The 57,671-nt window shown below is 55.0% G+C and carries 39 protein-coding genes and 2 pseudogenes (1 of these 41 running past the window's edge); 15 read left to right on the forward strand and 26 right to left on the reverse strand.

What is annotated here, in order from left to right:
* Positions 1–967 (reverse strand): collagen-like repeat preface domain-containing protein (locus PCH05_RS16120; RefSeq protein ID WP_127603709.1); only part of this gene is annotated, 967 nt, incomplete at its 3' end.
* Between the two features lie 264 nt (positions 968–1,231).
* On the opposite strand from PCH05_RS16120, the gene PCH05_RS16125 reads away from it, so the two are divergent.
* Positions 1,232–2,341 (forward strand): glycosyltransferase, encoded by a 1,110-nt coding sequence (locus PCH05_RS16125; RefSeq protein ID WP_127603711.1) that lies wholly within the window; start codon positions 1,232–1,234, stop codon positions 2,339–2,341.
* 235 nt (positions 2,342–2,576) lie between these two features.
* Here PCH05_RS16125 and PCH05_RS16130 read toward each other — a convergent pair whose 3' ends face one another.
* Positions 2,577–4,031 carry a catalase gene (locus tag PCH05_RS16130; RefSeq protein ID WP_127603713.1) on the reverse strand — a complete coding sequence of 485 codons (1,455 nt, stop codon included), beginning with the start codon at positions 4,029–4,031 and terminating at the stop codon, positions 2,577–2,579.
* A gap of 271 nt (positions 4,032–4,302) precedes the next feature.
* Here PCH05_RS16130 and PCH05_RS16135 point away from each other — a divergent pair.
* The 4 genes and pseudogenes from PCH05_RS16135 to PCH05_RS16150 all read left to right on the forward strand — a co-directional run bounded on the left by PCH05_RS16135 (position 4,303) and on the right by PCH05_RS16150 (position 8,802).
* Positions 4,303–5,000 (forward strand): annotated as a pseudogene (locus tag PCH05_RS16135) (response regulator transcription factor).
* Positions 5,000–5,977 (forward strand): sensor histidine kinase, encoded by a 978-nt coding sequence (locus PCH05_RS16140; RefSeq protein WP_127603795.1) that lies wholly within the window; start codon positions 5,000–5,002, stop codon positions 5,975–5,977. The pseudogene PCH05_RS16135 and the gene PCH05_RS16140 overlap by 1 nt, the downstream one beginning before the upstream one ends.
* 136 nt (positions 5,978–6,113) lie before the next feature.
* Entirely contained in the window at positions 6,114–6,884 is a 771-nt protein-coding gene (locus tag PCH05_RS16145) for an ABC transporter ATP-binding protein (RefSeq protein WP_127603714.1), read from the forward strand.
* Entirely contained in the window at positions 6,859–8,802 is a 1,944-nt protein-coding gene (locus tag PCH05_RS16150; RefSeq protein WP_127603716.1) for an ABC transporter permease, read from the forward strand. Before PCH05_RS16145 ends, PCH05_RS16150 begins: the two co-directional genes overlap by 26 nt.
* Here the strand turns inward: PCH05_RS16150 and PCH05_RS16155 are convergent.
* Positions 8,782–9,936 carry a CotH kinase family protein gene (locus PCH05_RS16155; RefSeq protein WP_246049636.1) on the reverse strand — a complete coding sequence of 385 codons (1,155 nt, stop codon included), beginning with the start codon at positions 9,934–9,936 and terminating at the stop codon, positions 8,782–8,784. The genes PCH05_RS16150 and PCH05_RS16155 overlap by 21 nt on opposite strands.
* A 289-nt stretch (positions 9,937–10,225) precedes the next feature.
* Here PCH05_RS16155 and PCH05_RS16160 point away from each other — a divergent pair, with 289 nt between their 5' ends.
* Both PCH05_RS16160 and PCH05_RS16165 read left to right on the forward strand, forming a co-directional pair.
* Entirely contained in the window at positions 10,226–11,026 is an 801-nt protein-coding gene (locus tag PCH05_RS16160) for a hypothetical protein (protein WP_127603718.1), read from the forward strand.
* A 263-nt stretch (positions 11,027–11,289) separates the two neighbouring features.
* Entirely contained in the window at positions 11,290–11,952 is a 663-nt protein-coding gene (locus tag PCH05_RS16165) for a YwrJ family protein (protein WP_127603721.1), read from the forward strand.
* 106 nt (positions 11,953–12,058) lie between these two features.
* Here PCH05_RS16165 and PCH05_RS16170 read toward each other — a convergent pair whose 3' ends face one another.
* Both PCH05_RS16170 and PCH05_RS16175 read right to left on the reverse strand, forming a co-directional pair.
* A complete protein-coding gene (locus PCH05_RS16170) occupies positions 12,059–13,195 on the reverse strand; it encodes a sensor histidine kinase (RefSeq protein ID WP_127603723.1) in 1,137 nt (378 codons plus the stop codon).
* Positions 13,192–13,869, reverse strand: coding sequence for a response regulator transcription factor (locus PCH05_RS16175; RefSeq protein ID WP_127603725.1), 678 nt, complete (start codon positions 13,867–13,869; stop codon positions 13,192–13,194). The genes PCH05_RS16170 and PCH05_RS16175 overlap by 4 nt, the downstream gene beginning before the upstream one ends.
* A 439-nt stretch (positions 13,870–14,308) precedes the next feature.
* On the opposite strand from PCH05_RS16175, the gene PCH05_RS16180 reads away from it, so the two are divergent.
* Positions 14,309–16,054 (forward strand): ABC transporter ATP-binding protein, encoded by a 1,746-nt coding sequence (locus tag PCH05_RS16180; RefSeq protein ID WP_127603727.1) that lies wholly within the window; start codon positions 14,309–14,311, stop codon positions 16,052–16,054.
* Positions 16,051–17,850, forward strand: a complete 1,800-nt coding sequence (locus PCH05_RS16185; protein ID WP_127603729.1) for an ABC transporter ATP-binding protein — start codon at positions 16,051–16,053, stop codon at positions 17,848–17,850. The genes PCH05_RS16180 and PCH05_RS16185 overlap by 4 nt, the downstream gene beginning before the upstream one ends.
* 212 nt (positions 17,851–18,062) lie before the next feature.
* On the opposite strand, the gene PCH05_RS16190 is transcribed toward PCH05_RS16185, so the two are convergent.
* Positions 18,063–20,141, reverse strand: a complete 2,079-nt coding sequence (locus PCH05_RS16190) for a GxGYxYP domain-containing protein (RefSeq protein ID WP_127603731.1) — start codon at positions 20,139–20,141, stop codon at positions 18,063–18,065.
* A 357-nt stretch (positions 20,142–20,498) separates the two neighbouring features.
* Between PCH05_RS16190 and PCH05_RS16195 the strand changes: the two genes are divergently transcribed.
* The 4 genes from PCH05_RS16195 (at position 20,499) to mraY (ending at position 23,194) form a co-directional block, all read left to right on the forward strand.
* The gene (locus tag PCH05_RS16195; protein WP_127603733.1) at positions 20,499–20,849 is read left to right on the forward strand and encodes a PadR family transcriptional regulator; all 351 of its coding nucleotides are present in this window, start codon (positions 20,499–20,501) and stop codon (positions 20,847–20,849) included.
* Positions 20,846–21,526, forward strand: a complete 681-nt coding sequence (locus PCH05_RS16200) for a permease prefix domain 1-containing protein (protein WP_127603735.1) — start codon at positions 20,846–20,848, stop codon at positions 21,524–21,526. Before PCH05_RS16195 ends, PCH05_RS16200 begins: the two co-directional genes overlap by 4 nt.
* Complete coding sequence (locus PCH05_RS16205) at positions 21,516–22,085, forward strand: DUF4825 domain-containing protein (RefSeq protein WP_127603737.1); 570 nt, start codon at positions 21,516–21,518, stop codon at positions 22,083–22,085. The genes PCH05_RS16200 and PCH05_RS16205 overlap by 11 nt, the downstream gene beginning before the upstream one ends.
* 137 nt (positions 22,086–22,222) lie before the next feature.
* Entirely contained in the window at positions 22,223–23,194 is a 972-nt protein-coding gene (gene mraY, locus PCH05_RS16210) for a phospho-N-acetylmuramoyl-pentapeptide-transferase (protein ID WP_246049639.1), read from the forward strand.
* A 98-nt stretch (positions 23,195–23,292) separates the two neighbouring features.
* Here mraY and PCH05_RS16215 read toward each other — a convergent pair whose 3' ends face one another.
* The 20 genes and pseudogenes from PCH05_RS16215 to PCH05_RS16310 all read right to left on the reverse strand — a co-directional run bounded on the left by PCH05_RS16215 (position 23,293) and on the right by PCH05_RS16310 (position 55,652).
* Positions 23,293–24,522 carry a family 8 glycosyl hydrolase gene (locus PCH05_RS16215; RefSeq protein WP_127603741.1) on the reverse strand — a complete coding sequence of 410 codons (1,230 nt, stop codon included), beginning with the start codon at positions 24,520–24,522 and terminating at the stop codon, positions 23,293–23,295.
* A 397-nt stretch (positions 24,523–24,919) separates the two neighbouring features.
* Positions 24,920–28,619: pseudogene (locus PCH05_RS28190) on the reverse strand (discoidin domain-containing protein).
* A gap of 685 nt (positions 28,620–29,304) precedes the next feature.
* Positions 29,305–29,541, reverse strand: a complete 237-nt coding sequence (locus PCH05_RS16225) for a DUF6953 family protein (RefSeq protein WP_127603797.1) — start codon at positions 29,539–29,541, stop codon at positions 29,305–29,307.
* 194 nt (positions 29,542–29,735) lie between these two features.
* Positions 29,736–31,580 carry an alpha-L-fucosidase gene (locus PCH05_RS16230; RefSeq protein ID WP_127603743.1) on the reverse strand — a complete coding sequence of 615 codons (1,845 nt, stop codon included), beginning with the start codon at positions 31,578–31,580 and terminating at the stop codon, positions 29,736–29,738.
* A gap of 81 nt (positions 31,581–31,661) precedes the next feature.
* The gene (locus PCH05_RS16235; RefSeq protein ID WP_127603745.1) at positions 31,662–32,834 is read right to left on the reverse strand and encodes a glycoside hydrolase family 88 protein; all 1,173 of its coding nucleotides are present in this window, start codon (positions 32,832–32,834) and stop codon (positions 31,662–31,664) included.
* A 41-nt stretch (positions 32,835–32,875) separates the two neighbouring features.
* Positions 32,876–35,026 carry a TIM-barrel domain-containing protein gene (locus PCH05_RS16240; protein ID WP_127603747.1) on the reverse strand — a complete coding sequence of 717 codons (2,151 nt, stop codon included), beginning with the start codon at positions 35,024–35,026 and terminating at the stop codon, positions 32,876–32,878.
* Positions 35,027–35,029: 3 nt separating this feature from the next.
* Positions 35,030–36,076 (reverse strand): glycoside hydrolase family protein, encoded by a 1,047-nt coding sequence (locus PCH05_RS16245; RefSeq protein WP_174806273.1) that lies wholly within the window; start codon positions 36,074–36,076, stop codon positions 35,030–35,032.
* The gene (locus tag PCH05_RS16250) at positions 36,077–37,273 is read right to left on the reverse strand and encodes a glucuronate isomerase (RefSeq protein ID WP_127603749.1); all 1,197 of its coding nucleotides are present in this window, start codon (positions 37,271–37,273) and stop codon (positions 36,077–36,079) included.
* A gap of 60 nt (positions 37,274–37,333) precedes the next feature.
* Complete coding sequence (locus PCH05_RS16255; protein WP_127603751.1) at positions 37,334–39,757, reverse strand: glycosyl hydrolase family 95 catalytic domain-containing protein; 2,424 nt, start codon at positions 39,755–39,757, stop codon at positions 37,334–37,336.
* A gap of 46 nt (positions 39,758–39,803) precedes the next feature.
* Positions 39,804–41,366, reverse strand: a complete 1,563-nt coding sequence (locus tag PCH05_RS16260) for an extracellular solute-binding protein (protein ID WP_127603753.1) — start codon at positions 41,364–41,366, stop codon at positions 39,804–39,806.
* 373 nt (positions 41,367–41,739) lie between these two features.
* Positions 41,740–43,641 (reverse strand): cache domain-containing sensor histidine kinase, encoded by a 1,902-nt coding sequence (locus PCH05_RS16265; protein ID WP_246049642.1) that lies wholly within the window; start codon positions 43,639–43,641, stop codon positions 41,740–41,742.
* Positions 43,642–43,649: 8 nt separating this feature from the next.
* A complete protein-coding gene (locus PCH05_RS16270; protein ID WP_127603755.1) occupies positions 43,650–44,672 on the reverse strand; it encodes a response regulator transcription factor in 1,023 nt (340 codons plus the stop codon).
* 74 nt (positions 44,673–44,746) lie between these two features.
* Entirely contained in the window at positions 44,747–46,327 is a 1,581-nt protein-coding gene (locus PCH05_RS16275) for a type 2 periplasmic-binding domain-containing protein (protein ID WP_127603757.1), read from the reverse strand.
* Between the two features lie 146 nt (positions 46,328–46,473).
* Positions 46,474–47,337 (reverse strand): carbohydrate ABC transporter permease, encoded by an 864-nt coding sequence (locus tag PCH05_RS16280; RefSeq protein WP_127603759.1) that lies wholly within the window; start codon positions 47,335–47,337, stop codon positions 46,474–46,476.
* Between the two features lie 19 nt (positions 47,338–47,356).
* Positions 47,357–48,280, reverse strand: coding sequence for an ABC transporter permease (locus PCH05_RS16285; RefSeq protein WP_246049646.1), 924 nt, complete (start codon positions 48,278–48,280; stop codon positions 47,357–47,359).
* 269 nt (positions 48,281–48,549) lie between these two features.
* Positions 48,550–51,051 carry a glycoside hydrolase family 95 protein gene (locus PCH05_RS16290; protein WP_246049644.1) on the reverse strand — a complete coding sequence of 834 codons (2,502 nt, stop codon included), beginning with the start codon at positions 51,049–51,051 and terminating at the stop codon, positions 48,550–48,552.
* Complete coding sequence (locus tag PCH05_RS16295) at positions 51,052–52,386, reverse strand: cupin domain-containing protein (protein WP_164766674.1); 1,335 nt, start codon at positions 52,384–52,386, stop codon at positions 51,052–51,054.
* A 148-nt stretch (positions 52,387–52,534) separates the two neighbouring features.
* A complete protein-coding gene (locus PCH05_RS16300) occupies positions 52,535–53,356 on the reverse strand; it encodes a carbohydrate ABC transporter permease (protein ID WP_127603765.1) in 822 nt (273 codons plus the stop codon).
* A complete protein-coding gene (locus PCH05_RS16305; protein WP_371860555.1) occupies positions 53,353–54,282 on the reverse strand; it encodes a carbohydrate ABC transporter permease in 930 nt (309 codons plus the stop codon). Before PCH05_RS16305 ends, PCH05_RS16300 begins: the two co-directional genes overlap by 4 nt.
* Positions 54,283–54,350: 68 nt before the next feature.
* On the reverse strand, positions 54,351–55,652 hold the full coding sequence (locus PCH05_RS16310; protein WP_127603767.1) for an ABC transporter substrate-binding protein: 1,302 nt from the start codon (positions 55,650–55,652) through the stop codon (positions 54,351–54,353).
* A gap of 182 nt (positions 55,653–55,834) precedes the next feature.
* Here PCH05_RS16310 and PCH05_RS16315 point away from each other — a divergent pair, with 182 nt between their 5' ends.
* Positions 55,835–57,601 (forward strand): cache domain-containing sensor histidine kinase, encoded by a 1,767-nt coding sequence (locus PCH05_RS16315; RefSeq protein ID WP_127603769.1) that lies wholly within the window; start codon positions 55,835–55,837, stop codon positions 57,599–57,601.
* Positions 57,582–57,671, forward strand: partial view of a response regulator transcription factor gene (locus PCH05_RS16320; RefSeq protein ID WP_127603771.1) — the 5' end (the start) only. Its footprint extends 1,404 nt past the window's final position; only the first 90 of its 1,494 coding nucleotides appear in the window; it begins with the start codon at positions 57,582–57,584; its stop codon lies off the right edge, out of view. Before PCH05_RS16315 ends, PCH05_RS16320 begins: the two co-directional genes overlap by 20 nt.

A 57,671-nucleotide genomic window follows, 5' to 3' on the forward strand; every position in this document is an offset into this window, starting at 1 on the left:
TGCCGGCTGCCGCCAAAAGCGTATAGTCCGGTGATCCTCCCGGCGTGCCGCTCGGACCGGCTACATCTGCAATATACGTGCTTCCATCGTAAGTAACGACTTGACCCTGCGGATAACTTGGACTTTGCGCAGGATCAAAAGGAACGACGCCGTCCAACCCTATTCCTGTAGCCCCTGTCGCACCCGTGGCGCCTGCAGCCGCCAAAAGCGTGTAATCCGGAGACGAACCCGGCGTCCCTACGGGTGCATTGACATTGACCAGATAAGTACTGCCGCCAAACGAAACCACCTGGCCAGCCCGATAATTCGGCGCCTGGGCCGGATCAAACGGAACGATGCCAGTCAGTCCGGCTCCCGTGGCGCCCGTTGGTCCGGTTGGTCCGGTTGCACCGGCTGGACCTTGTGCGCCAGCAGCACCTGCAGGACCCTGGATTCCGGGAGGGCCTGGAACACCCTGCTGTCCGGCGGGTCCCTGAGGCCCTGGAGGACCTGGGGGTCCCTGCGTTCCGGATCCCAGCGATACGGAAGGCAGGATGTCCCCAATGGTACGCTGAATCTGACGGATCAGCTCAACCATCGTATCCTTGACCACCGGTTTCAACCGGAGCAGCAGAACCGTGGATAATAGATCATCCAGGTTTTCCTCCAAATTGATGAGAAGCCCTACGCCCGATGCCGGAATCGCTTCGCACATCGTGATCGCAAGTTCAAGAGCAGACTGAAGAAGCGCTTTGTCTCTTACAGGGAATTCGGAGTCCGTTACAAACGTCTGCAATCTTTTAAAGACGTCCTTTAAAGCCGCTATCGACGCCGGGTCCTGCCTGAGCAGGGCAGGTGGAACCGTCTGCAGCAGACGGGACAAGAGCCCGATGAGCTGCTCGGTCTGCTGGGCGGTAATCGGAATGACGCCGATTTCGTCCCTGTCCGGTCCCAATCCTCTCTCGTCTTCGTTTTCATTCAAGCTCATGTATCTTTCCTCCTCCTGTGTTTTGTTGCCGCGGTACAATCATTTCCCTCGCGTTTTTTCAGGTGCATGGACGTCAGCCGCCCTTCCGCCAGGCACCCCGTTTGCGGTCTGCTTTCCAATTTTGCGTCATACATATGACTGATACCGCATGAGATCCTTCCATTGCAGCCCAATACCTAATGTATTCATGAGATTTGTACCACTTACTAGGTTTTGGCAATTATTCCTGCCCAAATGATCTTTCATGCCAAGGAGTGATAAATAATGATAAGCATCAGCTTATGCATGATCGTCAAAAACGAAGAGAATGCTCTGGACCGCTGCCTTTCCTCCGTGCAGAAGGCTGTCGATCAAATTATCATTGTCGATACCGGCTCGACGGACAGCACCAAACGGATCGCCCGCAAATTCACCCGGAACATCTTCGATTTCGAATGGATCGACGATTTTGCGGCTGCCCGCAACTTTGCTTTCGATCAGGCGGAGATGGATTACATATTATGGCTGGATGCGGATGACATTCTCATGGAGGACGACTTGGCGAAACTGCTCGCGTTAAAAAGCACGCTGGACACGGAAGTCGACTCCGTTACTATGAAATACCACCTGGCCTTTGACGCGCAGGGAAACGTGGTCTCCAGCCTGCGACGAAATCGCCTTGTCAAACGCAGCAACCAGTTTCGCTGGAAGGGGGCTGTTCATGAATATCTTGAGGTTGGAGGCCGGATCCTCGACAGCGATATTGCTGTCACGCACTGCGGCGATGACCGCGACAGCGACCGGAATTTGGACATTTACATGAAACGACAATCCGCCGGTGAAAGCTTTTCGCCAAGAGATATCTACTATTTTGCGAATGAACTGAAGGATCACCGTTTCTTTGAAATGGCCGCCGTATATTACCAGCGTTTCCTGAAGGAAGGGAGGGGGTGGATCGAGGACAATATTGCGGCCTGCGGCAAGCTTGCCGATTGCTATCACGAGCTAGGGGATACTTCCATGGAGCTTGCCAGCATTTTAAGAGCTTTTGAATACGGCCCGCCCCGCCCGGATGCCTGCTGCCGCATGGGATATCATTTTCTGCAAAAAAACGACTACAACGCTTCCTTATATTGGTATAAACAGGCGCTTGAAATCTCCGTACCCGAGCATTCGTGGGGCATGCAGAACCTGAGCTGCTCCACCTGGCTGCCCCATCTGCAGCTGTGCGTCTGCTACGACCGCCTCGGCCTTTATGATTTGGCTTACCGCCACAACGAGGCAGCGCGCCAGTACCAGCCGGATCACCCGTCCGTCATCAGCAACAAAGCCTATCTGGAGGATAAGCTTGGGCTTGCTCAGGTTTCCGGTGCTGCCACTGTCCCGAGTACGTAAAGAAAAGAACTTTCGCTTGAAAAGCACTCACTACCGCAGAAGCAACGCATAACCGGCTGTGATGATTGCCATCAAGGAAATTTAAAAGCAATGCGTGCTGCGACAAAAAAGAGCCGAGGATCATGATCCTCGGCTCTTTATATAAAAGGCGTGATATTCCTGTGCATAGGTGCAGCGTTACAGAGTGTTTATCAATGTGTTCATCGATGTTGAAAACGTATTGAATCTCGTTATATTAAGACATCCGGGACAAAAACGGAGCCAAATCCACTTGAAGAACATCCGCCAGACGTTTGCCCAGCTCCTCATCGGCGCGGTAGAAATTGCAGATGGCAAGCAGTTTGGTCTGATCCGCAACAACCGCCAGATCGGCTGCCAGATTGCTCACGAGCTGCGCCTGCACTTCAGGCGTATACTTACGGAAGACCTGACCGGCCTGGCCGAAATCATTCGGCTTATTGATTTTCTCCCGGGAGACAACCCCATGAACAGGCTGCGGAGCATCCCGGTAAGCCGGATCTTCCTTCGGCGTATCCTGGTACCGGTTCGGTTCATAATTGATCCGGCTGGTTTGCTGTTTGAACGGCATGGCGCCGTCACGCTGGTTGTTGCTGACCTGCGCGAACGGGCAGTTGACCGGAAGCTGCAAATAGTTCGGCCCGATGCGGTGGCGCTGGGTATCCGAGTAGGAGAACAGCCGTCCCTGCAGCAGCTTATCCTCCGATGGCTCGATCCCCGGCACCAGCACGCCCGGATTGAATCCTACGGATTCGGTCTCCGCAAAAATGTTTTCCGGATTCCGGTTCAGCGTCATCGTGCCGACCAGCTGGTAAGGAATATCCTCTTCGAACCAGTCTTTCGTGGCATCCAGCGGATTGAAATCGAAGCTGTCGAGGTCCGCAGGATCCAGCACCTGTACATACAAATCCCATTCCGGGTAATCCCCTTGCTCAATGGCTTCATACAGGTCCCGGCTCGCATGGTTGAAATCATTCGCCTGAATCGCCGAAGCCTCCGCCGGGCTCAGGTTTTTCACGCCCTGCTTGGGTACCCAGCGCAGCTTCACGTATACCGTATTGCCATACTCGTTAATCCATTTATAGGCATGAACGCTGGAGCCGCGCATCTGGCGGTAGCCCGCCGGAATGCCTTCATCTGTGAACAGGTGTACCATCATGTTCGTCGATTCCGGCGTCAGCGACATAAAGTCCCAGTAACGATCCGGATCCTGTATGTTCGTGCGCGGATCCGGCTTCAGCGAGTGAACCATATCCGGAAACTTCATCGCGTCGCGGATAAAGAATACCGGCAGATTATTGCCGACGAAATCATAGTTGCCTTCCTCCGTATAAAATTTCACCGCAAAGCCGCGCGGATCGCGAAGCGTCTCCGGGGAATGCAAGCCGTGAATGACCGTGGAGAAACGGGCAAACACCGGCGTTTCCTGGCCTTCATTTTGCAAAAATGCCGCTTTCGTATATCGCTTCATGCTGTTCGTCAGCTTGAATACGCCATGCGCCCCTGCCCCGCGTGCATGAACGACGCGCTCCGGCACGCGTTCTCGGTCAAAATGCGCCAGCTTCTCCAGCAGCTGATAATCTTCCAGCAATGTGGGGCCATGCTGCCCTGCCGTTCTTGAATTTTGATTGTCTCCAATCGGTACCCCTTGGTTTGTTGTCAATTTTGCCATCGGTACAACGCCTCCTCATATATCTAAATTAGAATAATTCTAAATAATTAACTGGTGTGTTTCATTGTAACGCAGGCAATAATGAAAATCAATATTAAATTATAATAATTATAATCTAAATATTTATATGCTTATATTTGCAGTGTTATGCCGTAAAATCTCGTCTATAGCAGAGACGTTACGCCCCGGCTTTTTCGCGAAGCCGCATGCAGTGTGTATAATATGGTTCATAACGGCTTCCCGTCCATTAATCCATGAAGGAGCTGTCCTGATGTATACAATCCTTATCGTTGAAGATGATCCGAAAATTGCGGACCTGCTAAAGTCCCATATTGAAAAATACGGGGATACAGCCATCGTTATTCATGATTTTGAGCATGTGCTGGAACAATTCGCGGCGCATGAGCCCCATATCGTGCTGCTGGACATCAATCTGCCGAGCTTTGACGGATATTACTGGTGCCGGCAGATCCGGCAGATTTCCACCTGCCCGATTATTTTCATCTCCGCGCGCAGCGGGAAAATGGATCAGGTGATGGCGCTTGAAAACGGCGCCGACGATTTTATTACCAAGCCCTTTTACTATGAAATTGTTATCGCCAAAATCCGCAGCCAGCTCCGCCGCGTCTATGGCGAATTCGCCTCCAGGAATGAAGAACGCACCGTCGAAAAGGACGGGCTGATCCTGTACGCGGAACGCATGGAGCTGAAGCTGGGAGCCGAAACGGTAACGCTCAGCAAAAAAGAAGCCATACATGGAAACCCTGCTGGAACGAAGCCCGCGGGTAGTCAGGCCGTGAGGTCATTTTGGAAAAGCTGTGGGATGACGCTTTCGTGGACGACAACACCCTGAGCGTCAACATTACCCGGGTACGGAAACGCTTGACGGAGCTTGGGATTGGGGATGCCTTGGAAACGGTGCGGGGACTCGGCTACCGCCTGAATACGACATGGAAGGATCTATCGTAATCATGAAGCTATTTATCAGGGAGCATCTCCCCTTGCTGATATTCACCTTGCTTGAGCTGCTCGGCGTACTGATGGTGTTCTGGTTCGATGGCTACGACCATCCGCTGACGGCCCTGTATGCCCTCTTTCTTGGACTGTTCCTATTCGCAGGGTATCTCGTATTCCGTTTTGTCACGCACCGCGGCTTTTATGCCCGTCTCTCCAATCCATTCGAATCTCTCTCCGAATCTGTACAAAAGCATGAACCGGCGCCGCTTCCTTCCGCTCTCAGCGAGCTGCTCGAGACGCAGTACAGGCAGTATCAGAACATGCTTCAGAGCTGGAAGCGTAAAAATGAAGATTACCTTACATTCATGAACCAATGGGTTCACCAGATGAAAACGCCGCTGTCCGTCATTGAGATGGTCACGCAGGAGGAAGAGGATGAACGGCTTGTCAGCATTTCGGAGGAAACCGACCGGCTGCGGGAGGGGCTGGAGATGGTGCTCTATGTCGCGCGGCTGGATACCTTTGAACAGGATTTTGGCGTGGAGAACGTGAACCTGAACGAGCTTGCAAGGGATACGGTACACGAGCATAAGCGGTATTTCATCCGCAGCCATGTTTATCCGGAGGTAAGCATCGAAGAGGGGATATCCGTACGAACGGATCCCAAATGGATGAGGTTCGTGCTGGGGCAACTGCTGAGTAATGCCATCAAATACTCCGCGGGAAGCGGCCATAAGGTTACGGTCTCGGCCAAAACAACGGGACACGAGGTCATTCTCGAAATCCAAGACCGTGGTGCAGGCATTCCGAAATCCGATCTGCCGCGGGTATTCCGCCCCTTCTATACCGGCGAAAACGGCAGGCGCTTCAAAGAGTCCACAGGCATGGGCCTGTATCTCGTCAAGGAGGTCGTCGGCAGGCTGAATCATCGGATCGAACTGGAATCCGCCGAGGGGGAAGGGACGCTCGTACGAATTCATTTTTCGTAGACCAGGCTGCCCTTCATATGATGAGACGCGTGAATCTTACAGCGGTGTAAGATAGGTGAAAGATGTGTCGATAGGAGATTCCCGTCCGGGCAGGTACACTGGGGGTATCGACTAATAAGGAGGCGTTGTACAGCCAATGGAAATGTTGTCTGTTCGAAATCTCGGCAAAATATATAAAGGCATGGTCTCCTACGAGGCCCTCTCCAACATCGATCTTACCATTCATGAAGGTGAATTCGTAGGCATCATGGGCCCTTCCGGAAGCGGCAAGACGACGCTTCTGAACATGATCTCGACCATCGACAAGCCCACCTCGGGCGAAATCCGCATCGGCGGCGAAGACCCCTTCACGCTGTCGCCGAACAAGCTTGCCCTGTTCCGCCGGCGCGAGCTCGGCTTTGTTTTCCAATCCTTCAATCTGCTGAATACGTTAACGGTCAAGGAGAACATCCTGCTTCCGCTGACCTTGGACGGTGTGGGGCTCAAAGAAATGAACGCGCGGGTCGAAGCGGTCGCGAAGAAGCTGGATATCGTCCCCATCCTTGATAAACGCACCTATGAAATCTCCGGAGGACAAGCGCAGCGCACGGCCATCGCCCGGGCCCTAATCCATGAGCCCAAGCTGCTGCTCGCGGATGAGCCTACGGGCAACCTCGATTCCAAGTCGGCACGCGATGTGATGGACATATTGAGCCAGCGCAATCGGGAGGATCGGGCGACGATGCTGCTGGTTACCCACGACCCGGTTGCTGCGAGCTACTGCAGCCGAGTCATATTCATCAAAGACGGCCAGCTCTATAACGAAATTTATTATGGAGACAACCGCGCCTCCTTCTATCAAAAGATTATCAACGTCTTGTCGCTGCTGGGAGGGAACGGGCATGAATTTCCGTCAGTTCGCATTTAACAACGTCCTCCGGAACAAGCGGACTTACGTCGCCCATTTTTTGAGCAGCGCCTTTTCGGTCATGATCTTCTTTACGTATTCCCTGCTGGCTTTTCATCCCGACCTTCGCGGATCTATCGTTTCCGGCAGTACGACGCTGAGCGTGCTGGGCACGATGGGCATGAAGATATCGCAGGTGATTGTATTTGTCTTTTCCTTCCTGTTTCTGCTGTACTCGGTGAGCGCCTTCATCAAGCTGCGCAAAAAGGAGTTCGGCATCCTGCTTTTGCTCGGCATGTCCCGCAAACAGCTGAACCGCATGCTTTTCATCGAAAATATCGTGATCGGCATCTTCGCCATCATCACAGGCATCCTGGTGGGCGTCGTATTTTCCAAGCTGATTCTTCTGATTTGCGCCACCCTGCTCGCCGTCGAACACGGGCTGCCGTTCTACCTGCCGGGGAAAGCCATCCTGATTACGGCTGCGGCGTACTTTATTCTGTTCGTGATCGTGGCCGCCTTCACGTCATACCTGACGAAAAAAGGAACGCTGGCGGATCTGATCAAGTCGGAAGATAAGCCGAAGCCTGAACCGAAGGCCTCCGTTCTGCTGTCCTTGTTGTCGGTACTGCTCATTGGGCTCGGTTACGCCTGCGTGCTGCTCTTCGTGATTCGGCGTATTCTGTCGTTCACACTGCTGTTCGGCGGCGTGGCGCTGGTAATTATCGGAACTTATTTCCTGTTCACCCAGCTTAGCGTGTATGTCATGAGAGCTTTGAAGAAAAGGCCGCACGTTTTCTTTAACCGTACGAATCTGCTGACGATCTCGGAGCTAGTCTACCGGATGAAAGACAATGCCGTCATGTTTTTCATGGTATCGGTTATTTCGGCCACCGCCTTCACGGGCATCGGCACCTCCCTGGCCATCGGCGATCCGGGACTGGCCGCCATGATAAACCCGTATGCTTTTTCGTATATTTCCTTTAATGAATCCGATCAGAAAAACAGCTTCGAACAAAAGCATATCCGCCTGATCGAGGAGACTTTGAAACGGGAAGGCTTCGCTTACCAGATGGCCTCCTATACCCCGACCCATACCAAGGAAGGATTCACACTGGTCAAGCTGAGCGAATATAACCGTCTGGCCGCAGCACTCGGTTATGACCGGGAAACGCTCCAAAACGGGGAGACGCTTGCAGCCCCTTCAACCATATCCCAGAACAGCAAATACAAGCTGGAGGGGACAGGCGCCGACACGGTAAGGATGGTTCACTTCGAGGGCAACCAGGAAATGACCATGCATATCAAAAAGGCTCTTCCGCATATCGTCATTCCGGAAGCCTTCAAAATTTATATCGTTACCGATTCGGATTACGACACATTTAACGCCGGCAATCTAATGAAGGTAAAATATGTAGAATTTGTCGTCCCGAAGTGGCACGATACGCGCGCCGTTACACGGGAATTAACAGCGGCCATATATAGTAGCGATACTCAATCGCTGCAATTTGTCCCCTTTCAATTCAGCGCGCTGGTCACCCAGTGGGTGGAATCCAGGCAAACCAACGGCATGCTGCTGATCGTCAGCGGACTCATCGGCATCGTGTTTTTCACCTTTGCCGCCAGCTTTATCTATTTCAGACTCTATGCCGATCTTTCCAGGGACGAAGAGCAGTACCGGATGATCTCCAAGGTTGGCCTCAGCCGCAAGGAGTTGGCCAAAACCGTGACGAGGCAGCTTGTGCTCATGTTCTTCCTGCCGCTGCTGATCGCCTTTATCCACAGCAGCGTGGCATTTGTTGCGCTGCAGCAGCTGGTGGATTTCTCTATCTCCACCCATACGCTGTCGATCTTTGCCACGTTCCTCGCCATCCAGGTCATCTACTTCTTCGGGACACGCTGGCGTTATCTGAACCATTTATATCAAAAACTGCTGTAACACCAATTGAAAAGACATCTGCCCGTTGCACATCTTCGGCTGCAGATGTCTTCTTTTTGTCCGTCTGCCAGGTTTCATAGATTGTGCAGCTCGCGCCGGATAACATTGCGCCTGTCTTCGATGTAAGCCTGGATGACCTCCGGCTCGGAGGCAAACATGCTGAGAGGCTGGCCATTTGTATTTCGGATCACGGTATACATCCTCTTCAATTTGTCTATGCATTTTTTTGACTACCGGCATGAGCTTCTGGCTGGTAAACGAAGTGGCCAGTATGTGCTCCAAGCGCTGCTTGTATTGCTTGCGGTATGCACGGTATGCCATGACCTTCGCGGTCAGCCGGTTGTCTCCCTTGAGCTTCACCAGGTCGGAAGCGACCGCCTTACCGTAGCAGTTGCGGCCCCAGGTCCCTTCATAATCCCATGGGAGAAAGCCGTATGCCCGTCTCTTCTTGTATTCGAAAATCGTATAGTTTTGCCGAAATCCGTCATAATTGCCTGTAAGCACGGCCCCGCTCAGCCACTTCAGATAATTGTCCATGTAAAGCCGTCCGTTCAAATATCTCTGCAGCGCGATTCCGCGTTTCGAATGGATATTCCGGATGAAGCCGGTCAGTCTCAGGCGATCCTCTCCCGTTCCCTTCATCAGGCTGTATCCCGAAAACAACGAACTCTTAGGTTTCTCTGTATTTACATCCTTCAGCTCAAAGGTAGCATTATCATTCACAGCATAGATAATGCTTCTTACCGGTATTTTACGCACTCGAAAAAAGGTCTGGTTGACGGCCTCGATCCTCAAATAAACCCCTTGAATCACTCCGTTTATTTGAAGAACGCAGTGCTTCGTGGACGGAGCCGGAACGCCGATCTCATTAAAAAAGTGAAACGAAAGCGCATTTCGGAGCAGCGAAGGATCGTCATGCTCCGCATTAAAATGATAGGTCAAGCGGGAGGTTTGAATCTCATATGACCTTTTGGGATACTCTCGCGTATGACCGCCTCGGTAACGGATTTGGACCGGCTGCGTTCCGTTTCCGTCGGTAAAGGTTGCCGGGACGAACTTGTCGGACCAAATCTGCCTTTCCATCTGCGTCAAATCCTTCTCCTTGATCACGATCCGGTAAACGGGCAGACCCATGCACGCAACCGCCTTTCCAACATGAATAATAGGCCTATTACAGGCTCTTCACCATCCTATGCTGCATCAGCGTATGCCGTCAGGGCAAACGTCTCGGTGTCGGGGATTATATGCTTGATCCGATTCTAGCAATCCGACAACGGGATATGAGCCGAATTTTGCGAATCTAGTATATCCGGCTAGTCCCCTCTCGCTCGAGGACACATATAAATAGAGCATAGATAGACTTGAAGGACGAAAGGACGCTCTTCTTCGTCTACCTAATGATTAAGAGAAAGGGGAATGTGAAATGTCTTTAACCGGTAATGATTTGATGGGCTTGGTCGGTCAAACCGTGAAGATCAATCGCGGCGGACCGGACATGGTAGAGGGTGTGCTGCTCGCCGTGCAGAACAACTATCTGGCGATATGGGCCAAAGACAAACACATCGTTTATGTCAGTACCGCCCACATCAAAAGCGTCACTGGCACGGGTCAATCCGGAGGAGCGCAGGGTGGAACCAGCCAATCCGTCGGTGCCCGGTCGGGAGGATCGCGTTCAGGAGGGGTGCAGTCCGCCATGGCGCGCCCGATCCAGGCTCACAGCTTTGTCGGACTGCTTCAATCCCTGCAATACCGCCATGTACAAATTAACCGCGGCGGGCCCGAAAAGCTGGAGGGCATTATTATTAATGCCAACCAAAACTATCTGATGCTTGCCGTAAAAGGGGAAGAGGTTGTCCGGATTCAAATCTTCCATATTAAATCGGTAACCGTGCTCGGCAGCTCCAGCGGAAACAGCAGCAAGGGGAACAAGAATAACAGCAACGGCAACAAGAATAGCAGCAACGGCAACAAGAATAGCAACCAATCGGGGGGGAACCAGTCCAAGGGTAACCAAGGCGGAGCCAATAGCGGCGGAAACCCGACTCGTGGGAATCAAACGGCAGGGAATCTAAGCCGCGGCAGCCGGACATGGGGCAGCATGAGTTGGGGCAGTCGAAGCACTAGTCGAACCGGTAACCGAACAGGCAACCGAACCGGAAGTCGCACGGGCAACCGCAAAGGTAATCGCAGAGGCAACCGGCGCAGAAACAGCAGCGGTGAATAAAAGGCCGATTATGCGGGCTTACTAAATCACTGAACTTTTTCAAAATTAGGCGTCCCCTGCGAGAACGATGAAGCCGTTTCCTGTGCGCAGCAGTATACGGATTTCTGCAGCCCGCAGGGGTCGTCCTTTTCAGCAAAGCATCCTTAGTAAAAAAGGATGTTCGAAACAGTATATGCTCGTGTGACTATCTGGTGACAACAATCGGGCATCCGTCCCGCTTCCGCTCTCCATTGAAGTCGATAAAGCGAGAAAGGAGGTCGTTTATGGAGTCGATACGTTCTCTCCTTGGGAAAAAAGTTGAGCTGAAAATCTCCGGTTATAAAGTTCCGGTTATCGGGGAGCTCGTAGATCTGGGCAGCGATATCCTGGTTCTTTTCTCGGAAACACGATATATTTACGTACCCATCCATCATGTACAGCAAATGAAGCTCACGCAGGACGGCGACGATGCTTCTCCGGGCGATATGGAACCACTGGTAGACCATAACCATATTTCCTATCGGAAAATGCTGATGAATTCCAGGGGGATTTTTACGGAAATCGGGCTGGGAGGCCCTGATCCCCTGTATGGTTACTTGACAAGTATTATGAACGATTACTTTATTTTCTTCTCCCCGCTGTATCATTCCGTCTATATACCGCTCCACCACGTGAAATATCTGTGTCCGCTGCCGCCAAGCATGACCCCGTTCTCTCTGAACCAGCATCTTTTTCAAGTACAGCAGCCTGCAATTCCGCTCTCCCGCACGCTCGACCAACAGCTGGAGAAGTTCCAGAATGAACTTGTCATCTTCGATCTGGGGGAATCCCCACTCAAGGCAGGGCTGTTAAAAAAGGTGGATAACCGAATGATCGAACTGGTGGAGGCCGGAGGAACCACGATCCTGCTTCACTGTGACCATATCAAATCGATTCATCTGCCTTAACCGCCTGCTTGCACTCCACTCTCCATGCGCCGGATACAGGCGGACGGGCATTGGTGGAACAGCCACAAGCCATTCGGCGCCGAACTGGATTTGCCGATAGAAACCGTCAGGGTGTATCTTTCGCCGCAGAACGAGACGCTCGGCCTTTCTTCCCGAGCACGGGCGCTGCTGGCGGCGCTTCAGCCGGGACCCTTGCCGCCGCTTTCGGCAGCCTTACAGTCATCGTCGTACCTGTGCCTAGATTGCTGTCGGCGCTTACGCTGCCGTGATGCATTTCCACGATTTTTTGAATGATGGAAAGTCCCAACCCGCTCCCTCCGCCGGAGCGGGTTCTTGATTTATCCGCCTTGAAGAAGCGTTCGAAGATATGCATCTGGTCTTCCTTCGAAATGCCGATGCCCGAATCGGCCACCATGACGCGCACCTCCTCTTCGTCCGCTTCCAGCCGGACTTCGATGGCACCGCCGGGAGGCGTGAATTTGATAGCGTTATGCAGCAGATTTACCCATACCTGGCTGAGCAGGTCGGGATCGGCGTCCATCATGACCGGGGTCAGATCGGCCGATACGTCCAAATTCTTCTCCAGCCATTGCGGCTCGCAGGCCAGGATCAGCGTCTGGAGCTGCTTATCCAGACGCATCGGGACGGGCTGAAAAGGATGCTGCTCCGAGTCGAGCGAAGCCAGCCGCAGCATGTTCTCCGACAGGCGGGAAAGCCGGAGGCTTTCCTGCTCGATAATATCCAGATAATGCTCCCGTTCCTCCGGGGTCAGCTCCTTTTCCTTCAGCACGCGCGCAAAGCCGCTGATGGACGTCAGCGGAGACTGGATCTCATGGGAAACGTCCGAAATGAACCCTTGGCGCATCGTTTCAAGCTTATTAAGATCCGCTGCCATGTCGTTGATGCTTTTGATAATATCCGTAAAACGGCCGTCGTCCAAGCCTTCAAGCGATAGAGAGACACTGAAGTCTCCTCTGGCAATCCGCCGAAAAGCGTCGATGATGCTTTGGTAGAATTCAATCTCTTTTTTGCGTCCGAATTGGGAGATAATCCAAATAATGAAGCCGAACAGGATAAACCCTAATACGGAGACGCCGAGCTGTCTTACCAAGCCGGTCCAGTGCCATCCAAACCACCGGAAGAGAAAGTAGGCCGCCGTCCAGCATAGGGAAAGTCCGGTTAGGACCATCAGCATAAAACTTATCACCCGCAACTTCATCCACAAGCCTTTTTGCTTGTTCATCCTATCACCTCCAGCCGGTAGCCGAGCCCGCGGATCGTTCGGATCTGAAAGTCCTGTTCATCCGTCGGGAAGCGTTCCCGGAGGCGTTTGATATGCACGTCGACCGTGCGTTCATCACCTTCGTAATCAAACCCCCAGATCTGCTCGATCAGCTGGTCGCGGGAAAACGTTTTGCCCGGATAGCTCGCCAGCAAAAACAGCAGCTCGAATTCCTTCAGGGGCAGCGTAATGCCTTCCTCACCGTTATAGCATTCATAGGTTTTGCGGTTGAGCCTTAAAGAGCCGATATGAATCTGCTGCGAGGCTGAAATCCGGTAGCGCTTCAGGAGCGCCTTAACCCGCACGATGAGCTCCGGCGGATCGAAAGGCTTGACGAGATAATCGTCGGTACCCAGGTCGAAGCCCTTGACCTTATGGACAGTCTCGCCTTTTGCTGTCAGCATCAATATCGGCAAATCCTCATAATCCTCCGTCAGCTCCTTGCACAGCTCCCATCCGTCCATGCCCGGCATCATTATATCAAGCACGACCAGATCGGCCCGTGTCGTTTCGAGCACTTCCAGCGCTTCATGCCCGTTTGCGGCTTCCGCGGTGTGGAAGCCTTCGCTCTTGAGCAGATGGGTGAGCAGCTCGCGGATATGCGGATCATCATCAACCACTAAAATAAGAGGCATCCCGTCGGCTCCTTTCTATCGTGAAATATACACTTACTGAAATAAGTTGGCTCCAAAGCCATCATATCCCGTAATCACATCAAATACTACTTGCAGACCCTGCGGTTTCGTCCGCATGCAGACAACGGACGGACACGCAGCGCCGCAAGTTTAGCGTTGGTATTGTCCTGCAATGTACATTGGTTTCATTCCCGTCACGGCTTAAGAATAAACCGCGAATATGAACTGAATATGAACTCGCATTCCCTTGGGGGCGGTGCTCGGCACCCGTTATCAATAAAGTTTGCTTTTATTTAAACTTTATCTTGTAACGCTTCCATATTATTGTATGATGGATATTATTTGCATCTGGTCAATTAAAAGGGCTGCGGCCAGACGCAATTTCCTAAAGCTGCAAAATACATCATACTTGTTCGGTTTGGAATTGGGGGTTTTTCGCATGCAACAACCTAAACAGCCATCCATGTCATGGCTCTTCCGGTATTTGCGTCCGGTCAAAGGCCGGCTGCTCGTACTGCTCGTTCTGCTGCTCGCTTCTACAGCGGCTCAGCTCGTCAATCCGCAAATTGTCCAGAGATTTATCGATAAGGCCGCAGGTCAAGGCATCGTTTCCGACCTGTTCATGCTGGCCGGCGAATTTCTGATCTTTGCCGTTCTCAATCAGGTCCTGACGGTAGCCATCAGCTACCTTGGGAACGACGTCTCCTGGCGTGCCACGAACCAGCTTCGCGGCGATCTGCTGAAGCATTGCCTCCGCCTCGACATGCGCTTTCATAACGTGAAAACGCCCGGCGAAATGATTGAGCGGATCGACGGCGACGTGACGAACATGTCGAACTTTTTCGCCATGTTCATTATTAAGGTCATCGGCAGCTTTGTGCTTCTCGCCGGAATTCTCAGTTTTATGTTTACCATTAATTGGCCGATCGCAACGGTTATGACCGTTTTCACTCTAGCCTCCATCGGCGCCATGGTGTTTATCCGCGATCTGGGCGTCAAGTCGTCCAAGGACGAACGCGGGGCAAGCGCGGCGTTATTCGGCTTTATTGAAGAACGGATCGCCGGGATCGAAGACGTGCAGGCCAACGGCAATGTGCCTTATGTGATGAACCGGTTCTACCGCGCCATGCGCAACGTATTCCTGAAAGGCCGCAAGGCGTGGATGCTGCGGGTCATTCCGTGGAACACCACCGTCGTTCTTTTTGCTATCGCGGTCACGGTCGTACTGCTGCTCGGCGTTCATTATTATCTGACCAAGCAGATTACGCTCGGTGTGCTCTTCCTGATTTATCAATACACGCAGATGCTGAATGATCCTATCGAACAGCTTGGCGACCAGGTGCAGGAATTCCAGAAGGCCAAATCCGGCATGATGCGCTCGCAGGAGCTGCTGGGGAACCGCAGCGAAATCGTGGATGGCAGCCGCACGGAGCTGCCCGAAGGCGCGCTCGGGCTGGAATTCGACCATGTGAATTTCAGCTACAACCCGGATAAGCCGGTGCTCCATGACATTACCTTCTCCGTCCGCCCCGGCGAGCGGCTGGGCATCATTGGACGGACCGGCAGCGGCAAATCGAGTCTCAGCCGGGTGCTGCTGCGGCTGTACAACATTAACAGCGGCGTCATACGGGTCGGGGGCACCGACATTCAGGATTTGAAGCTTGAAGCCCTGTATCGCCGGGTTGGCATGGTCACGCAGGATGTACAGCTGTTCGACGGCTCGCTTCGCGATAACCTGACCTTGTTTGACGGCAGCATATCCGATGATTATATCCTTGAAACGACCGGCCGTCTCGGGCTGAAGCAGTGGATCGATTCGCTGCCGGAAGGCCTCGATACGCATCTGAAGGCTGGCGGCGCTTCCCTTTCGGCCGGCGAAGCACAGCTGTTTGCCCTGACGCGCGTCTTCCTGACGCAGCCAAGCCTGGTCATCCTCGATGAGCCTTCGTCGCGTCTGGATGCGGCGACGGAAGCGATGCTGCAGTCGGCCGTGGACCAGTTAATGAGGCATTGTACCGGAATCGTGATTGCACATCGTCTTTCTACGCTGGAGCAGGTCGATCACATCATGGTGCTGGGAGACGGACGAATTCTTGAATTTGGGGAAAGGGAGGCTCTGGCCAAAAATCCTTCCTCGCATTACGCTCAGCTGCTGATTACAGGCAGAGAGGAGGATCTGGCATGACCGTATCCATATTTATCAAACGCCTGTTTACCTATAACCTATCGCTCTTTATCGTCAACGGATTGCTTTGGGGCGCTTTTCATTCCCTGCCGCTGCTGCTAGGCATCGGGATGGAATGGTTCTTCGACCGGGTGACGAGCCAGTCGCATGACTACCTCTGGCTTGCCGTTCCGCTCATTTTCATCGTCCTCGTACGGGTTTCTCGCGTAGGCGTCTTCTTCTGGGCATTCTTCAAATGGGTTACTTACATTTACGACATCCAGGCTATTCTTCGCACCAACATGCTCAAGGGAATCATGCGTTGGCCGGGCCGCAACCTCCCTGCTTCTCCGGGTGAAGCGGTAAGCCGGTTTCGCGAAGACGTGGATGAAGTCGTCGAATACGTGGAATCCTGGGTCGATTTTTGGGGACGGCTCGCCTTTGCCGTCATTTCCCTTGTCATCATGGCCCGGATCAATTGGCAAATTACGCTCGTCGCCCTGCTTCCGCTGATCGCCGTGACGCTGCTGAACAACCTTTCCGGCAACCGTGCCAGACGGTATGGCCAGCAGAACCGGGAGGCCACGGGACGCATCACGAGCTTTATCGCCGAATCCTTCGGCGCCGTGCAGGCGCTTAAGCTCGGTCAGGCGGAGGAACATGTCCACAAGCGTTTCGTGGAGCTGAACGAATCCCGCCGGCAGGCGGCGCTGAAGGATAATCTGTTCAAGCAGTGGATGCGTTCTTTGAACCAGCATGTCCTGAGCATCTGTACCGGCATTATCCTGTTGATGTGCGCTTCGGCGATGAAGGCGGGCCATTTTACTGTCGGCAACTTCGCGCTATTCACGACCTATCTGTCCAATATCGCCTTCAGCATTTCGCTGTTCGGCTACATGGTCTTCCAGCATAAACGCCTGAAGGTTTCACTCGACCGGATGAGTGTTCTCTTCCGTCCCGGTGAACAGGAGCGGATCATGGAACCGAGCGAAACCTATCTGTACGGAGAGCCGCCGGAGCCACCCGTCATCCGGAAGGATCCCAAAGAACGGCTGCAAAGGCTTGAAATCAAAAGGTTATCCTACACCTACCCGAACTCCGAAAACGGCATTTCAGATGTAAGCTTCACGCTCGAACGCGGCAAATTCGTCGTCGTTACCGGACGGATCGGCTCCGGCAAATCGACGCTGGTTCGAACCTTGCTCGGACTGCTGCCCAAGACGGACGGGGCCGTGCTCTGGAACGGCCAGACCGTTGATCCGGCAGCCTTCCTGATTCCGCCGCGGGCCGCTTATACGCCGCAGGTGCCGCGGCTCTTCAGCGATACGCTCCGCGAGAACATCATCCAAGGAAGCCCGGCTGATGAAGACACGCTGGCGCGTGCGATCCGCCTGGCCGTCATGGAGAAGGATATCGAAGACTTGGAAAAGGGTCTCGACACCTTTGTCGGCCCAAGAGGCGTCATGCTGTCCGGCGGCCAGATTCAGCGCGCCGCCACAGCGCGGATGATGATGACCGAATCCGATCTGTTTATCTTCGACGACCTGTCGAGCGCGCTCGACGTGGAAACGGAGAAGCAGCTGTGGGATCGGCTGTTCAAGGAACGGGACGTGACCTGTATCGCCGTCTCCCACCGCAAGGCCGCGCTGGCGCAGGCAGATCATATCATTGTCATGAAAGACGGACGCATTGAAGCAGAAGGGTCCTTGGACGATCTGCTGGGGACCTGCACGGAAATGCAGCTGCTGTGGCAGGGCGAGGTTGCAACTGAGGAAGACACCGATGAAAGCCTGGTGACGGCGAATACGAAGCTCTAATCCCCTTCCGACAAACGCATCACGTTGCGTTCTACGCTCTATTCATCCAACGCTTCTAAACAAGGCAGGCCCGCATGATACGGCCTGCCTTGTTGCGTATCCAGCCACCGTTTTTCTGTGTGCTTTGTCTTATTGTCAATGGCTGTTTCATGAATATATAAAAACGGTCAACGCGCTTATCGCGTTGACCGTTTTTTCTAACCATATGTTCATCACGGCTTGGCTGGCAGATGATTTCCCTCCCGGATGAGAGAGAAATATTGGTCAGCCAGCACCGGCTGGTATTCCGGTCCGAGCGAATCCGTCAGCCTCACCACATCGGTCGGCGTCATATTCCAGGCGAGTAGTCCGAGCGATATGAACAGCGGCGATTTGCCGTCCCATTTCGCTTTGGCGTCCGCCAGAACCTTTTGTCCGTCCTCGACGGTACTAATGCCTTGAATCGTCGATACCGGCAGATTCCCTTTCACGATATCCACGCCGGAATGATCCTCCCAGCTCAGGAACAGCCCGTTCGGACGGTAGTTGTCCTCATACGCCTTGATGACCGAATCGCTGAGCTGGACGTTCTGATTCGCGATGCGGTTCAGCACGTAAGGTACGGTCATGCCGGTCTTTTTCAAATACGGGGAGGTCTTCTTCAGGAATTCGGGCAGCGTCTTCTCCGGCCAGGCGTTCGGGTAGAAGTATCCTCCGCCGGAAGGTCCGGCGATCAGCTGATCATTCGCGGTTGCCGTGCTTCTGTAGTAGTTCAGCATCGCCGGTGCCCCGTCGTACAGCAGCGGACTGGACGTCCAGTTGATCGGCACCTTGCCGCGGTTCGGGTCATCCCACAAATGGCGCATCCGGTGCTGATTGTACTGGAAATTGTCGCCCTCGCTGAAGGTGTACGTCACATAAATTTTATTTTCGAGCTTCGGCGACTTGACCTTATCCGACGGCAGCGGCCCCTGCCCTTTGTTATCCGTCCCGGAAAATACCGTCAGATTGCTGAACCAGTCCGCAGCAAGCACGTAGACGCTGTGGTTCGACAATTGCTCAACCCCGTTGAACTCACCTTCGGTATCGTTGCTGAACCAGCCGAGGTATGGCGTGCCTGCTGGCACATCGGACAGAATTTTATCAAACAATGCCTTTTGCTCAGGCGTATTGGAGCCTAGCCAGAACACCATCGCCTTGTTGGCGACCGCATAATCGCGGAGGTAGCCGTACGGCTCCTTCTGCTCCGATGAAGGCGGTGCTTCATTGCCCGCGTACACCTTGAATTGGTTCCACATGTCGACCGAAGCGGTCAGCGATGTCGTGCCTGCAGGGACTTTAAACTCGTACACGAAGTACCGTCCGTTGTCCGCGAACCGGTGTCCTCCGCTGCCGCTGGAGAGCTGCGATTCTTGGGCATCGTACAGGAAAGGCTTCTCGTCGTCGGTTCCGGGCACGAATCGGGCGATCGTCTGTCCATCCGCCTTCACGGTCACTTCATGAACGGCCGCGCCCCATCCATCCTGCTGAAATGCATCCTCAAAGCGGAGGTATACCGCATCCTTACCCAGATAAGAGGACAGATCCAGGTCGTAAGTCTGGCGGTTCTTCGCATCCCGCTCCTGGGTTTTCTCCTCAGCCACCACTTTGAACGACTGCGGGAGTCCCGGAGGCAGCTTCACCGACGTATCCGGGCTGAGCCCAATCAGCATCCGGTGCGTAGTCTGCTTCCATAAATTCTCGTACTGCCAGGTGTAAGCGTCCATCTTATTCTTAAACTTGCCCTGCAAATCATCGAGCACCTTCAGGCCATAAGGAGCCGCCGTCAGCTTGGCGCTGAGCTCCGGGCTGACGACTACCGCATCCTTCAGTCCGGCAAGGGTTGTCGCCACGTTAATGCTGTCCGGTACTTTCGGATCGTAAACGATGACTCCCTTCACTTCCTTCTTAAATTCGCTTACCAGTTCCCAAGGATCGTTATGTACCGTGTAAGGTACCTTGAGATCGTTCAACCAAGTCATTTTGCCTTCTTCCTGGTTTTCCAGCAAATAAATGCGAGGCTGGCTTCTGTTGACGATGCCCTGCAGGGTCGCAAGCATAATCTTGACGTCGCCGGGGGCGTCATAAACGTCCGCTACATCCAGACGCTTCACCTTTGCAAAGCTTGGAAGCGCTTGCGATTCCGGCCATTTGATGCCGCTGATGCCGCCGGATACAGAGGTGGAACTTGACACCGGCTCGGCGGATGCGCCTACAGAGATGGACAGTGCGCAGACCGCAGTGAGACAAACCGTGGCAAACTTACGAAGCATAAACAATACACCTCAACTTTACGATGATTTGGTTGGCAGATGAAAGAAAACGTCTTTCCTCCCGGCCTGAACCCAAAATCTCCCGCATGCTGAACGCCGAATGGATCGAGGATCTCCTTCACAGCTAATATATATAATCTATATTTAATATATACAATATAATATTACAATAGATTTCATCAAAAATAGTGCTGTCGGTGTATTGGCCTGGTGCTTTATTCCCTGTAAACCGGTCAAAATCTAAAAAGGGAGATTGTAAATTAATTAACAAGGTCAAGTGCCTCAGATTTTGGATATCAAAATTACTTTGTCACGCATAGTAATATGTGATACATTATATTCACGAGGTGAACGCATGTGGGTGAAAGCAGCATCAGCAGCGATCTGATCCGCGGCCATATTGATACGATTATCCTGCGCATATTGTGCGAGGGAGACAATTACGGCTATGAGATCATTAAATCGATTCATAAATACAGCAATGGCCAGTACGAGCTGAAGGAGCCTTCGCTGTACACCAGCCTGAAGAGACTCGAATCCCAGGGATACATCACATCTTACTGGGGGGATGAAAGCCAAGGCGGACGCCGGAAATACTATACGGTAACGCCGCTGGGAGAAGAAAACTATCACCTTAGCGTAGAGGCTTGGAATATTGGCAAAATGCTGATCGATCAGCTGATCAAATCCGGGGAGGGATCGCATTGAATCCGTTACAGAAGCATGTCGAAAAATTATTCGCGGGATATCCGCCCACCCGGCAGGTTCGGGAATTAAAGGCGGAAATTCTGAGCAATCTGGAGGCTAAAGCCGCGGATTTAACCGCGGAGGGGATGGAATACGCCCAGGCGGTTGAAGCCGCCAAAGCCAATATGACGAGCGTTGAGGGATTGCTGGAAGAACAGGCCTCTTACGATATTTCCAAATACAGAACGGCCATGCTGCAAACAGCCCTGCTCTACTGCCTGATCGCCTGGATCATCACGATTCCGATGCGGCTCTTCCGGGTGGCAGAGAATCTGAGTCTGCTGCTGCCGCTGATAGCCCTTGTTCTGGGACTGATCTACCTGATCGTCCGCGGCGCAGCTGCCGGTGACGCCATGAAGACATCAAGCTTTAATCATGCTGCCGCTGTGCTCAGCCGGAATCTGGCCTGGATCATCTGGGGCCTTTTCTTCCTGACCATGACGATGTACACGACGGTGCTTCATATGGGCAGCAATATCTGGTTCGGCCGACCGCTGCATCTTTCCGGCCCTTACCAGTTTGGCGTGCTTGCGGCGAACTATGCATGGCCGCTTGTCACGATCATCATCCCGCTGCTCTTCAGCGCCTCTCTCCGGTTGAAAATAAAATACGAGGCAGGTAGCCGCCATGTGGACTAAAAACAAAACCATCCTGCTGCTTGCCGCAGCCGGCATCCTATTGTTCGCGGCCGTTCAGAACGTGGTGCTGCCCCAATGGGACCGGAATGCGGAGATTTATGCGGCCGAGCAGCAAAGCCCGCTGACGCATCATCTGGAGAGTATTACGAAATACCACAACAAATACATGGGCAATGCCTCGAATATCTCCAACCTGATGCATTCCCTTCCGCTCAATGAAGTACGGAGCACCATGCAGCTTTACCCCGACAGCTTGACCGCAGATATTCTGTATCATGCGGATACGGCTGATCTGGATTCGGCAAAGCTTGAGCGCTCGCTCATTTACAACGCCACCGCCGCCTTTGCGCTGATCGACAATCTGAAGCAGATCCGCTTTAAATTCGATGACCGGGTATATATAGCCGAGCGGAGCCGGCTGGAGGCATGGTACGGCAAAAAGCCGTCCTCCCTAACCGACTCGCCGAAGATATGGATTCCCGTTGTCCAGGACCCGCTTGCGGACCTGTCCTATGTGCAAAAAGGCATCGCCAGCCTGTTTACCGTCACGGACGCGTAAGCGGGCTTTTTATTTTACAAGAAGGACAACAGAGGGGTTTCCTACGGATGTATTCCATCTTTTATACAATAAAGGAATGTTTGTCCAGCAGACCGAATTAACTATATTATAGGGATAGGCAACATCGAAAATATTTTATGAAAAAGGGTGTTTATCGCATGTTTGAAATGATGGCCATGTCCGGCTTGTCCTTTTTGCTGGTGGCAGTGCTCATGCCCATGCTTATCTGGGCGCTGCGAAGACTACGGTTGACGCAGCCGATCCGGTCGGAGCTGCCGGCAGATCATCAGGCCAAACGCGGAACGCCGCTAATGGCCGGACTGATTCTCATGATCGGCGTGGCGACCTCGCTGCGGTTCCATCCCGTTCCGCTCATGCTGCTGCTTTGCGTGACCTTTTTGCTGTTCAGCTCCATCGGCTTTCTGGATGACTTCAAAAAAGCGGCGTGGCAGGACCCCTCCGGCATTTCCGGCCGGATGAAGCTGGTGCTGCAGTTTATATTCACGGGCATTCTCTTGTACGCGCTGCTCCACTCTTTCGGCTTGACCAGCGACATTGCGCTCTTTCAGGGTTATCATCTGCACCTCCCCGTATATGTGTATGTGGCGGTCATCCTGCTGTTCGTGGTCGGCTCGGCCAATGCCATCAATTTTACGGACGGCTTGGACGGACTGCTCATCAACGTGGCGATCCCGACGTATTTTTTCTTTTTCATGATTTCGGACAAACCGGAAGTGAAGACCTTCTCGCTCATCATGATCGGTTGTCTGCTCGGCCTGTTCCTGTACAACATCTATCCGGCCAGAGCCTTCATGGGCGATACCGGATCGCTTGCCATCGGAGGCTCGCTCTCCATTTTGGCGGTGATCGAGAAGGTAGAAATCCTGATTCCGATCCTGTTCTCCGTATATCTCGCAGAGCAGCTGTCGGTCATTTTGCAGGTATGGTATTACAAGCGGACCAAGCTCCGCCTCTTCCGGATGGCACCGATTCATTTCCACTTCAGCATGAAATACGGGTGGAGCGAGAACCGGATCGTCGTGACCTTCGGCTTCATCTCTTGGCTGTCGGTGCTGATCTGCTGGATGATTTGGAAGTACTGGATGTAAAAAACGTCTATGCTGGACCTCCTCCAAATGATAAATTCTGTAAATAAGAAAGCCGGGAGCGGATGCCCCCGGCTTTCTTCTCATGCGTCACCGCCGTATTAATATGTCCACCAGTTGCCGGACATCACGATCATGGAGAACAGCTTGATGCTATCTTCGTAGTAGCCTTCATTCGAGCTGCCTGCCGTTTTGGTCCACACGGCGTTCAACCAGCTTTGGTTTGCGGACGAGGTCATGGCGCTGACGCCAAACGGTGCATAGAACGCGCCGCTTCCGCCGGAGCCCGTAACGGTGCCGTTCAGCTTGTATCCGTCTTTCACGCTGCTGGGATTGCTGCTGACTTTGCCCTGAATCCAGGTGTTCATTTGGTTCAGCTGATTCAACGCGCGGTTGTCGCCGCTGATCAGATAATCGGTCGTAATGCGCCAAGGCGTACGGCAGGAGTTATAGTCGTAATTGCCGTCATTCGCGCTCTCAAGGAAATTAGCTGATGCAGGCTTGTACGTCGTACCCGACAGGACGACGAAATCAGGCAGTAAGCCGGTGGTCGGACTGTAGCCGCTGTAAATCGAGTTGATAATCGTATACGTCTTGTCGATGACATTCTTCCACTTGGTATCGCCCGTCGCCGCCTGAAAGGCCTTCATATGGTTCAGCATGAAGTCCGATGGACGGGTCGCATTTTTGTACGTGCTGTCTGTAGCCCAGTCGCCAAGACGCAGCGTCCATTGGGACTGATTCACGTCGCTCTGCATGATGGCGTTGATGATGTCTTTGCCTGCCTGCAGGTAGTTGATGCTGCCGCTGCTGCCCCACTGTTTGTCCGCCAGCAGAAGCGAATAGGCGATGTCCATGTCGCCATCGGTCGCCGAGTCGGCGCCTTCGATGTTCTGGAAGCTGCTGTTTTGTTTCCAGGCCATCAGCTTCGCATTGTTGTCGCTCGGATGAGCCTTATAATATTGATAAAGTCCGTCATAATAGGTCTGCGCATTGCTGTCATAGCCCGCCATCAGGACGGTCGCCAGCATGCCGTAGCCATGGGCCTCGGACACCGTATCCCCGTTGGACTCATATTTCACGTAGTATTTGCCGGTACCTGCCGGCTTCAGATAAGCCGATTTCCAGCTGTCCCATTTGGCTTGGACGGCGCTGTCCATCGCGCTTTGCGTGACGTTATTCGGTTTAATCGTGCCGCTGGTGTATGTCGTATGCTGCGGGAACGGCTTGTTCGGAGAGGCGAAAGCGAATCCTGCCGGAATCAGAAGAAAAGCGAGACAACACATCGTAACAGCCTTGCTGCTAAACGAAAATTTCCTGTTTTTTCTCATAAACTTCGCTCCTTTTAGGTTCATAGGGTTGAATCCATGACATAACCTTCAAGCCGGAACAAATGCAGCTTGCGGACGACAAAAGAAGCAGGTACCGATTCGTTGTTTCTCTGGTGAGGTTGTATGTTGTAAGCTTCACCCCCTATTAAAATTAAAGCGCTTTAACTTAACGCTTATATTTATTTTAGTATTTATGTTAATTATTGTAAATAGGACTTAGGAAAGCTGCTGCCAAAGTCCCGAATCGACAGATTCCCCAAAAAAACGCGCAAAGTGAGGCTTTACTCCGAGGTCGATTCAGACGTGCTATGCAGGTACATCGGTAATATTCAAAACCCCCGCGGCTGCACGCCACGGGGGTTGAGATGGATTCATCTTACGTTTGATGCTTGTTAACTTACGGATTCACGTTGATCGTAAACGTCGACGTGTTATTTTTGATCGGCGTGACCGTATTCGAAATCTTCAGGTTATTGAAGGTGACAGAGCCGACCGCCGGGCCTTGCCCCGGTTCTGGCAGCTCGTTGGCCCAAATGCCGACGCCGGACTTCGCATCGAACGCATCCCCGCTCTTCTGGGCGCCGGAGATTGTAATGTTGGTGAAAATGGTATCCTTGATCGGATTCTGCGGTGAGTTTCCGACATAGTTCGTCTGGAACATGATGCCATGGTAGGTCGGATCAATGATATCTACATCGCTGACACGGATGCCTTGGAACACCTTGGAGGCCGAGAACAGCCACATGGCCGGAAAAGTCTGCTTATCCCAGAAGTGGCCGCCCGCGCGCACGATCGAGATGTTCTCCAGATTGGTCGTCGGCGACGCGCCGAAGCCGTTCATCGGATAGCCGAAGTCGAGCGAGCTGATCGTTACGCCGGAGTAGCACAGCGTATCGGCGATGTAGATATTGCGGAACGTGTTGCCGTAACCGCCGTATACCGCAAGCCCTGCAGCTCGCCAGGTCAGCATGGACGTCAGGTTCTCGAAGACATTATCCTTCTCGTCCGCCCCGCCCGCATCAATGGCGGAGAACAAGGCGAAGCTGTCGTCGCCCGTTGCCCGGGCCTCATTGTTGCTGACGAGATTGTTGGTGCTGCCGTTCGTCATATTGATGCCGTCCGCGAACAGGTCGCGGATGCGGGAGTTTTTGATCGTCATATAGTCGGTATTGGCTCCCCAGTACATGCACACCTGATGCTCGACCCAAATGTTGTCGATGGTCATATTGGCGACATTCGAGAAATCGAAGACTTTGCCCGGACCGTCACTACGGGACGTATAGTTGCCGAAATAAGCAAAGTTCGCAAAGGTCGAGCCGTTGGCCGACGAACTTGCCGAAAATCCGATATCGGTATTGGTCTGGCTGGATGGAGCCACGAATCGGGTGTACCACGGTCCAGCTCCGATGATTTTGATCGCCTTGCCATACACCTGGAACTTATTCGATGTCTGGTATGTGCCTGCCGGCAGATAGACTCCCACCAGATTGCCCGTGGTATCCATCCGTACTTTATCGAGGGCATTCTGCACGTCCTGGTGGGTGAATCCTGCCGGTACCGCATACTTGGCCGGATCCGGATTCGCAATCGGTGCAACCTGCTCCAAGTTAATGAAATCGATGGCATATTGGCTTGTGTTCGAGGCATCCTTCTGCAGCTTGATGGTGCTGCCCTTCGGAATCGTCGAGTCGAACATCAGGTTGGCCTCGTCATAGATATGTCTTGGCGAACCCGCCGACGGGCTGTTGCCCGGATTCGTTTCACTGCCGTACAGCCACGCGTACTTCGAGGTCAGATCGATCGTTTTGGTAAAGACCCCGTTCACGTATACGTTCAGCGTTGAGTTCATGCCGTCTCCACCGGGTGCATCCGGGATGGAGTAGCGAACCACGAGCGTATTCGTGCTGGCTTTGGTCGTAAACTGGACATAGCTGCCGGTCGTATTCAGCGTAACCGCCTTGCGGCCCGAGGCTTCGCCCGCAATATCGCCGATGTTCCGGTTCGGACCGACAATGGCTGCGCCGCCGCCGATCGTTCCGTCTTCTGCTTCATACATGTCGTAAGGCATGTTGGCCCCGCGCCCCACGAAGAAGGACTGGGTTGATACGTTGTTCGCCTGCTTCGCGGGCAGCTCATTCGCATCCGCCCCGATTTCCGTCTTCAGCGTATATTTACCGTTCGCAGCGGTCCAGCTGCCCAGATTAACTGGAGCCGCCGACGCGCCGCTCGCGATGACCCCATTGACGGAACCGGTCATCGTCGTGATCACAGCCCCGGTCGTAGCGTCGCTGAGCGTTAACTTAATGGAATGTGCGCCGCTTGCGGATGCGATCGTTCCCTGGTTTTTGACCGTGACGGAGAAATTCACGGCATTCCCGGCCGATGGGTTGCTTGGCGACCAGCTCACCGAAGAAGCGATCAGGTCCGAGCTCTGGACTGCGCCGACGACCAGCGGAGAAGGATTCGTATAGCTGTTATTGTTCTCGTTCTGCTCGATCACCTTGTTGTCCTCATCTACCTTCGCGCTAAGCGCATAAGACCCTGCATCTTTGGTGCCGAGCGTATAGGTTACGTTCGCGGATGCGCCTGCGGCGAGCGCGCCAACGGCCGCCGTGCCGACCTTCGTGGTCCCGAGGTAGAAATTCACGCTCGTGGCGGAGGATGCCAGCGTTCCTATGTTTTTGACTGTGGAGGTAAGCACGATGGAATCGGTCTCCACAGGCGATGCCGGCGTCCAGGACATGCCCGTGATCGTGAGATCCGGATTGGCCGCCGGAGGAGCCGGAGTTGGCTGTTATTTTGAGCTGCACCGCGCTGGCCGTCGCGCTGAGGGGAATGGTTACCGTATTGCCGGAGGCCGGATTGAACGTGTACGACGCGGAAGAGACCAGATTGACGAAATTGGACGAGTTCTGGTCATGTCCGAGCACTTGAATCGTTTGCGAACGCGTGGCCCAAGCGCTGTCCGGGTTCAGCTTCAGCACGATCGACGAAAGATCCGCATTCGCTCCCAGATCAACGGTCAGCGTATTGGGATAGCTGCCGCCCGCCCCTTCCCAATACGTCGTCAGGCTGCCGTCATTGGCGTTGGAGGCATAATAAATATACTCGTTCGAGGAAGCGGTAATGGGCTTATTCAGCGCCAGATTCGTTCCCGTTCCCCCGCCCCCGCTTCCGGTTCGCGTGACCGTGTTGCTGGCCTGCGACACGTTGCCTGCCGCATCCTTGGCTTTCACGTAATAAGCTACCGTCGCGGTTGTCGGCTGACTGTCCGTGTAAGTCAGGACATTGCCCGCCACGCTCGCACGCAGCGCACCGTTTGCATAAATGTCATAGCCTGTAACACCCACATTATCCGTAGAGGCCGTCCACGTCAGCTTGATCTGGCCGGATGACGGCTCGATGTATGCGAGATTCCCCGGAGCCGTCGGCGGACTCGTGTCCCCTGCCGGTGCTTGGCCGTAAACCTCGAATTCGGATACTTGCCCCGCAGGCCAGCCTGTGTTGGCGGTAAATACCAGCCGCACATATCTGGCGGAAGCCGCCGTGAAGCTGATCGTCACTTGGTTCCCGCTTGCCGGGTCAAAGGTATAGCTTGCCGAAGCCGACACATTCGTGAATGTTGAACCGTTACTGCTTCCTTGCACGCTGAGGGTCTGCGCACGCGTCTCCCAGCCGCTTGGCGGCAGTTTCAGGATAACCTTATTCACATCGTAGGAGCTGCCGAGATCCACCTGAAGCCACTGCGGAAAAGCATTATTATTGCTCTCCCAATAGGTGGACGCGTTGGAATCGCCCGCATTCGCAGCCACATAAGTCTGCGTATACGAGCTTGCGGTCATTGTTTTGCCTGCAGCCAGGTTGCCCGCTTCAACAGCGGCGACGACGGCGTCCGCAGACGTTGGTTTGGATCCGTCTTGGTTGGAAGCGCTGCCATTCTGCGGCGCTGCAGCGGGATCGGAACCCTCCTCTGTGCTTGCGGACGGCCCTTGCGTTTCCGGTGCCTGCCCCGGATCAGTAACGGCCGGAAGCGAGTCGACAGGCGCATTGGGGTCGGCAGCAGCCGTAACGGCGGAGAATGGAATAAGGATCAGCATAAGAATGAGCAAATATACGGCAACCGATTTCTTCAAGGTTTGAGCTTTTTTTGCAGCCATACTTGGACCTCCTGGTTTCAAATATAGAGAGATGCACATATTTTCAGCCTAGTCTAGATGGTTATCCGGGATGAATGCATGTATCCGGTTGGCCGCGGCCAGCGCAAATATCGCCTCCTTTTGGGGATGCGTTTCAAACCGTAGCAGGGGCTTGAGCGAATGTCTGGGAAATCGGGTTGAAGGAATGAGAGTAAGTCTGCAAGAAGGATGGCTGGGAAAGTCAGGGAAGCCGCCTGAACCTTGAAACGCGGATGGATGATGCTGCCATGATGTGGACGGACTGCAGCACGCCCTGTAATATGGGGTCGATCAGGGCGTTTCTCTGGAGAATTAACGATGTGACAATACTATAAGCCAGGCCATGGGCTTTGACGATGCGCGTTCATACGATTTTCATGTCAGATGATATGTTCGACTAGAAATGAATGGAAAATAATAAAGCAGGCTCGCCTCGTCATGGGGTATTTCCCATTAAAAAAGCTCCTGGGAATCGCCCCGGGAGCTACTATTATGCTCATTGTTCCTACACTTGCTATAGAGTCCGAGCTCACTCAGCATGGTCATTCTCTGCGCTTCAAAACGTTACGAGCATCGCCCGCTGCCTCCGCAGCAAAGAGCCGCTATACTACGTCCATGCCCACATAAAACCATCCCGGTCCCAGGCGATCCGACCGCCGTGCAGCTTCCGGAAAGCCTTTTTCACTTCTTTTTCCAGCGAGGCATTCCCGTTCTCATTAACGAAAACAAATTCCTCTCCAAAATGCTCACGTACGTATGAAATGGCCTCGGTTTGATACAAAATGCCCTTGAACCTGATCTCCTGAACCATCCACTCCGCCACCTGCTGTGCCGTAAATGCCATCCGTGCATCGATCCCTTCCGTCTTTCGTCCACCCATTATAACAGATCAGACATGAAAAACGATGACGACTACGCCTGATGACGGCCTAGAGAGGATGCAAGGACGATTCAGATACCCGTCACGGTAACAAGACAGTCCCCTGATCCTCGTATGCAATAGCAGTGCACCCAACCGGCTGCATAAGGAAGGTAACGTTAAATACTTACCTGCTCCAGCAGTAGTTTACGCGGCTGCATCAAGTACTCCCCTTGGATCCGCTCTGCACGCAGCTCGATGCTGTGTTCGCCAGCCTCAGGAAAATGCAGCTCTCCCAGCTCAAAGCGGTGGAACGCATACGGGCCGCCCGTCGATTGGACTTCAGCATTCAGCGTTTGACCTGACGCTTTCAGCATAAAGCAGCCCCCGCCCTCGTCGCCGCAGCCGTAATCCAGGTGCGCCGTAAAGGTGCAGGGTCCGGATGTGCGTACGCTCCAAGCTGTATATTCCTGTTCATCCGTCCAATCCAGCAGGTTATCGCGGTTCTTTTTGCCGGTGTCATAACGAAGGGTTGAACCGTTGATTTCGCTCTCGAAAACACCTAATTCATAGACCTTGGCTGCGCCCTCACCATTCATCAGCAGCCGGACGGGGCTGCCCTTCACAGGGCCGGAGCATTCCACCGCCAGCACGTATGGTTTGCCGTCCGCATTCAGGCCGCTTAGCCCGTTCTCCGTCAAACGTACGATAAGATCGCTGCTTCCAAGCCATTCGAACGGCAAATCATCTCCGCCTGCCAGCGGGTATATCCGCTCCACCCGGCTCAGCAGTCCAGGAACCACTAAATGCCCGTCTGCCGGCGGCTCAAATACATGCAGATACAGCGTCTGCCCTTTTAAGGTGCATCTGCCCCAGAAAGGCTTGGCGGTCGGAGAAGCCCCAGCGCTATATATGCCGTCTCCATTGACGCGAAGCCAGTCCCCCACCTCCAGCAGAATCTGCTCGGAAACCGGATCCCACTCGCCCGTGCCCGTAGGTCCGACATTGATGACCAGATTGCCGTTTTTGCTGACCACGTCAATGATTTGACGGATGATCGAAACCGGGGATTTCCAGTTCGTATCGGACTTCTTATGCCCCCAGGAATCATTCAGCGTGATAATATTTTCCCAATCTTGGCGGATGGTCCGCGTCTCCAGCTGATTATCCGAGGTGTTGGCGTAATCCCCAAGCGGACTTTTCCATACGCGGCTGTTTACGAGGCAGTCCTGTTGAAGGGCATGCACCGTGGTAAGGAACAGCTCGCCCTGCTCCCTCGTCAGCTTGCCGCCGCAGTCGAACCACATCAGTCCGACCTTGCCGTATTCCGTCAGCAGTTCTCGAACCTGGGGAAGGGATTTGCGATGCAGGTAATGGTCAAAACGCGTGCGCTTGTCCTCGTCATGAATCCAGCTGTCCACGTCATCATAGGCGCCGATATTCCCCGGATAATCCCACGTATTTCCTTGCGAATCCGGATCATGCCAATCCATCGCATGCGAATAGTAAATGCCGAGCACGAGCCCTTCTTCGCGGCAGGCATCCTCCAGCTCCCGCAGCGGATCGCGGCCGAACGGGGTATGCCGTACGATGGAATAATCGGAAACCTTCGAATCGTACATGGCGAACCCGTCATGATGCTTGGCGGTAAAAATGATATATTTCAGTCCCGCCTGCTTGGCGGTACGAACCCATTGGCCGGCATCGAAAGCGGTCGGGTTGAACTGCTCCGCCATCTCCTCATACCCCTGCACCGGAATGCGGGCCCGCAGCATGAGATGCTCGCTGTACGACGCCTCCACCTCTTCGCCGTTCCAGACGCCCGCAGGTAGTGAATACGGCCCCCAATGAATAAACAGGCCGAGCCTGGCTTCCCGCCACCAAGCGATCCGCCGTTCATGAGCATCGTCATGCAAGGTCTCCGGCTTCTCCCTCAGCGCCTGCAGCGGGTCGTCCAGAAGGTTCTCTTCGGGCCTCCCTGCCTGCACGGAATCCGTTTTTTGCAAATCGGTCTGATCTCCCATGATTCGTTCGAACCCCTTTCAATATCTAGTTCTATATCGACTTGGAGGAAGTGCCGAAACTCCGTTATTAGAGCCTGCATCTTACCAGAAACGGCGTGTCGAGCCGCGCAGCTTGGAGACGGCCTCCACGAAAAAGTAATCGCCGTAAATAAGCGGTGTATCGATGTGCACTCCGCCCGGCAAATTCGAGGTTCCCGACAAAATCAGTCCTTCCTCATCCTCCCGGTCCCAAGCGCCGTAATTTTCATCCAGCGAGCGGATCAGGCGCGCGGCGGCCTCCAGGTACATTTGGCCTTCGCCCGCAGGCAGACAGCCTGCGAGCTCGATGAGTCCGCATGCCGCGCAGGCTGCGGCGGACGTATCCCGCGGGGTGTCCTCGTTTCGCGGCGCACGGAAGTCCCAATGCGGCACATCATCCTCGGGCAGATTCGCAAGGAAGAAATGGGCTGCCCGCTTGGAGCCGATCAAAAATGCTTCATTGCCCGTGTATTGATAGGAGAGCAGCATGCCGTATACGGTCCAGGCGCTGCCCCTTGCCCAAGCGGAATTCTCCGCATGGCCCTGACCGGCATCCGCGCCCAGCAGCTCGCCGGATTCCGGATCAAAGCGGAGAATGTGATAGCTTGATCCGTCCGGACGCATGAAATGCTTCAGCACGGTATCCGCGTGAGCTTCGGCGATATGCCGAAAGCGCGGATCGTTTGTCGTCTCCGACGCCCAGTAGAGCAGCGGCAGATTCATCATCGTGTCGATGATGGACCAGCCGGCGCGGTTCAGGGTTTGCGTATCATGCCAAGCGCGGATGTAACGGCCCTTCAGGTTGAACCGGCTGGCGAGCTGGGAAGCCGCCATCAGTCCCCGCTCCTTCGAGCGCTCGTTGCCCGTGATGCGGTAGTTCGCCACGGAAGACAGCAGCCAAATGAAGCCGGAATCATGATGCACGGCCAGCGTGTTCAGTGGCTCATCCAGCCGTGCTTCGCATTGCTCGGCAATCGCCTTCAGCTCGGGATGCCCCCCTTCCGCCGACAGATGCCACAGAATCCCCGGCCAGAAGCCGGCCGTCCACCAGGATACCCTCATGTCGTCGTATACGCCGTTCACCGAAGCATGCGGACAGCTGACGCCGATCCGGCGGCTGGTCCGGCCGACCTTCCGCTCAATTTTTTTCCATAATCCATCCGCCCAGGATTGAACCGATGAAGATAGCTCCGCATGCCCGGATTCAGCCGCCTGATTTACAATCTGTTCACTCATTGTGTAATCCTCCTCTGTGTCCGAATTCCGTAATTCCGTATCTATTCCTGCGGCAGACGAGTCTGTCCGAAACGCCAACCGGTAATGTTGTACCTGCAAGCCGGGCCGCCCTTCTCGGCCGTCCCCGTAAAGCCGCCGCCTTGGGCAATGGCGACACGGACCTTTAACCAGCTGCCGCCGCCCTTTTCAAAATCAAAGGTTTCCCCGTCATCGTCATACAGCAGCCCTTCGCCCGGTTCGGTGCCAAAATGGACCATTTCAACCGGGATCTCCGTTTGTCCTTCAGGCACATGATCGAGCGCGGGCATCATCGGGATAATGGCACCCTCCCGCACGAACAGCGGCAGGCGCTCCAGCGGACAATCAACATGCACAACCTGCCCGCCCGCATGCCGCGCGCCCGTCTCGGCTTCATACCAGACGCCGCCCGGCAAGAGGATGTCCCGGCCGGTTTCACCGGCAAACAATGGCGCGACCAGAAGATCGCGTCCGATGCAGAACTGGTCATCCCATTCGCGCCCGGCCTGCTTGCCGTATGCTCCTTCCGCGGTATTAAATCCGCTTTCGGATTTCCCCGTACCGAAGGAGCTTCCTCCTGTTTCTTCCCGCTTGCCCTGCTCCTGCATTTCATCGGCCAGCACGAGCGGCATTGCTTGAAACGGCGGGATCCCTTTCTCTTCGTATTCGGCAAAGACCGTATACAAGTAAGGAAGCAGGCGCATCCGCAGACGGATATAATGCCTGATAATGGCCTCCGCCTCCGGATAGCTCCATGGCTTGACCCCGTCGCCCCACGCATTCAGCATGGCAAGCGGCGAGAAGCATACCGTCTGCATGCGTCTGATCCAATCCTCTACGCTATCGGCCCTGCGTACCTCCGGGCACCAGAGCAGCCCGGCAAACGAAGCATTGCACAGCGCCCTCACAAATTGGCGGTGATCATACAGATCCGAGTAGAGTACGTACGGGAGGTTGGACGCGCCTGCATTCGAGGCGCGGACGAGCCCGTAGGTCCGCCGGTTCTTCCCGCGGTAAAGCCGGTCCGTCACATCCTGCAGCAGCAGTCCGTACAGCTGCCGCATTTGCTCCCCGTCATGTCCGGATGGAAATTCGGCATGCGCCGGGAACATCCAGGCGTTGCGCGTCAGCTCGCTGCCGTCGCATTCATCCAGCTTGTACCCTGACACGCCCAGACTCACATGCTCACGCTCATGCTGATCCGCATAAAGCTTGCGGGCTGCTTCCAGGGTATAGTCGGGAGCCAAGCCGCCCCACACCGAGTAGCTGCCGGACAGCTCCCGCATACTGCCGTACAATGCCGACTCCGGCGAAACATACGGATGCTCCCACAGGTTGACTTGAAATCCGGCATCTCTCATTCTGCTCACAAAACCGGCCGGATCCGGATACCGGCCCCCATCCCATTCATACGTGACCGGATAGCTAGCCGAATGCCAGCCGGGCTCCAGCCCGATGACATCGCAGGGGATGCCGCGTGCCCGGAATTCCATGGCTTCCTGCTCCACCTCGGCATCCCGGAACAGCGTTGGCACGCGATGCCAAAAGCCCAGCCCCCAACGGGGCGGCAGGGTTCCTCCGCCGCAGAACAAATTGTAGCGCCGCACGACATCCTGCATTCCCGGCCCGGCGAACACATACACGTCCGCGCCTTCCTGCGGCAGGCGGATTTCCAGCCGATCCGAGACGGGCGTCGCCTTCCAGCCGCGGTCCGTGTTGCGGTCGCGCGCCTCCGCAGCGGCATCCTTATGCTGACGCAGCGCCGAGCCGCAGTAGAAGGTGACGGCTCTGGCGCTGTCCACCAGTATGCCATACCCCCGCCCGCTGACGAGAAAAGGAACGGGCGCATGGGTCTCGCCGGTATCCTGCTTCGGATCGCTGTTCACCCGCAAATAGCGGGTTCGTCCGCGCTGATTCATGTGCATGAACTGCAAACCCATGCCGTACAGCTCTTCACTCTCAGCCAGCGGCAGCGATAACAGACTGCCGCCTGCACGCAGTTCCCTAAGGTCGATTGTCTCGCCGCTTAAAGGTAGAGCGGCTTCAGGCAGCTCCTTCATCGCCTCCGTTCTGGGCCTGCGATTCAAGCAAGTCAACGGAGTCCATCCCCCGGGGCTGCCGATCGTCGTCTTCCATACCCCAGGCGCCGCTTGGTTCCAATCGATGTTCCGCATCGGTCAGTCCTCCTTCAAGCCGTCAACGTCCGCCGATAGCGGGATGACCATATTCCAAGTGTTTTCCGCGTGATGGAAGCCTCCCGGACCATCGGCTACGGCTGCAAACATATGCGTCGGCCTGCCGTCCTGAAACAGCAAAAACGGCCTTTCAAAGCTGCCCATCACCCGCTCCTGCCCGTCGTCCCACAGGATCTTCCTTGAATAAGCTTTCCGGTGATCCGCAAGCTTCCATCCCGTGCCGTTGTCCGACACCGCCAGGATGCCTCCGTGCTTCTCGCCGCACAGATGTCCTTCCATATCCTTTGCGATCATCGCGTATCCGTGACCGGTCCGCCAAATAAACGGATCCTCCACATGCACATCCGGGGGAAACAACGGCTGTTCGCTGATGACGCGGTAGCGTCCTTCCGCCCGGTCGGCCTCTGCCGCGCCGAGCGTCATTTTGCCGTACGTATGGCCTTCGTATTTCCGCGCCTTGTAGATCAGGAGCACCGAGCCATCTTCCCGGATGCACGGCGCGGGATTGGAGGTCAAATAACTATCAAATTTGCCCGGGCGAACGGGCAGAATCGGGGCATCCATCCGCTTCCAGGGGCCAAGGATACTGTCCGCCACCGCAAGACCGACACGTTTGGCCGCTCTGGCAGCGATCACCCGGCAATCGTCCATGTCGACCGTTTCCCCCGGCTCCGCTTCCGCAAACGGATGCGTCGAGCCCATGTAATAGAGCAGATATTGATCCCCCTGCCGGATGATATGCGGGTTATGGGTGCTGCGGCCGTCCCAATACTCGGCTCCGCGGGCCGGCAGCACGGTTTCCGCGTACGTGTACGGACCTTCCGGCGTATCCGAAACCGCCCGCACGATCTCGGAACGGATCAGCCAGCCCGGATGCATGGGAAGCCACTTGGGCCACCGCGAGGCGAACATATGGTAACGCCCGTCCTCACCGCGTACGACCGATCCGCACCACACCCACCAATGCTCCATCCGGAAGCCGCCGCCAACCGGAGCGGGAAGCATACGGTCCATCAGCGACCAAGACATTTACATTCCCTCCCGCCGGTTTAAGCCATACCTTTGTGCCGCACTGCCATACAGCCATTCCGAAGCGCAGTAGAGCGCCCCTTCCCGGTCGATCCAGCCTTTGGCTGTCTGATCATCCAGAAATCCGGCCAACAGCCGCTTCACGACATGAATCTTGCCGTACGTCCACTCGATGCAGCGGGCATCGGACACAATTAGCGAGCTCTTGATCGGCGCCAATGCCTCAAGCCTATGCTGCATGCTTTGGGTATACGTGCTTGCCCGGAAGTTATACCACCACATGCCGCCGACATGCACGTTCGGAAAATTCCAAGCCGCCTGCACGACATCCAGATTGCTGAGCTCCGCTGCGGTCACAAGCTCAAACGGAATGCTGTAGCGCTCGAACAGTCCGTATAACCGGACCACCCGCAGCGAATCGTTCACCGGGGCTGCAGCCGTGCTGCCCCATCTGCGTTCCACGCCCAAAAACAGCTGCAGGAACATGCCCAGGCTTTCAAGCTCGGCGCATATGTCATGCAGAAGCATGAACAGGATTTCATCGGAAGCCGTATCGCCGCTGATGGCATACGCCTCATTCGCAGCGGCTTCATAATTGGAAAGCGTCGTCATGATGCCCGGGCAGCCCGCCTCATGGTAGCCGCGGAGCTGCTCCCGGATATGCGCCTTGGCCTGCTCCAAAGCCTCCTCCCGGCTCTCCGCCCGGAACACTTCCTGCACCAGCTTCGGCAGCCAACCGTCAATCCGCGGGAACAACAGCGCTTGATCCTTCATGCCCACAAATGCGGCGTGATCGGGATGATTGACCGCGAAGCGGCGTACATGCAGCCGGTCCGCAACGCTTTGCGCCCAGCCCGCCTCTTGTCTCCGGGCTTGAATCCGCTCATCCGCTTTCCGGATCGAGGCAAGGTCCGTAAGCTCTATTCCGTATAAATCGTTAAGGATGGTTGTAAAAGCGATATTCATCAGCGTGTTGCGCGAGCCCTGATAGGCCTTCAGAAATGTCTCCATTCGATCTAGCTCCGGCAGCTTCTCCGCGTCAGCCGGATAGCCTGCGGTCTGCAGCTCGCGGTTTAACCAGAAATAATCCGCAATCTTCCAGAAATCCTCCGCGCACAAATGGTCTCCCACCAGATGGGTGTGCGTATCGATAACGTCCATGGCCATGATGTCATCCAGCAAGGATGCTTGCTTCATCCGGAATCCTCTCCTTCGTTGCCTGCTCATTATTTGTCGATATGATCTGAATGCTCCTATTCAGAATGACGGCTGCTGAAATTTCAGCTTCATGATTAACGGTCTTCCTGCCTGCAGATCCGCCTGGAGGCAGACGGGGCCTTCTCCGGTCAATTGAACAAGGCTTTCCGCCATGCTTTCCCGGCACGCGGAATCGCGATCCGAAAACGCGGCGCCTCGTGGCAGCTTCAAGGTTACACGCTGCGACGAGACTGTCTTCAGCATCACCGTCAGCGCCTCCTTTTCCCGGTTCCAGTCCACATCTACCTCGATATTGCCGCAGGCCAGCAGGCCATGCGCCCGTCCCCGTCTCCACCGGTCCGGCAGAGCCGGGAGAATGCGGATCAGCCCGGGCTCGGAGTACAGCAGCATTTCCTGCACAGCCGCCGTAAAGCCCATATTCGCATCGATTTGGAACGGGGCCCAGTCCATTGAGAGACCGATGCCCATGTTTCGCCAGTCGTTATGAAGCGTAAAAAAATTGTTCATGACCGCCGATCGGCTCAGCAGATCCAGACATTCCAGCGCCAGATTGCCTTCGCCAAGGCGTGCGTACAGGTTGGACATATGGGCTAGCGACCAGCCGGTCTGCTCTTTGAGACCGACGACCAGCCTTTTTTTCACGGCCGTCAAGAAAGCCTGGAACAATTCAGGATCCTTATCCCGGGTGATTTCCTTGCCCGGAAACATCGGGTACAGATGCGATTGGTGCCGGTGATGGTACTCATCCCCGTACGGGGAATGCATCCATTCCCGGACGGCTCCGTCTTCATTAAGCTGATAGCCGGGAATCCGGCTAAGCAGTTCCTTCCAAACAGGAACTTCCTCAGGGTACAAGCCCTCTTCACCGGCTCCGGCCACCAAACGGCTCAGCACCTCTTTGGCAATGGCGAAATCCATCGTCGCGTTGACCGTCGTTCCTTTCGGTCCGCCCGTGCCGTTGCCCAGCTTATTCTCGGGCGAGTTGGACGGGCAGCTGATCAGCTGCCCATCCTCCCCGGTGATGAAGAAGTCCTCATAGAACAAGGCGACCTCCCTTAAAAACGGCAGCGCCCGGTTGCGGAGAAATTCCCGGTCCCTCGTATACAGGTAGTAGTCGTAATAATGCTGCGCAATCCAGCCTGCCGCTCCGGTCCAGTGGACGATATGCGGGGCGAGGGTCTTCAGCAGGCCGGAATCCGGCGCTGTCGGTGCCGGAATGAAAATCCCCCGGCATCCATATATATGCCGGGCATTCAGCCGGAAATCGTCCAGAAGCCGCTCGACGTAATCGAACACCGGCAGCAGCAGCTCCGGCATCCGGCCGCTCAGCGCCTGCCAGTAGATCATCTGCAGGTTTTCGTTCGCCATGTTAAACGCCCAGAAGCCCCGGTATTCCCCGCACCATAAACCGTACAGATGGCAGGGGCTGCCGCCTTCGCGGGAACTGGAAATCAGCAGGTATCTGCCGTAAGCCCACATCTTTTCCAGCATGGCCAGGGGGGCTTCACCTTGGTAGGCTTCCAGCAGGAGCTCCTCGTTGGAACGTCCGCGCCCCTCTGCGCCCAAATCCAGCAACGTCCGTTCAAACAGCTGTCCATGTGCAAGAACATGGGAGGCCAGGAGCTCCTTGTAGCTCCTCTCTTCTGCTGCCAGTTCAGCCGTAAGCCGCTGCCACTCCTTCTCCCGGCTCCCGTGAACGAACATGCGCAGCAGTACCAACGCCTCATCCGCACCGCTAATCACCGTTTCGTTGCCTTCGGCTGTCAAACGGCCTCCTGCCGGTATAACCCGGGCCACCGCGCCGAAGTCGCTGCCGTCATCGCTGCGCGCGGCATACCACAGATAGACGCCATCCGACCCCGATTCCGCCTCGGCAGGAAGCGGTGCTTCCGGCCGTCCGGGCGGCCGTTTTACGTCCGCGGGGTCATGAAGACCAAGCGACAGCCGGGCCTGCAGCATGCCGCGTTTCTCGCCGCGAAGGGCCATCACGATCATGTCTTCGGGGCGGGATGCGAACAGGGCCCGCTCGAAAGCGGCCCCCCTGTCCTTCCAGCGAACGGTTACTTCGCCAGTCTGCATATCCAGCTCACGGGAATAGTGCTTGAACCCTTCATTCACTGCCGACACGATCGTGAGATCGCAAAGCGGCAGCGGAACAGCCATAGCCGGTTCATAACCTTGCCGGCGAAGCTCATCCACCAGGATCGGTTCGGCCTCCGCCTCCCGGCCTTCCAGCATCAGCCGGCGCATTTCCGGCAGCCGGCCGCTGACGTCAGGCAGATCCGGCGTGGCGCTCTGCCACCACAAGTCGCCATGCGTCAGCATTACCGTTTCCCTGTGCACCGCCCCATACACGGCCGCGCCGACAGTTCCGCTGCCAGTGGGCAGGGCTTCCCGCCACCCTGCTCCCCACCAGGAGGAGGGGGTCCGCAGCTTCAGCTTCCAGGGATGCTCTGTATTCATGCTGCACACCTCTTTCTTCCCGTCTTTAGGGCTCATATCTCGAAAGTTATTGATTTCGGCTCGATTGGTTCAAGATGCCGTCGTTGTTTTTGAAGCGTTCAGTCGCTTCCTTAACGATATTGTTACCGCCTTTTTGCTTGTATTCCTCAATGACCTTCGGCCAATCCGAGATCGGTTCTTTGCCATAAATCATTTTCACCATATGGTCGATGATCATCTTCGGGGCTTGATCGGGACGCTTGGATGCAAGGTCCGGATTCTGACCGAACGTTTCCAGCTCAGGCACGAACCCGATCCCGCCGATGCCTTCGTGAGCGAGTGTCTCATCCAGTGCCTTTAGCACGTCCATTCCGCCCGGAAGCAGCTCGGTGCGCTCGCGGTTAATGGTGCCGTCGCCGACCCATCTCAGCATGGAGCGGAAGTTCTGCTCGTCGTTGCCTGCTTTGTCCGTAGGGAATTTGTAGTCGATTTTGCCGTCTTTCTCGGTGTAGTTCTCGCCTTCGATACCGAAGCTGAAGAATTTCGCCGCTTCAGGCGTCTGCATCCAATCAAACAGCTTGATGATGCGGATCGCTTTTTCCTTGCTAACCTTGCTGTTGATATACAGGGAGGTATTCACCGAGCTGTACAGACCGTATCCCTTCAAGCCGTTGTCGCCTTCCGGAGACGGGATGCTGTCCACCTTGGCATCCGGTACGACGGCCGAGATTTTCGTGCGGAAGTCCAGCAAGCTGGCGGCATTCGCCGTCCAGATCCCTGCATTGCCCGCCTCAATGTTCTCGGAATACTGCGGCGCCTGGATCGTTGCAAAATCCTTCTGAATCAGGCCTTCGTCATACATCGTCTTATACACGTTAAGCGCCTTTTCCATGTGATCCGCGTTGTAGAACTTCGGTACGACCTCGCCGTCCTTTTCCATGAACTGATAACCCAGCGCATCGTAGGCCCCGAAGCCGATATCGGCATACTTGAAGTTTTCGCGCGCTTGGTAGGGTGCCGGCACGCCCAGTTTCTTGAAGGCACGCATCACGTTCAGGTAATCATCCATCGTTTTCGGTACCGGAAGCCCCGTTTTCTCGAGCAGATCGGTGCGGATAAACGTCGCGCGGCGGGAAGGATTGCTCAGCCACGTCGGTACGCCGTATATTTTCCCTTTATAGCTGACCTCGGCCCAAGCTTCCTTCGGAACCGCTTTCATAATGTTCGGCGCGTATTCCTTCAGCAGGTCATCGAGCGGCATGAACACGCCGGCTTCAATGGAACCCGACATCGATTTATCGGTTGCGCCGCCGACGTTTTGCACCACGTCAGGAATGTCTCCGCCCGCGAACATGACGGCCATTTTGGAGTCAAAATCCTTCAGCGGAATCATGCTCATGTCTACGTCCACATTGGCGCGCTTTTCGAATTCCTTCACCCATTTATCGTTGTTAATATCTTTGGAGCTCTCCGCGTAAGCGTTTCCACTTGTTGTCAGGGAGATGGAGAATTTAAGCGGTTTTGATTCGTCCGAGGCGTCGGCCGTTTCCTGCTTGCTGCCGCCTCCGCATCCTGCAAGTCCTGCTGTAAGAAGCGTTGATGCCAACATCAGGCTGATCCATTTCTTCATTAGACTTTTTCCCCTTTCCGTTTATCGATCGTGCATACCTCATGATAGAACGAAAGGCCGGGAAGCACCCATGGGGCGGATTATGCTGGTGATGTGTTTTTTTAGGATAAAAGCATATAGCGCCCTTGAACGCCGTGATTTTCGGAAAAATCCAAACCCATGCTCCTTTCCGCTCGTTGTAGCCCGCCCGGATTGAGGAATATCAGTTTTGGGACAAAATCCCTCCGGAGCTGCTTCATGACAAAGAAGCCGTCGATCTGCATGAGATCCCGGCCCCGATCATCGAGGATAAACTGTTTAACGGATAAGGCCACCTGCGGATAAGGAGGCAGGTCATCCTGCCCCCTTCATCCGTTATGTCTGCATGGAGATGTTATCCCACCTGCCAAGAATCGTTTTTTCCAGAAAAGCCCGGTGGCAGAAGCTCCGGTTGGGGCGAGGCCTCCGCCCCGTTCCCGGCAAGCTGCTTCGCCGCGGAACGGGGCATTCGCATGATCATCCGCGTCCCCTGCTCCAGGCCGCTTTCAACCGTGAGTCCGTAATCCTCGCCGAATACAAGCTGTATGCGGCGATGCACGTTCGCCACGCCGATGCCGCCTTTCAGCTGGCCCGCTTCACCGTCATCATCGGCAAGACGGTTCTCGCGGAGCTTGGCACGCAGCTCCGCGAGCCGCTCCGGCGTCATGCCGCAGCCGTTATCCTCCACGCTGACCCAGAAGCCGTCCCCTTCCTCGCCCGCATCAATGATAATCGCATGATGATCTTCAACCCCGTAACGGAAGGCGTGCTGAAACACGTTCTCCACCAGCGGCTGGAGGGTAAGGCGCACCATTTTCCGCAGTAAAAGATCCGGACTGACGCGCATATCGATCTCAAAATTCCGGCCGATCCGGTGATTGATGATGACCATGAAATACATGACATGCTTCAGCTCATTGGCTACCGTGATTTCTTCAAGATTGGTCCGCACCGAGTAATGGAGCATGTAGGAAAGCGCCCCGACAATCTCGGAAATCTCGTCCGAGTCTTGAATGACGGCATAGCAGACGACCGTTTCGAGCGTGTTATACAGAAAATGCGGATTGATCTGCAGCTGCAGAGACTGGAATTCAGCCTTCTGCCGTTCGGCTTGCATCTCCTTGTTTTTCAGCTCGGACTGGTAGACGATATCCACCAGCTCCGACAAACGGTTTACCATCGTGTTGTACCTGACGATCAGCTCCGTAATTTCGTCGTGCCGCTTCGGCAGGGGAATGAACTCCCAGTTTCCTTTTTCCGTCTGGCTCATTCCCTTCATCAAGGACCGAATCGGGTTCGTGATCGATGCGCCGAAATGGTTGGCCAGGTACAGCGCACAAAGAAAGGTTAGGGCTGCCACGATGAAAATAAGCATCCGCGTCGTTTCCAGCGGCTTCACCAGCTGGCTGTTCGGGATGGAAACCACCAGGTTCCAGCCGGAGTAATCGGCCTTGCGGCTGATATACGCCCGTTTCGAGCCTTCCGCGGAGCTGCGGAACATGGACGTGCCCGCGTCGGCCATTTCGTTCGCGAGCTTATGGGAGATCTGCTTGCCCACCTTGGAAGGGTCGGTATGATACTGGATCTGGCCTTGATCATCCACGATGAAAAAATAGCTGTCTTCGCCTAAATCGATGCCCTTCCAGAGCGTGGAGAGCTCCTCCGACTTGACCTCAATGCCGACGAACCCCTTCATGTCCGGCGAGCTCAGGCCGCGTATGCGGCGGATCAGGGTCAGCATCGGCGCCGCATTTTTCCCCTGGATCGTATGGTTGATAATCGTCAGGCGTCCGGATCCATCCGTATGCGACTTGAAATATTCAATCTGTTCGGCCGTATCCTTGGGCGAGAAGGACGGCTCGGTCCCGCTGTTAAAATAGTACAGCGCGTTGCCGTTGTATCCGATAATGTAGAGCGCGCTGATCTCCGGATTGCGGATCCAGACCGGCTCGACGATGGAGTCGCGGATATCGGTCATATAACGGTAGTTTTCGTATTCTTCACGGTCCGACGGCAAATCAATGTATTTTTTGACGCTCAGATTGGAGAGCAGGGCCACCATCGAGCGCTGATAGGAAGACAGATACAGATTGGTATGATGGACGGCATTGTTGATGATCTGGGTCATCTGATTCTCCGTGCTTCTCTCCAGCTGCCTGGCCGATATCGTGTAAAAAGCAACGCCCAACGCGGAGAGCGAGAGCAGAATGACGACCAAAAAGCTGGCCAGCAGCTTGACCCGCAGACGGATCTTCATCCTCTTCATCATTCAATGCCGAAAGACGAGCGGTATTCGGAAGGCGACATGCCCACGAAATTTTTGAACGTCTTCGTAAAATGGGGATAATCCTCATACCCGACCTGCACCGCGATATCCGTAATCGTGAGGGCGGGAACCGCGAGCAGCTTGCGCGCCTCCTCGATCCGCTTCTTGATGCGGTAATGCACGAACGTTTCGCCCGTCATCTTTTTGAACAAAGCGCTGAAATACGTACGCGTAAGCCCCACCCTTTTCGCGACCTCCTCCAGCGTCACCTCTTCGGACAGATGCATATCGATAAAAGCCTTCGCCTCCTCGATCGGATCCTTGAATTTGCCTTTTCTCGTCAGCTGCAGCTGGGTAAAAATATCGTCCAGCACCGCGCCGAAGGCATCCATCGCTTCCTTCTTACCGATATCGCTGCTGCTTAAGCCGCTGCTGATCTGCGGCTGCCAGCCGCGCTGGGCAAGCTTGCCCACGATCATGTTCAGGCAGTCCTTCAGCACCGATGTCATCCCGAGCACATGCAGGCCGCTGAACAGGCAGCTCCGCTCGCTCTCTTCGAGCAGCCGGTCCATATCGCCCTTTTGCAGCATCCAGATGCTTTCTTCCAGCTTTTCCGCCCATCCCACGTATTTTTGCAAGGAGACGATATTTTCGTTCATCCCGGCGATAATCTCGCGCAGCGCGTTATGGATATCCTGCTGGGTCACCGGCTTCAGCAAATAACGCTTCACGCCGTAGGCGATGGCCCGCTGGGCATACTGAAAATCGTTATAGCCTGAAATGACCGCCACCTGAACATGGCTGAACTCGTGGTGGATCCGTTCGCACAGCTCGAGGCCGTCCATCCGCTTCATCCGCAAATCGGTCAATACCAGATGCGGCTCCTCGCGTCGGATCATTTCCAAGGCGGATTCCCCGTCATCAGCCGTATAGATGGCCGAGAACGACGCGGGATACCTCTGGACCATTTTCACCAATCCCTTTTGAATGACAGGTTCGTCTTCCACAATCAGCACTCGCATGGACCATAACCCCTTTTCTCATCGGATTTGAGAAGTAAACGGCAGCTTGCCGCGTTTTGTCTGAACAGATCCTTTTAGCGGCTCTGCAGCACCATGACGCCTTCGTTCGCGTGATAACGTTTCGTCGCCTCTTGAATAATGGCATCCCCTCCGCGGCTACGGTATTCCTGTATCACCTTCGGCCAATCCGAAATTGGTTCTTTGCCGTACATCATCCGCACCATGTGGTCCACGATAAACGGCGGGGGCTGATTCGGATTGTTCGGTGCCAGCTCCGGGTAAATGTTGAACGCGTCCAGATCCGGAATAAACACGATATTGCCGCGTCCTTCCCCCGATAGCGTCGAGTCGATGGCTTGCAGCACATCCTCGCCGCCGGGAAGAAGCTTCGTCCGCTCGCGATTAATCGTCAGATCATGGCTCAGCCACAGCAGTTCGCGGAAGCCTTGTTCGTCCTGCTCATCTTTCGTTTGGGGGAACCGGTAATGGATGATGCCGCCGTTCAAGGTATACGTGTCTCCGGGAATCCCGAAGGAAAAGAACCGCTCGGCTTCATCACTAAGCATCCAGTCGAAAAATCGGATAATGCCGATCGCTTTCTCCTTGGAGACCTGTTTATTGATGTAATAGGAATTGATGACGGAGCTGTACAGGCCATAACCCTTCTTGCCGTCCGGCCCCGCCGGGGAAGGGATGATGTCGACCTTCGCCTCCGGAACCGAATCGCCTACTTGAGCACGGAAATCCAGCAGTCCGGCTGCATTCGCCGTCCATACGCCCGCTTTGCCGCTGTAAATGCTGCGGGCATATGCGGTAGAGCTCACCGTTGCGAAATTTTTCGCGATCAGTCCTTCCTCGAGCATTAATTTATAAACGGAGATCGCCTGCATCATGCGTTTGGTTTCGAAGAACTTCGGCACGACCTCGCCGTCTTTGAGTTCAAACTGGTAGCCGAGCACATCGTACGCCCCAAAAATAACATCCGCGTATTTGAAATTTTCACGCATCTGGTACGGATTCTCCACGCCCAGCTTCTTGAAGGCGCGCAGCACATTCAGGAAATCATCCACCGTGCGGGGTACCGGCAGCCCCGTCTGCTTGAGAAGATCCGTGCGGATATACGTGCCGCGCCGTGAAGGATTGTCCAGCCAGGCTGGAATGCCGTAAATCTCGCCGCGATAGCTGGTCTCCTTCCATGCCTCTTCCGGGATTCGCTCCAGCAAACGCGGTGCGTAGGTTCGTATCAGATCATCCAGGGGCATGAACAGACCGGCTTCGACCGTTCCCGACATCGCCGCCGAGCTTGCACCCCCAACGGTCTGGATCACATCCGGAAAATCATCCCCGGTCAGCAGCACCGGCAGACGCTTATCAACATCCTTCAGCGGGATCATCGTCATGTGAAGATCCGTGTTTGTCAGCGCTTCCAATTGTTTAACCCACTTATCCTTCTCGATATCGGGCGACTTGGCCGCATAGTTGTTGGAGGCGGTGGATAACACGATGGAAAAAGACAAAGCCCCCGGGGAAGAGCCGCTGCCGGCCGTTGGTCCAGGGGAGGGTTTAGAGGTGCCCGGAGAATGCGTGATTCCCGGAAAAGAACAGCCTGCAAGAGTCATTAACGTGGTTAACATCAGATAGAACCACTTCTTCATGGTCTCCCCCTCTTTTACGTCCTCCATATCTTTTTCGGACAGAATGGGCGCTATTCGGTTTGGAACACCTCTATATTATCATACAACTTTCGTTTATGTGAAAACGCATTCAAAGGGAGCTATTCGTTCCTTTCTTTTGTCAGAACCTAGGTCTTGATGGATCCTACCAGCATCCCCTTGATGAAATATTTCTGCAGGAACGGATACACGATGATGATCGGAAGCACCGAGACGATAATCACGGCCATCTGCACCCCTGCCGGAGATACCTCGTTGACCCCCTCCAACAGGCTTCCCGCCTGACCGAGGTCGTTGCTGAGCACAATTTCCCGCAGCCGGAGCTGAAGCGGATACAAGGCCCGGTTGTTGATAAAATACAGCGCCGTAGAGTAGGAGTTCCAGTGCGATACGGCATAGAATAATCCCATCGTGGCCATTACCGGCTTGGAGAGCGGCAAAATCACGCTCCACATCGTCCGCAGCTCGCTGGCGCCGTCAATCCGGGCGCTGTCCACCAGCTCGGCGGGGAGCGCCACGAAGAAGGATCTCATGATAAACAGATTATACGCGCTGATGGCTGAAGGAATGACGAGCGCCCAAAGCGTGTTCAGCATATGAAGGTTTTTGATCACCAGATAGTTCGGAATAAGCGGGGCCTGGAAAATCATCGTAATCAGGATGAAAATCAGGACCACCTTCCGCATGGAATACTCCGGCCGCGACAGCGGGTACGCGAGCGAGGCGGTCATGATCAGGTTAATTGCCGTGCCGCCGACGGTAATGATGACGCTGACCAGAAACGCCCGCCAGATGGACGTATCCGCCAGGATGACCTTATAGTTGACGAGCGTCCAATCCACCGGAATCAGCTTGACGAGTCCGGCGTTGATGGCTTTGCTGCTGCTGAACGATTTGGCAAGCACATGGAGCAGCGGAAATACCATGAGGCAGCCGACGACCGTCAGGAATATCGTATTAAACCAGTCGAACCATCGTGATTTGATGTTCATTTTCGCCTTGCTCCCTTCTCTAGTAAAGTCCCTCTCCGCTTGCCCTTTTGCTCAGCGTGTTGCCGATCATGATCAGCACCAGGCCGACAACCGATTTGAACAGGCCGATGGCGGTCGTATAGCTGTACTGCTGATCCAGCAAGCCGACCCGATAGATATACGTATCGAGGATGTCGCCGTTATGCTCGTTCAGCGAGTTCACGAAGACGAATACCCGTTCGAAGCCGAAATCCAGGAAGTTGCCGATATGCAGCAGGAACATGATCGTAATGGTCGGCAGAATGGCCGGAATCGTAATGGAGAGCGTTTGTCTCCAGCGGTTGGCGCCATCCATGCGGGCCGCTTCGTACAGCTCCGGATTGACGCTCGCGAGCGCCGCCAAATAGACGATGGTTCCCCAGCCGCTGTCTTTCCAGATGCCCGTACCGACCAGAATGCTTCGGATATAGGAATCTTCGCCGAGAAAATAAATCGACTTAAGGCCCAGCGCGTTCAGCACTTGATTGACGATCCCCGTTGTCGGAGACAGAATGCCGATCATAATGCCGCCGATAATGACCCAGGAAAGGAAATGGGGCAAATAAACGATCGTTTGCAAAATCCTTTTATAAAGCACCTTTCTCAGCTCATTGAGCAGCAGCGCCAGAATGATCGGGACCGGGAAGGCAAACAGGATATCGTAAAATCCGATCAGCACGGTATTCTCCAGAATTCTCAGAAATTCCGGATACGTGAACATCCGTTTGAATTGATCCAGCCCCACCCACGAGCTCCCCGTAAAGCCTTTGAAAATGTTGTAGTTCTGGAAGGCCATGACCGAGCCCATGAGGGGCAAATATTTGAAAATAATAAAATAAAGAATGCCTGGGATCGTAATGAAATAGAGCGCTTTGTACTTCCGGAAATTACTCCTTTGCCTGCCGAGAGGCTTGCGGGCTTTCATGCTTGTCTGGCTGACTGTGGGCGCCTGTCCTGACATCGTCATCGCTCCTTCTGCTTGTGGACCGGACCGCGGATTGTACCGCATTCTGACCGGTTCCGTTTCTCGTATTGAAAAAGAAAGCGTTATCTTAAATCCGTACTAGGCTCAAGATGACTCATTCCGCCTTCGCCATTATCTTACCGCCCTCCGGTTACCCGCCGGAATGGGGATTTGTCGACTGACCCTGTGTTTTATTACGATCCGCAGTCTAAGGTGGCATCGTCTATCGTTCACGCTTGGATCACGATGCTCTTCCCTTGCTCCACTGTGATCCGGTAACGGAACCCGCCGGGGTCTGCTGCTCCCGATGCCTGCGCTTCAAGCCCTTGGGCATTCAGCGGCACCGGCGACCAGATCTCGCACACCCCGCTCTGCTGCGGATGGATTACAGCCTTGGACAGCGCTCCGCCGCGCCAGCTTATATCCACCGCATAACCGCCTCTGGCCCGCAGCCCGCGCACCTCGCCCGCAGGCCACTGCGTTGGCAGCGCCGGAAGCAGCCGCAGCTCGCCGGTATGCGACTGCAGCAGCATCTCCGCCGCGCCGGCCGTACCGCCGAAATTGCCGTCAATCTGAAACGGCGGATGGCAGTCCAGCATATTCGGATAGGTAGACTGCGCCAGCAGCTTCACCAGATGGTCATGTGCTTCATCGCCCATCAGCAGCCGGGCGTAGAAGTTAATGATCCAGGCACGGCTCCAGCCGGTATGACCGCCCCCGGAGGTCAGCCTGCGCGCGAGCGTTGTTTTTGCGGCTTCCGCCAGCACCGGCGTGTCGAAGACATCGATTAGCCGGCCCGGATGCAGGGCGAACAGCTGCGAAATGTGGCGGTGTCCCGGATCGGCTTCCTCATGGTCCGTTTGCCACTCCATGATTTGGCCATGGCGGCCGATTCGCGGCTTTGGCATGCGGCCGATGGCTTGTTCAAGCTCTTCGATAAAGCCCGTCTCCTCGTTCCCGCCGATCAGGTGCGCGGCTTTCAGGCAGGACTCGAATAAGGTGAGCGCAATCTGCACGTCCATGGACGGCCCCATGCACAGACTGCCGCTGCTGCCGTCTTCAAGGACAAATCGGTTTTCCGGCGACACGGAAGGGCCGGTTACGAGCTCGCCCTCCCCGTTCAAAGTCATGTAGTCCAGCAGGAAGACGGCGGCCTCCTTCATCACCGGATAAGCCCGTTCCTGCAGGAATTTCGCATCGAGTCCGTAACGGTAATGCTCCCACAGATGCAGACTAAGCCAAGCCCCTCCCATCGGCCATACCGTGCAGGTCATGAGAATGCCCTCCGGCCGGGTCTCCGCCCACAGGTTCGTATTGTGATGGGCCACGAATCCCCGGCAGCCGTACATCTCCTGCGCCGTGGCGCGCCCGTTCGGCACCATCCGCTCGATCAGGTCAAAAAGCGGCTCATGGCATGCTTCCAGCCCGAGCGGCTCCGCCGGCCAATAATTCATCTGCGTATTAATATTGATCGTATATTTCGACTCCCACGGCGGCGTATAGCTCGGGTTCCAGATCCCCTGCAGATTGGCAGCCAGCGTGCCCGGCCTGGAGCAGGAGAGCAGCAAATAGCGGCCGTACTGTACGTAAAGCGTCATCAAGCCGGGGTCGGCGGACAGGTCCCGACTGCCGCCCCCGGTCTTGCCCGGTTCCCGTAATGTTTCGTGCAGCCTGTGCAGACGCTGATCCGTCGGCAGCTCCTCGAATGGATCGCCATCCGGCGTTAGCGTCAGCTCAAAACGGTCGAACCGCTGCCGGTATTCCTTCACATGCCGCTTGAACAGCTCATCGTAGGAGAAAGACGCGGCCCGTTCCAGCTGAGTCAGGCAGGCCTCCTCCGGATGCTCCTCCCGGTATGAGGTCTGTGCTGCGAGCAGAAGCGTCACCGCATCCGCTCCTTCCACCGATAGAAAATCCCCAATCATACGCACGGTTCCGCCTTCCTGGACCGCACGGAAGGCGGCGCTGAAGCGAATGCCGTCCGCACCGCATTCGCCGCCCATGATGACCGTCCCGCCCGGTGCCGTCCCGCAGCCGCCGTCGAAGGGGCGGCGCATGAGATTGGCCGCGAAGGTCAGCGCGCCGGGACGGTCTGCCGTCAGGCGCACAACGAGAACGCCGTCCGGCTCGCTGACGAAATACTGCCGGCGGTAGTTCACGCCCTGCGCATGGTACGTCACGTTCACGACGGCGCGCTCCAGATCAAGCTCACGCTCGTAGTCCTCCACCGGGGAGGCGTCGACGAGCGGCTTCAGCATCAGGTCGCCAAGCGGCTGATAGGGCTGCTCGTATTTGGGCGAAGCCGTGAGCGCCATCCGCGCCAGATGCTCCGCCTCCGCCTGCCTGCCTTCACGCAGCAGGCTCCGGATTTCATCCAGATAGGGTCCCGCCTCCGGATTGGCCGCCCGGGAAGGGCCGCCATACCAGAACGAGTCCTCGTTCAGCCGGATCGTCTCGAGGCCCGTGGAGCCGTATACCATCGCTCCAAGGCGGCCGTTGCCGATCGGCAGCGCTTCTTCCCATGCGGCAGCCGGAGCGGTATACCACAGCCGCAAAGGGCGGCCGTGACCGGCCGCTCCGCGCGCGTCTAATCTGCTGCTGCCGATGTCGAAGTTATATCCGTCTGGATCCCGCTGCGCATGCTCCTGCCTGAAGCCGCTGCTTGCATTTTGGTTCATACCGCCAATCTCTCCTTTCGCTCCCGCAGCTGCCCGCAGGGCCATTGCTTCCATTCAAGCCTTATCCACTTCAAACACAAGCGCCTTGATCGGCTCGCTGCCGTCATTGGCCAGCCCATGCTTCCACCAGGGCTTATTTACGATCACATCTCCCGGACCTACCCGCGTTTCCGTTCCGTTCATGGTCATCAGGCCCGTGCCTTCCAGAATGATATAAACCTCCTCGTCCTCCCGGTGCCCATGGTAACCAATCGAAGTGCCCGGAGGCAGCACCGAATAATACAAAAATTTGAGCGGAGACTCGAAATCCGCATTGCTGAACAGCCGCGCGCTCTTAACGAGCCCTTGCCCCCCGTGGCTTACGGAAGGCTTCAGCTCGGCCCGCAGGAAATTACGGATATCCGCCGGTCCGTAGCCCCAGCTGGCAGAGGTATCCACCTGCTGTCCCTGCTTCAGCGATAGCCTCGTGTAATGGGCGAGCGCCTGATTTTTGAGATATTCCTTCGCATCCGTTTCGCCGCGCCGCTTCTCTTCCAGCGCCTTCATGAATTCCTGCACCGGCGTTCGAACCGCCACATCGCTGAAGTCGCTCCAGCGCTGGACGCCGGCCGGCGTCGTCAGCTCGATCTCTCCGTCCTTAAAGGTCAGGCTGCCCTGATCTCCTTCAATCCGCCAATCCCCCGGCCACTGCGTTTCGCGCCCTACGCTGTGCAGCGAGCAGCGGAAGGAAGCCTGAATGCCTGCCTGCAAATCCATCACGATATGAAACACATGCCGTTTGACGGCATACAGCTTCCCGACCTCACGTCCCGACAGATGGCGCAGCAGATCGAAATGATGAATGATCACTTCCTCCAGCTCATCGTTTGGCTCCAGCGTCACCCGCTGGCGCTTGCGGAAGAATTCGCATTCCAGCGACTGCAGCGTGCCGACCGCGCCTTCGTCGATCAGCCGCTTCAGCTTGCGCAGCGGCGCGAACGTGCGGTAATTTTCCGCAATCATAAACGGAATCCGCTCGTCCTCCGCCCTCTTCACAATCGCCTGCGCCTTCTCGTAATTCTCCGCAATCGGCTTCTCGCACAGCACCGGCAGCTTATAATCAAAGGCCAAGTGATTGATACTCGTATGCGCATGGCGCGGTGTTACGTTGATCACAAAGTCGGGCGCCTCCCGCTCGATCGCTTCCCTGGCATCCGTATAGAAGGGAACGCCCTCCGCCTGCAGCTGTTCGCCCCGGCTCCCGTCCGTATCGGAAACGGCCAACTCCAGATCCCCGTTCAAGCTCCGCAGTCTGCGGTACCAGCCGCTTCCGGCCTCACCCAACCCAACTAAAAGCGCTTTCATATTTTCATCCCCCTGTCCCATACCGTAATTTAAGCTTTCTTCCATGCTACTACCGGGCCGCCGCGACCTCCATTGCATAGGTTGTGCTGGGCCTGTGTTTTTTTAAGGTGCTCTGCGAAATCAAAAAAAAGCAAAGAAAAGCCCGGCCCCGAAGGCCGGACTTCTACAATGCAATGGCTGAATATAATCAGCTCTATCCTTTGACCGCGCCGGCAGCAATGCCGTCGACGAAGTATTTTTGCAGCAAAATGTAGACGAGAATGCTCGGGATCGCCGCCATTAGCGAGCCGGCGGCAATCCAGCCGATCTGCGCACTATTTTCACCGAAAAAACTGGATAAGGCGACCGTAATCGTGCGCGAATCGGGCTTTTGCAGAAAAAAGAGCGAGAACTGATAGTCGTTCCAGATGGAGTTGGCGTTCATGATGACGATCGTGGCCGTCACGGGCTTCAACAGCGGCAGAATGATGCGAAAAAACATGCCCGTCTTGGTGGCTCCGTCAATCATCGCCGCTTCGTCCAGCTCCCGCGGAATCGTGCCGATGAAGCTCGTGTACAGGAAGATCGCCATCGACAGCTGGAAGGTCACATGCAGCAGCACGATCCCGAAATAAGTGTTCATGAAACCGATATCCACGAAAAGCTTATACAGTGGCACCAGTATGGTCAGCGGCGGCACGATGAGCGCACTGACGAAAATGCCATACACCCACTTGTTCAGCCTGGACTGATACCGCGCCAGGGGGAAGGCCGCCAGCGAGCCGAAGATCAGAATCAGCACGACCGACAGAACGGTAATGACGCCGGTATTCAGAAAGGCCCTGCCAAGATGGGCATTTTGCCATGCGCTAACGAAATTGCCCGTAAACCAGTATCCGGGAAACACCCATTTAGAGCTCATATCCCGCAGATCCTTAAAGGATACGGTCAGCAAAATATAAAACGGAACAATATGAACTAAGGCGACTATGAGGCCGACAATCGTGTAAACGGCTGCGCGTTTACGCTGCTTCATTGCGACAGCTCCTTTCTGCGCAGGAAGTACAGAGACGTAAGGCTAATGGCCGTAATCAGCAAGAACATCAGGTTGCCGAGCGAGGCCGCAAGCCCCGCATCCTGCCTTGCAAAATACAGCTGATACATCATTGTTGACAGCGAGGCAGAGGCATATCCCGGGCCGCCGTTCGTGAGCGCGGCAATAACGTCGAAGAGCTTCAGCCCCCCAATCAGGTTCAGGATGATGCTGGTCGTCAGCGCAGGAGCCAGCAGCGGGAAGGTGATGTTGAAAAAACGGTTGAACGGCGTGGCCCCGTCCATTTCAGCGGCCTCATAATAGTCCTTGGAAATGCCCTGAAGTCCCGACAGGAAAATCATCATCGCGATCCCGAGGAACTGGTAGGTGTTCACGACCATGATGATCCAGACGTTCACTTTGGGGTCGGCCAGCAAATTCACGGGCTTGCCCGTGAACGCCGTAATGATGTCGTTAATGGCCCCGCCGTTGTATTGAAGCAGAAAATACCAGATATAGCCCATAATGATCGGACTGACGATGGCCGGAATATAGACGATGACCCGGACGAACGTCTTGCCCTTGCCGTGCTTGTTGAGCAGCAGCGCATACAATAGACCGAATATATTTTGGAAAAGCGTACTGCCAACGCCGTAAATAAGCGTATTGATGATGACGGTGTGAACGCGGCTGTCGGACAGCATTCTTTTGTAATTGTCGATGCCGATATAATGAAGTGCCTGGGAGTAACCGTCCCAGTCGGTGAAGGAAATCAGCAGCCCCCTGAAAAAGGGATAATAAATAAACACCGCAAACAGCAGCAAGGCAGGCAGATACATCCAGTTCAGCATGACCGGGGATTGGGCCAGTCGCCGCATCCCGGCCGTTTTGCGCGGAACTGCCTCTGTGACCATCATGTCTGGCTTCATCTCTTCACGCTCCTCAAGCCAAGGCGGCAGGAAGCGAGGCATGACCTCATGCCCCGCCGCCCCTGAAGTTATTTTTTGGACAGGCGCTCGACCTCGGTCTTCATCGACGCGCTGAACTGCTCGGGCGTCATGCGGCCGGCCAGCAGCTCGGTGCCGTTTTTGCAGAGCACATCCCACATGCCGTTCGGCAGGTAAACGCGGTCAAAGTAAGGGAATACACGAATATTTGCGTATTTTTCATAGTAAGGTGTGAGCTCATGATCGGTCTTCACGTCTTTCAGCCCCGGAGGGTTCTTGGAGACGTTCGAAAGCTTCGCCATATTGTCCGGCTTGGCAAAATACTGCAGCAGCTTCTTCGCTTCATCCAGATGCTTCGAATCCTTCCATACCGCCAGCGTGTTGCGTTCCCCGCCTGCAAAGGTCGGCTCGTCACCCGCTACCATTGACGGCACCGGCATGATGCCGATTTTCATGTCCGGAGCGATTTCATGCACGGAATCCATGAATGCCGGTCCGACCAAAGCAAACGTGACCTTCTCTGCGGCAAACGCGGCTGGAAGGTCGCTGCGCTTGGCTGTCAGTACATCTTCGTTGATCAATCCTTGTTTCTGAAGCGTGAGCAGGCTTTGCGCCAAAGGCGTCATATGCGACCAGTCGAAGCTTCCGTTCAACAGCGCATCTCCATCATTGTCCTTGGCCGTAATCAGGAGCGGGTTCGCGAAATTGTCCAAATACTGGCCAATCATGCTGTCATCAATGCCCGACAGGTAGAATGGTGTCGTTTTCCCGCCGCTTTCCTTCTTGATTTTCTCGCCTGCGGCGACCATTTCATCGAACGTGCGTGGCACTTCAATCCCATATTTCTCGAGCATACCCACGTTGTAGAGCAGTCCGTCCTTGGCTTCGGTCAAGACAAGCGCGTACACTTTGCCGTCTTTGTCCGTCACCACGTCGCGGATCGTGTCGGTCAATTGGGAGGCCCAAGGCTCATCGCGCAGATCCGCCAGGTAATCGCCATAGCGGAGCTTTGCCCAGCCATGGGTATCGAAAATATCAGGCAGGTCGTTCGCCGCCATTTTGACCTTCATCGTGTTCTCGTAGCCCGTGCTGTCAAATTGCAGGTTGACGCTGATATCAGGATTTTCCTTCGTAAAGCCGTCCACGATTTCACGGTACGCCTTGGTCAGCGATTCATCCGAAATGTTCACCATCATCGACAGCGTTGTTTTTGCCTTGCCCGAGCCAATTTTACCGGAGCCCGTTTCGACGCTGCCGCCGTTCCCGCTGCCACTGTCCGGACGTGACGAGCAGCCGCTGAATATAACCAGAAGCATGGCCAGAGCCAAGAACCAAAATGCGCGTTTTCTCATATACCCACCTCATCGTCTTTACGTGATTGGTTTTGCATTTTCAGCTTAGCACACATAAAAACGCTTACATATGTCTCATTCCTACGATGTAAGCGCTATTTTCTCTCTATTGCCTAAGCCGGATTCATCCCTTAAAATGAGAACCATCTTTTCCAAGGTCATGCCAACGGAGGTAGCTGCACTTGAAAAACAGAGCCTTGTCCATCCGTTCCAAGCTGATGATACTTTTTTCCGTCACGATCCTGTTCCCTGTACTCATTATCGCTTATGTGCTGCCCGCTTATTATACAAAGCTGATTACGACCGAAACCGAAAAGCTGACCGAGTCCACGCTCGTCGGCTTGACCAGCAATATACAGTACTATCTGGATGAGCTCGAGCGTGTGACCACGATTCCCTACAACTACAACGAAGTGATGTATGCTCTGAAAATCCGCTCCGCAGGCATATATAAGCAATCTGACAGCTACACCAAATACAAAGCGGATTATGCACTCTATAACACGCTTCCAAGCGTCCTTGAAAACATGCACAAGGAAATTTTGGGCACGCTGCTGCTGCCGCTGGACGGCTCCATATTCTATAAAGACAGCCGTTCAACGCTGTACACGGCCCGCAGCGATTATCCTTACCAGGAGCAGGATTGGTATAAGGAGGCCGTGAAGGCCAACGGCAGAGCCACCTTCGTCCGTGTACATCCCCAGGATTATCTTAAAATCGATAAGGTGCAGAGCGTGTTCTCGGTGGCTCGACTCATCCGCGATATGGATTCCCGGAAACCGATTGCCATCATCATGGCGGATGCCGACACAATCGTGATCGACCGGATTGTCCGCCAGCTAATCAGCAATGACTCCGTAGTCGTGATTACGGACAAAAACGAACAGCTCGTCTATGCCAGCAGCGACGTTCCCGCCGAAACCCTAAAGGAGCTTGCTTCATCTGCCGGTACCGTGGACTATCACGGGGAGGCGTACGTGCAGGTTTCCAAGACCGTTCCCTCCAGCTCTTGGAAGGTCACATCGCTCATTCCCCAAAGCCGCTTCACCGACAAGGTGAGGTGGATGCATACGACCGGGCTGATTTTCGCCTCCGGCGGCCTCGTGCTGACCCTGTTCCTGTTCTTGGCTTACTCCCGCAAGCTGCTGACTCCGTTCCGTGAGATGATTCAAGTGATGCGCCATGTGCAGCGCGGCGATATGACCAAACGCGTGGACATTCACGGCAAAGACGAAATTGCCGAGCTTGGGAGCGCGCTGAACCGCATGATCCGGCAGCTGGACGATATGGTCATTAGTGAATACCGCGCCAAGCTGAAGCAGCAGGACGCGGAAATGCAGGCGCTCCAGTCGCAAATCAAACCGCATTTTCTATATAACACGCTGAACGGCTTCATCGGGCTCAACCGCAGGCGCGAGCATGATACGCTCGATCGGGCGATCCGTTCCCTGAGCGGGCTGCTGCGTTATATTTTATCTTCCGATATGACCATCACCCTCACCGAGGAGCTAGAGATTATCCGCAAATATGCAGATCTGCAGTCCATGCGGTTCAGGGATCGCCTCTCTTTCCGGTTCGCGCTGGATGAGAAGCTCGCAGGACTGAAGATTCCCAAGCTGCTGCTGCAGCCGCTCGTGGAAAACTCGGTTGTGCATGGATTCGAGCCCTGCGAACATCCCTGCCTGATCGAGGTGGACGCGTTCCTCAAGCGGGAAGACGGACGTCCCCGGGCGGTCATCCGGGTGAAGGATAACGGAACCGGATTCGACCCGGCTGCGCTGACAAGCAAGGACCGCGTCGGCATGCGGAACGTAGAGGAGCGACTATCTCTTTCATATCCGGGTGCATCCACTCTCCAAGTGCTGAGCGCACCAGATCAAGGAACGTTGATTACAATTGCCATCGATCTTCCGGAGGAGGGATTTGCCGATGAATATCATTGTGGCTGACGATGAAATGCTGGCAAGAGAAACACTGCGCGGTATCCTGGAGGATACCGGAACCGCTCTTGACATTCGC

The organism is Paenibacillus chibensis (assembly GCF_004001045.1).
Lineage (GTDB): Bacteria > Bacillota > Bacilli > Paenibacillales > Paenibacillaceae > Paenibacillus_AQ > Paenibacillus_AQ chibensis.

What these genes read in the sequence shown, in the direction of transcription:
- PCH05_RS16285 (WP_246049646.1), bottom strand. Translation starts at nt 48,280, where the DNA reads ATGAAAGCCCGCAAGCCTCTCGGCAGGCAAAGGAGTAATTTCCGGAAG.
- PCH05_RS16300 (WP_127603765.1), bottom strand. Translation starts at nt 53,356, where the DNA reads ATGAAGCAGCGTAAACGCGCAGCCGTTTACACGATTGTCGGCCTCATA.
- PCH05_RS16275 (WP_127603757.1), bottom strand. Translation starts at nt 46,327, where the DNA reads ATGAAGAAGTGGTTCTATCTGATGTTAACCACGTTAATGACTCTTGCA.
- PCH05_RS16255 (WP_127603751.1), bottom strand. Translation starts at nt 39,757, where the DNA reads ATGAATACAGAGCATCCCTGGAAGCTGAAGCTGCGGACCCCCTCCTCC.
- PCH05_RS16265 (WP_246049642.1), bottom strand. Translation starts at nt 43,641, where the DNA reads ATGAAGATCCGTCTGCGGGTCAAGCTGCTGGCCAGCTTTTTGGTCGTC.
- PCH05_RS16225 (WP_127603797.1), bottom strand. Translation starts at nt 29,541, where the DNA reads ATGGCATTTACGGCACAGCAGGTGGCGGAGTGGATGGTTCAGGAGATC.
- PCH05_RS16180 (WP_127603727.1), top strand. Translation starts at nt 14,309, where the DNA reads ATGCAACAACCTAAACAGCCATCCATGTCATGGCTCTTCCGGTATTTG.
- PCH05_RS16160 (WP_127603718.1), top strand. Translation starts at nt 10,226, where the DNA reads ATGTCTTTAACCGGTAATGATTTGATGGGCTTGGTCGGTCAAACCGTG.
- PCH05_RS16175 (WP_127603725.1), bottom strand. Translation starts at nt 13,869, where the DNA reads ATGCCTCTTATTTTAGTGGTTGATGATGATCCGCATATCCGCGAGCTG.
- PCH05_RS16125 (WP_127603711.1), top strand. Translation starts at nt 1,232, where the DNA reads ATGATAAGCATCAGCTTATGCATGATCGTCAAAAACGAAGAGAATGCT.
- PCH05_RS16185 (WP_127603729.1), top strand. Translation starts at nt 16,051, where the DNA reads ATGACCGTATCCATATTTATCAAACGCCTGTTTACCTATAACCTATCG.
- PCH05_RS16240 (WP_127603747.1), bottom strand. Translation starts at nt 35,026, where the DNA reads ATGCGGAACATCGATTGGAACCAAGCGGCGCCTGGGGTATGGAAGACG.
- PCH05_RS16260 (WP_127603753.1), bottom strand. Translation starts at nt 41,366, where the DNA reads ATGAAGAAATGGATCAGCCTGATGTTGGCATCAACGCTTCTTACAGCA.
- PCH05_RS16205 (WP_127603737.1), top strand. Translation starts at nt 21,516, where the DNA reads ATGTGGACTAAAAACAAAACCATCCTGCTGCTTGCCGCAGCCGGCATC.
- PCH05_RS16190 (WP_127603731.1), bottom strand. Translation starts at nt 20,141, where the DNA reads ATGCTTCGTAAGTTTGCCACGGTTTGTCTCACTGCGGTCTGCGCACTG.
- PCH05_RS16280 (WP_127603759.1), bottom strand. Translation starts at nt 47,337, where the DNA reads ATGAACATCAAATCACGATGGTTCGACTGGTTTAATACGATATTCCTG.
- PCH05_RS16295 (WP_164766674.1), bottom strand. Translation starts at nt 52,386, where the DNA reads ATGGAAGAAAGCTTAAATTACGGTATGGGACAGGGGGATGAAAATATG.
- PCH05_RS16215 (WP_127603741.1), bottom strand. Translation starts at nt 24,522, where the DNA reads ATGAGAAAAAACAGGAAATTTTCGTTTAGCAGCAAGGCTGTTACGATG.
- PCH05_RS16150 (WP_127603716.1), top strand. Translation starts at nt 6,859, where the DNA reads ATGAATTTCCGTCAGTTCGCATTTAACAACGTCCTCCGGAACAAGCGG.
- PCH05_RS16155 (WP_246049636.1), bottom strand. Translation starts at nt 9,936, where the DNA reads ATGGGTCTGCCCGTTTACCGGATCGTGATCAAGGAGAAGGATTTGACG.
- PCH05_RS16270 (WP_127603755.1), bottom strand. Translation starts at nt 44,672, where the DNA reads ATGCGAGTGCTGATTGTGGAAGACGAACCTGTCATTCAAAAGGGATTG.
- PCH05_RS16245 (WP_174806273.1), bottom strand. Translation starts at nt 36,076, where the DNA reads ATGTCTTGGTCGCTGATGGACCGTATGCTTCCCGCTCCGGTTGGCGGC.
- PCH05_RS16130 (WP_127603713.1), bottom strand. Translation starts at nt 4,031, where the DNA reads ATGGCAAAATTGACAACAAACCAAGGGGTACCGATTGGAGACAATCAA.
- PCH05_RS16230 (WP_127603743.1), bottom strand. Translation starts at nt 31,580, where the DNA reads ATGGGAGATCAGACCGATTTGCAAAAAACGGATTCCGTGCAGGCAGGG.
- PCH05_RS16290 (WP_246049644.1), bottom strand. Translation starts at nt 51,051, where the DNA reads ATGGAAGCAATGGCCCTGCGGGCAGCTGCGGGAGCGAAAGGAGAGATT.
- PCH05_RS16165 (WP_127603721.1), top strand. Translation starts at nt 11,290, where the DNA reads ATGGAGTCGATACGTTCTCTCCTTGGGAAAAAAGTTGAGCTGAAAATC.
- mraY (WP_246049639.1), top strand. Translation starts at nt 22,223, where the DNA reads ATGAAAAAGGGTGTTTATCGCATGTTTGAAATGATGGCCATGTCCGGC.
- PCH05_RS16310 (WP_127603767.1), bottom strand. Translation starts at nt 55,652, where the DNA reads ATGAGAAAACGCGCATTTTGGTTCTTGGCTCTGGCCATGCTTCTGGTT.
- PCH05_RS16145 (WP_127603714.1), top strand. Translation starts at nt 6,114, where the DNA reads ATGGAAATGTTGTCTGTTCGAAATCTCGGCAAAATATATAAAGGCATG.
- PCH05_RS16305 (WP_371860555.1), bottom strand. Translation starts at nt 54,282, where the DNA reads ATGAAGCCAGACATGATGGTCACAGAGGCAGTTCCGCGCAAAACGGCC.
- PCH05_RS16250 (WP_127603749.1), bottom strand. Translation starts at nt 37,273, where the DNA reads ATGAAGCAAGCATCCTTGCTGGATGACATCATGGCCATGGACGTTATC.
- PCH05_RS16235 (WP_127603745.1), bottom strand. Translation starts at nt 32,834, where the DNA reads ATGAGTGAACAGATTGTAAATCAGGCGGCTGAATCCGGGCATGCGGAG.
- PCH05_RS16170 (WP_127603723.1), bottom strand. Translation starts at nt 13,195, where the DNA reads ATGAACAAGCAAAAAGGCTTGTGGATGAAGTTGCGGGTGATAAGTTTT.